The organism is Flavobacterium sp. 2755, assembly GCF_031455715.1.
In the GTDB taxonomy this organism is placed as follows: domain Bacteria; phylum Bacteroidota; class Bacteroidia; order Flavobacteriales; family Flavobacteriaceae; genus Flavobacterium.
Genome location: NZ_JAVDTG010000010.1, coordinates 115,343 through 173,013 on the forward strand (window position 1 = coordinate 115,343; position 57,671 = coordinate 173,013).

Sequence of the window (57,671 nt, forward strand, 5' to 3'; positions counted from 1 at the left end):
AGCAGTTCTTTGGCTTACGCTTTCGGTTTTTAATGCAATAAATTATGTTTACCAAACAATTACATTGCGAGGAGCTTATGTGAGTTTTAGCAATAATATTTTTAAAGTTCCATATTTCGGACAAATTTTATCTTACGAATTGATTGAAATATTTATTCCTATTTCAGCTAAAAACTTATATCTAGTGTATCAGTTGGAATGGTATTCCAGTATGGCTTTGACTTTATTGTCAATAATAATACCTGTAGCTTTATTTTTTGATTTTAGATATTCCAAAACTATAGCTAAAGTGTTTTTAGGTTTTTTCATATTACTTAATGTTTTTGCAATTTTAGTGAAAATGACTTTTCTTTTACCTGTTGCTAATAAATCATCGGAATATGAGATAATGATTAATGAAAAAGTGATGAGCTATGTTTACTATTATTTAGTGATTTCATTTATTGCGTTACTAATATTTATCGGATTGTTTTATTGTAAAACCAAAAAAGAAGAAAAGATTGAAACTAATAAACATTTTAAATAATTATCAGGTGTGAAAACTACTTTATTGCTATTCATCTCTTTTTTAAATTTCAATTTTTTTGGAATGGATTATTACATCGAAGCAAATGTAAAAACTCCGTGCAAAGATGATTTTCCTTCCGGTTTGTCTTTCTTTTTTGAACAAGTTGGCGGCTATGAAGAAAAAAGCATGGCTAGTCAGGTTGAAAAAATTTTAAAAATTGATCTTTCTACTTTTCAGAAATATGATTTTGAAGACTCTTTAATGCCCAATAAATATTGGAAAAATATTAATGTTTTTGAAAAAACAATTGATGATTTATTATTGAAAATAAAAGCAAATCCTAATTATTTTAAAAAGGTAAAATATAATCCTGTTTATGAGGATTATGTATATTCTTCTGATAAAAAAGACATGGAAAAAAATCTGCAAAAAATGAAAGAGTATGAGAAGAACCCAATGCACGATTATCCATATAATAATGGATATTTAAACTCAAATAAATTTGTGGTAGAATTAAACCAATTAAAAGCTCTTCTAAAATGCTATAAAAAACATGGAGCCACAAAAATTAAACTAACTTACATGTAATTATAATAAACTTTGCGACTCCGCGACTTTGCGAGATTAAAAAAAATCAGCGTATATCAGTTTAAATCAGTAAAATCTGCGGGCAAAAAAACTTCGTGCCTTAGTGCCTTTGTGGCAAAGAACTATCAAAAATCAAATCCAATCCCCCAGAAATCAAATGCGCAATTTCAGGACGTTTTTCTTTCAATTGATCTAAATGAACCAAAACTTCTTGCAAAAGCTGTTTTTCATCAGAATCCTTCAAAAGTTCTGCAATCTCAACAGACAATAACCAATCATTTGAATGATTATTTTTTAGGTTTTCAAAAATAGATTTCAACCCCGTTTTAGAAGTTTTATTTTTTCTAATATCTCTAACTGACGCATATAAATTCTCTAATTCATCACGTTCGTCAGTATGTTTTGCTTTTATGGTTTTAGTTGTCGGAACAATATTTATTAAATCAAAACTGTTTACATCAGCTGGGCCAGAAAATGCCGAAATCACTTTTTTACCAATTGCCATATCGTAATTTCCCCAGTCAGGTTGAAACAAAACAGTTTCGCTATGTGTTACCGTACAGTTTCTAAAACTGATTAGGATAATTTCTCCGTGTAAGTTTCGGGAACCCGTAATAATTTCACCTTCAACAATAATATTACCTTCAAATTCCAGTTTTACAGTTTCGTTTTCAACAATGCTATAAGCCTGCAAATCCTTCGGACTCATGTCTTCAATTGCCAGATTAAAACCTTTCAGTTTCCCAATCGGACTTCCAAATCCGTGTGGATGTGTTAAAGTTCCGTGTCCTACTAATTCTTTTTCACGGTATGATAAAGCTGTTTTTCCGGTTGTTTGAATGTAAACTGGTTTTCCTTCTTCTTCAATAACATTCGTAAAAACTCCTGAAACTTGTAAACCAGTACTCAATTCAATTGTTCCTAAAGCATTTGACTGAATTAATTTTTTAATTCCCGAAAGTCCTCCGGTACGAAGTGCCATTTTATTAGCAAATTCTTCCAGAACTAAACTTAAATAAGAAAAAGTAGGCGTTACATAAAGCTGTGGCTGCAATTGCGTAATATCAAAATTCTGATTTGCAGCCGAAATATCATAAGGGATTTTCTTTACATTATCGGTCATACACCAGGCACTTTCTCCAATCGAAGAAAGTAATCCTGCGCCGTAAATTTTCGGATCTTCAACTGTTCCAATCAAACCGTATTCAACCGTCCACCAATGCAGGTTTCGAATTTGAGCCATTTCAGACAATTCGCCCATATCATTTTGTAAATCGGCAACCGCTTTTTCAGCTTCCTCGATTTTATCCAGCGGTGTATCTTCGGCTTCTTTTAAAATAGAAAGCAAACGAATCGCTTCATACATTTGATAATCTTTGTGAGATGAGATTGCTTTACAGCCAATTTCACCAAAACGTCTCAAATATTCCGCATATTCAGGATTGGCAATAATAGGAGCGTGGCCGGCACCTTCGTGAATAATATCTGGTGCTGGTGTATATTCTATGTGTTCTAATTGACGGATATCCGAAGCAATAACCAAAACATTATAAGCCTGAAACTCCATAAAGGCATTTGGCGGAATAAATCCGTCAACGGCAACTGCAGCCCAGCCAATTTCAGTTAGAATACGGTTCATTCCGTACATACTCGGAATAGAATCAATTTCGATTCCCGTTTTACGTAAACCTTCTAAATACGAATGATGTGCAACTTTCGAAAGATAATCTACATTTTTGCGCATAACATATCTCCAAACCGCCTGATTAATAGGTGTGTAATCACTATAATCCTGAGGCTTAATAAATTGCTTTAAATGTTTTGGCAATCGTTCTAATAACGGATTGGTTTCTATAGATGCATTCATTTCGAAAACGTTGTAGATTAGAATGTAAAATTACGAATTTAGGTCGCTATTTTTTGCTATTCATCACAAAATTTTTATTCGAAAGTGATTTTTATTGCGTTTTTATAGATTTTTTGAACTTGGCAGAAAACTAAATTTTAGCAGTCATTATTTTCATAATTAACTTTATCCAATGTTTTCTCGAAGTTTTCCAGCTCTTTCTTCGTCATTGTGGCTTCTTTCAAGTCAACTGGTAATTGTTTTTTAGCATCAGAACTAATCCATAAACCCGTAAAAGTATTTCCGGTTTTCTTTAAAATTAATACACCACTAAATCCATGTTCTACTAAAACAAATTCATTTTCTTTCTTTTTGTTTTGCGTAATATTGAGCTGAATCCATTTTTTTGATTTGTCATATCGATACATAGACGTATACATCAAATCGGCAGTACATGGATTTTCTTCCGTTTTAATATAAACCGTTATTGGAGCTTTTCCATCGACAGTTCCTTTATATAAATTAAAAGCAGGAGCTTGTGATTGTGCGTTTAAGTGATTAAAAAAAGAGAAACAGATTATAAAGAACAGGATAACTTTTTTCATTTTAAATAGTTGATTGGTTTTTGATAGCTTTTGGGTCAATCAAATTTATTTAATTTAAAATAGTATCCAAATTTAATTTGTCAGCTATTTTAAGATTTACCCGATGAATTTCGTAACTCATTTTCGGCATTTCTAAAATATTCAATTTTGTGGTTGAACATAAAAGCCATATTTGTAGCACGCATTTTTGCTTCCTCAGTAATTACTCCTGCAAATTGCGCATCGATTGTAGTATTGAAAATTTGTATCCAGCGGTCAAAATGAGTTTTATCAACCGGTAATTGTTTATGCGGAGGAAAAGGTGTTCCGGAATAAGCGCGAACATCAAATAAAATAGTCTGCCAAAAACCATACATTTTTTGCAAATGCGGTTCCCAGCGATCTTGAAGTTTATCATTGAAAATAGGACCAATAAGATCGTCTTTTCTAACATTATCATAAAAGCTGTTGACCATTTGTTTAATATCTTCTATGGTCGATATATCTTTAAGCGTTTCCATGTTTTCTAATAAATTGAAATGCAAAAATACGATATAACTTCAGGTTCAATCCATGATATTTGTCATTTATGAAATAATTATAAGTTGTATTTGGGAATCAAAAATGATAATTAAACTACTGATTTTTAAAATTTTGTAAATGCTGAAATTTAAATGTAAGTTTTTTATGGTTTTTAATATTTTAAATAATTGATTTTTAATTATTTATAAAAAATAAAGATGTGTTTTTGTTAAGGTAATATTTACAAATGATGTGTATTTGTAAAGTTGTAATTATAACGATTTCGTGAAAATTGATATATTTTTGAATCGTTTTAATAAAAATAATTATAATAAAATGAGAAAAATTTAACTATCAACAAACCTCAAAAACCACAAAAAAGATGCACAAAACTACTCAAAAACCTACAAACCGAGTAAGAGCTTTTATGACACAAGTCATTATTATAATGCTTTTATTTATTACCAAAACAAATGCACAGACGGTTACACCTTTTATAACATCAGGTGATCAAACGAGATTATTACAACAGCAGGGAACTGTAAGTTTCGGAACAAACTCAGGAACCAATCCTTCTACAGTTACAGTAAACGCAGGAACAACGTACCAAACTATGGATGGCTTTGGTTACACTCTTACCGAAGGAAGTGCCGAAGTGATCAGCGGAATGGCAGCAACGCAGCAAAACCAATTATTGAATGATTTGTATAATCCTAATACAGGATTAAACGCAAGTGTAATTCGTATTAGTATTGCAGCTTCAGATTTAAGTAACTCTTCGTATAGTTATAACGAAACTTCCGGAGATACTAACATGAATAACTTCAGTTTAAACGGACCGGATTTAACGTATCTAATTCCGATTATCAAAAAGATTCAGCTGATAAATCCGAACATTAAAATTTTAGCAACACCTTGGTCAGCGCCACGCTGGATGAAAACCAACGGTTCCTGGATTGGCGGAAGTCTGCAGACACAATATTATGCGGCTTATGCAAGATATTTTGTAAAATACATTGCAGCGATGCAGGCGCAGGGAATTCCTATTTGGGGAATCACGCCGCAAAACGAACCTGAAAATCCGCACAATGAACCAAGTATGCTGATGAATTCTACAGAACAAAAGAATTTCATCAATCAACAACTTGGGCCTCAATTGGCCGCGGCTGGTTATGGAGGTGTAAAAATTATTGCTTTTGATCATAATTGCGATAATACAGCTTATCCAATTGATGTTTTAAACAACAGCAGTTATGTTGACGGAGCGGCTTTCCATTTATATTTAGGAAGTATTTCGAATATGTCAGTTGTAAAAACTCAAACAAACAAAAACGTTTATTTTACAGAGCAATATACAGGTTCAGGCGGAAACTTTGGAGGAGATTTCGGCTGGCACATGCAAAACGTTGTTATCGGAAGTACAAACAACTGGTCTAAAACTGTTTTAGAATGGAATGCTGCAAACAATTCAAGTTTAGGGCCAAGAACTCCGGGTGGATGTAATACTTGTTTAGGAGCGATTACAGTTAATAACAGTACAAGTTATACTAAAAACGTGGCCTATTATATTATTGGTCAAATCTCTAAATACGTAAAACCGGGTGCAGTAAGAATTGGTTCTTCAAGTACAAACGGCAGTATTTTATCTGTTGGATTCAAAAATCCTGATGGCTCAACTGCACTTGTAATTTACAACTCAGGAGGATCAAATACCATAAAAGTGGTTTCAGGATCATCAGCATTTAATTATACAGTTCCGGGATCATCAGCAGTTACTTTTACGTGGGGAGCAGGAACACCACCTCCAACTGGTTTTCCGGGGTATTATAATATTATTTCAAGAAACAGTAATAAAGGACTGGATGTAGCAGATAATTCAACTACAAGCGGTGGAAGAATACAGCAATATGATGTAACAGGCGGCGGCGGAAATAACCAGCGCTGGAAATTTGTTTCTGACGGAGCAGGGAATTATTACATCATTGTAAAATCAACCGGAATGTATTTGGCAGTTGAAAATAACGGAACTGCAAATGGATTGAAAGTACAGCAAAAAACGTTCTCTAGCTCTAATGAATTTAAATGGACAGTTGCAAGTCTTGGCGGTGGATATTATAAAGTTACCAATGTAAATACGGGCAAATCTCTTGATGTTGAAAATGTTTCTACAGCAAATGGCGCTAATATTCAGGTTTGGGATTACACGGGCGGACTGAATCAGCAATGGCAGTTTGTTCAGGTTGAATCGACAGCAAAAAAAGCTTTGACAATAACAGAAGATGGTGAAAGCACAAACGATATGGCTATTTTTATTAATTCGGCAAACGATTATTTAAAAATTGATACCAATCATGAAGGAAGCGCCGATGTAGCAATATTTAATATTGCGGGACAAAGTATCTTGAAGAAGAACGTAAACTTTATAAAAGGAAATCAAGCAGAAATCGAAATTTCTAGACTTCCAAAAGGGGTTTATGTAGTAAGAGTAACGGATAGTCAGGGATCTTATTCTAAAAAAATATTAAAGCAATAATTACAAATCGAGAATTCAATTAGTAATTTTATATTGATGTTTAAAAGGCTGTCTAATTTTTAGGCAGCCTTTTATTTTTTATCCAATTAGCTGTGTAAACAAATCCTGATTATCGTTTAAATATTGAAATTCAAATCCGTATTGGGTCATTTTCATTTTGATAGGCAGAATATCTTTTTTCTTTTTCAATTCTAAACCAACAATAACAGAACCAACTTCACGGCTGTTTTTCTTGGCAAACTGGAAATAAGTAATATCATCATCCGGCCCTAAAATATTGTTTACAAATTCTTTTAAAGCTCCGGGACGCTGCGGAAACTGGATCATAAAATAGTGCATTAAACCTTCATAAAGTAAAGAACGTTCTTTGATTTCGGCAGTTCTTTCAATGTCATTATTACTTCCGCTGACAATGCATACTACATTTTTACCTTTAATTTTATCTTTATAAAAATCCAAAGCTGCAATGGTCAAAGCACCCGCAGGTTCAACAACCATAGCTTCTTCATTGTACAATCGTAAAATGGTCGTGCAGACTTTACCTTCAGGAACCAAAATAATATCTTCCAGATTATAACGGCAGATTTCAAAAGTTTTATCGCCCACTTGTTTTACAGCTGCGCCATCAACAAATTTGTCGATTGTTTTTAACGCTGTATTTTTATTTTCTTCAATAGAAGTTTTCATCGAAGGAGCGCCTTTTGGCTCAACGCCAATGATTTTAGTATTCGGACTTAAATGCCTAAAAACTTCGGATAAACCTGAAGCAAGTCCGCCGCCGCCAATCGGAACAAAAACATAATCGATTGGCTTTGTATAACTTTCCAAAATTTCAAGTCCAACAGTTCCTTGTCCGGCAATTACTTTTTCATCATCAAAAGGATGAATAAAGGTTTTATGATTTTTAATTGCATCTGCCGTTGCCGATCCGTAAGCGTCATCAAAAGTATCTCCGGTTAAAACAATTTCAACAAACGATTTTCCAAACAATTGTACTTGTTTGACTTTTTGTTTTGGAGTTGTTTTCGGCATGTAAATTTTCCCTTTTATATGCAGTAAATTACACGAATAAGCAACACCCTGCGCATGATTTCCTGCGCTGGCACAAACAATTCCGTTTGCTTTTTCTTTATCATTTAACGTAGAAATCTTGTTGTAAGCGCCTCTGATTTTATACGACCGAACAATTTGTAAATCTTCTCTTTTTAATAAAATAGTCGATTTAAATTCATCTGAAAGATTCAAATTTTGGGTAAGGGGCGTCGCGGCAACTACATTTTCGAGTTGCTTTTTTGCGTTAAGTACTTCGTTAAATAAACTCATAATTTGGTTGTTTTTTTGCCACGAATTACACTAATTTGCACTAATTTTTATTATCCCAAAGAAAAATAATTCGTGGAAATTCGTGTAATTCGTGGCGGCTTTAATTATTCTTAAAAATAAAAAACCTCCCGATGTGGGAGGTTTTTATAAATTATATTTTACTTATTTATATAACACCTCGCCATCATTGCTGAATTGCAATAATGCTGATAATCGCGATAATAATGTTATTAAAGTTTTTCATTTTTAACTGATAGAGTAACAAATGTACTTATTTTTTTCGAAGTAATAAACAGCCGTTTTGTAAAAAAACTGAATACTAAATACTGAAAACTGTATACTATTTTTTAACCGGCGGATATTGAGCTAAAATTTTGTTTACGAACTCACCAATTTTTTCGTCTTTTTTGTCGACGTTTTTAGTCAAAGTCCCTAAACCTTCACCTTGCCAGATCATTTCTTTCTTTTTAGCATCGATTAAATCAATGTATAAAGTTCCTTCCGTAGAAGTTGAAACAGTAGTTTGACCGCCATACATCATATAAGGATTCCAACCCCAGCCCCAGCCGTAACCCCAGCCAGCGCTAAATTGGTTTACATTTACCTGTTCTCTCGATTTAGTAAAAATGTTTACTAATAAATCAGGATTATCACTCTTTGTGAAACCTTTTGCTGCCATTTCATTATCAATGGCGTGAAGAATACGTCTTTTATCTAGATCTGAAATCTCAACTTTGTCAATTCCGGGCTTAAAGAAAGCATAAGTTTTATAAGGCGCAAAATCGACATTTTTGTCGTAATCAGAATAAACAGTAATACTGCTGCAGGATGAAAGTATCAAAAGCAGAAAAATCGGAACTAACTTGAATGTTTTCATAATTATTGGAAATTTAATGTTCTTGTTCGGTTTATTTTATCACAAAAGCAACTTTTACATTTGTCAGGCTGAGCGAAGTCGAAGCCCTTTTTTGCTTACAAGCCTTCGACTTCGCTCAGGATGACATTGCGTTTATGATAAAATCTTTTTAAATGAACTTTAACTAAGCAGACTTTCGTCAACAATATTAGGTAAAGTTACTTTTAATAAAGGCTCGACTTGCATAGCTCTTTTTATAGCAAAAATAGCTTCATCATTTCGGGCCCAGCTTCGTCTTGAAATTCCGTTGTTCACATCCCAAAAAAGCATTGATGCTAAACGCTTTGAAGCTTCTTTAGAACCATCAAGAACCATACCAAATCCGCCGTTTATAACCTCTCCCCAGCCAACTCCTCCGCCGTTATGAATGGATACCCAGGTTGCTCCTCTAAAACTGTCTCCAATTACGTTTTGAATCGCCATATCAGCCGTAAAACGAGATCCGTCATAAATGTTTGAAGTCTCTCTGTAAGGCGAATCGGTTCCGGAAACGTCATGATGATCGCGTCCTAAAACAACAGCGCCAATTTCACCTTTTGCAATCGCTTGGTTAAAAGCTTCAGCAATTTTAATCCTGCCTTCGGCATCAGCATAAAGAATTCGTGCTTGAGAACCTACAACCAGTTTATTTTCCTGTGCACCTTTAATCCATTTAATGTTATCCTGCATTTGCTGCTGAATTTCACTTGGAGAAGTCTTCGCTAATTCTTCTAAAACCTGACTTGCGATAGTATCGGTTTTTTGTAAATCTTCCGGTTTTCCAGAAGTACAAACCCATCTAAAAGGCCCAAAACCATAATCAAAACACATTGGTCCCATAATATCCTGAACGTAACTCGGATATTTAAAATCGATATTATTTGTTGCCATTACATCTGCGCCGGCACGTGAAGCTTCGAGTAAAAATGCATTTCCGTAATCAAAAAAGTAAGTTCCTTTTGCCGTATGTTTATTAATGGCTGATGCGTGACGACGTAATGTTTCCTGAACTTTTTCTTTAAATAAATCCGGATTATTAGCCATCAAATCATTTGCTTCTTCAAAAGAAATCCCAACCGGATAATAACCTCCAGCCCACGGATTATGAAGCGAAGTCTGATCTGAACCTAAATCAATTTTGATATTTTCCTGATCAAAACGTTCCCAAACGTCGACCACATTTCCTAAATAAGCAATTGAAACGGTTTCTTTATTGGCTTTCGCCAAAGCTACTCTGGCAACTAATTCATCTGTAGAAGTTACAACTTCATTAATCCATCCTTGTTCGTGACGAATTTTTGTAATTTTCGGATTCACTTCGGCGCAAACCGTAATACATCCGGCAATATTTCCGGCTTTTGGCTGAGCACCAGACATTCCGCCCAAACCAGAAGTTACGAATAAACTTCCTTCCGGATTTTGTTTTATTTTTCTAAAACCGTTTAAAACCGTAATCGTAGTCCCGTGTACAATTCCCTGTGGGCCAATGTACATATAACTTCCCGCCGTCATTTGTCCGTATTGCGAAACTCCAAGCGCATTCATTTTTTCCCAATCGTCCGGTTTAGAATAATTTGGGATAACCATTCCGTTTGTAACCACAACTCTTGGTGCTTCTTTATGGGAAGGAAATAATCCCATCGGATGTCCTGAATACATGGTTAAAGTCTGCTCATCTGTCATTTCAGACAAATACTGCATCGTCAATAAATATTGTGCCCAGTTTTGGAAAACAGCCCCGTTTCCGCCATACGTAATCAATTCGTGCGGATGTTGTGCCACAGCATAATCCAAATTGTTTTGAATCATGTGCATAATTGCTTTTGCCTGCAATGATTTTCCCGGATATTCATCAATAGGGCGAGCGTACATTCTGTATTCCGGACGAAGGCGGTACATATAAATACGTCCGTATTTTTCTAATTCTTCTGAAAATTCAGGAATTAATTCAGCGTGATGTTTTGGATCAAAATAGCGTAAAGCGTTTTTAAGAGCCAGCTTTTTTTCTTCTGCCGAAAGAATTTCTTTTCTTTTCGGAGCGTGATTAATAGCCGGATCGTACACTGCTTTTTGAGGTAATATATTTGGAATTCCTTGTTGTATTTGTTCTTTGAAAGTCATTTTTTAAGATGCTGAGTTGCTAAGTTAGTTTTGTTAGATTAACAACAGATTAATTTTTTGTTTTTTAAATTATGTTGTCCGAATGGAACTTTAAATGCACCAACACTCAATTGAGTGCAATTGGAATTTGGATTTTTTTAAAATTATCTAATTTTCAAATTGGCACATTTTCTAATTAAAAAACTAGGGATAACGGATATCCGACCTGTGATAAGACTTGTGGATTTTAATCCTGAATTTTCTTGAATGGATATCCATTAATGATTTTAGAGTTTAGATTGTTGATTTTAGATTGTTGAATTATCTAATTGACACATTTTCAAATTGACTAATTAGCCTTTTTTCTTATTTCGCCAGTTCTTTTATCAAAACCGTACGGACAATGACGGCAGCCGCTTTTACAGCAATAACCTCTTTTTAAATGGTGTTTTTCAGTAAAGCATTTGTAACCTTCGGGTGTATAGTAAAAATCTTCGCCTTCGATTAATTTATTTTCATTACTTTGCTCTTTCATAAATCTGCTTCGCGTTCGTTTTTGAATAATATAAAAATCAAAAATATAAATATTTGATTATGATTTTATTGAAATCGAACAATTTTATAGCTACAAATTTATAAATTTTACAGCCAATGTTTCTGATTGTTGCCAAATATTTAATTCCGAAAGGATATCGCGGAATGGCTGTATTTCCGTTTGTGATTGTAAAATATGGTTTTGATAAAGCAAATGCAATTTTTGTTAATCATGAAAAAATCCATTTGCGACAGCAGTTAGAACTTTTAGTAATTCCGTTTTTTGTCTGGTATTTTCTGGAATATTTAATTCGCTTACTTCAATATAAAAATGCGGAATTGGCGTATCGAAATATCAGTTTTGAAAGAGAAGCTTACGCGAAAGAAGCCGATTTTACTTATTTAAAAAACCGATCATTTTTTCAGTTTCTACATTACATTAAATTAAAATGAACCCAGTTTTCAATCAACATATTTCTATCGATTTTCCGAATGATATTTCTTTGACAATAAAACGTGAAGATTTAATTCATCCGTTTGTTTCGGGGAATAAATTCAGAAAATTAAAATACAATTTACTTCAGGCGAAAGCCGAAAAAAAAGAAACTTTATTGACTTTTGGCGGTGCATTTTCGAATCATATTGCGGCGGTGGCTTTTGCCGGAAAAGAACAGGGTTTTAAAACTATCGGCATTATTCGCGGCGATGAACTTTTTGATAAAATTGAAGAAAACCCAACTTTGAAATTCGCTAAGGAAAACGAAATGCAATTTGAGTTTGTTTCTCGTGAAGAGTATCGTTTAAAAAATGAAACTTCCTATATAGAAAAGCTAAAAGAGAAGTTTGGCGATTTTTATTTAGTTCCCGAAGGTGGGACAAACGAACTCGCCGTAAAAGGATGCGAAGAGATTTTAACCGATGAAGATTCGGTTTTTAATTACGTTTGCTGCGCTGTTGGAACGGGCGGAACAATTTCAGGATTAATAAATAGTGCTAAGGAAAATCAGAAAATTTTGGGCTTTCCGGCGTTAAAAGGTGATTTTTTAACCGATGAAATTCGTATTTTTGCAAAAAAAGATAACTGGAATTTAATTTCTGACTATCATTTTGGAGGTTATGGCAAGATAAATTTGGAATTAATCGAATTTATCAATGGTTTTTTTGAAGAAACAAAAGTGCCCTTAGATCCAATTTATACAGGAAAGATGGTTTTTGGCGTTATAGATTTAATCAACAAAAATTATTTTCCTGCACATTCAAAAATAGTACTCATTCATACTGGCGGATTACAGGGAATTGAAGGAATGAATATAAAGTTGAAGCAGAAAAAATTACCAATACTCAAAAAAAATGATTAAAAAAATTGTACTGCTCTTTACAATAATAGTTTTGGCAAGCTGTTCGTCAAGCAAACCAGCTGTCGCTACGACGAAAAAAACGACGGTTCAAAAGCCAAGAGTGGCGACGACGAAAAAACCAGCTTACAACAAACCAACAGTTAAAAATTACCCTTCCACAAATAATACAACTGAGGTTATTCAATCTACTTCAAAAACAGTTGTTACCAGCGATTTAATCAATAATTACATTTTGCAGTTCAAAGATATTGCAATGGGAAATATGAAAACGTACGGAATTCCGGCAAGTATTATTTTGGCGCAGGGAATCTTGGAATCGGGAGCGGGAAAAGGAGATTTAGCGCTTGAAGCGAATAATCATTTCGGAATTAAATGCCATAAAGACTGGCTTGGAGAAAGTGTTCGTCATGACGATGATTCGGCTCAAGAATGTTTTAGAAAATATCCTGAAGCGGCAGAATCATATAGAGATCACGCTTTATTTTTAGTTGGAAAAAACAGATACGCGACTTTATTCACTTACGAAAAAGACGATTATAAATCGTGGGCAAAAGGTTTGCGAGCGGCAGGTTACGCAACAGATCCTAATTATCCGGATAAATTAATCAGTTATATCGAGCGTTATAATCTGCATCAATATGATTGTCAGGTAACCGGAAAAAATTATACGCCAATTAGTAAAACGACTACAAGTCCAACCAAAAGTACATCGCCGGTTAAAACAAATTCAAATTCAAATGATCCTAATTTGTATGAAGTACAACAAGGTGATACGTTATATTCGATTTCAAAAAAATTCAATTTATTGGTTGATGACTTAAAACAAAAAAATAATTTAACTGATAATGCCATTTCAATTGGGCAAAGGTTGAAGGTTAAGTGATTAAGTGTTCAGTTTTTAGTGTTCAGTCTCAGTTTTCAAATAATTCAAAAATCCAAAAATAAGTTTTCAGTTTAAATCTAAAATCTGAATTCAAAAATCTAAAATAAAAAATGTTATATAAAAGAAGTAGTAAGCTTTTTGCTGAAGCAGAAAAAGTAATTCCGGGAGGAGTAAATTCACCAGTAAGAGCGTTTAAAGCGGTTGGCGGAACTCCAATTTTTGTAAAAAGTGCCAAAGGTGCTTATTTATATGATGAAGACGGAAACAAATTAATAGATTATATCAACTCTTGGGGGCCAATGGTCTTGGGTCACGCTTATCAGCCGGTTGTTGATGCCGTAATCGAAAAAGCAAAACTGGGAACTTCATTTGGAATGCCAACAGAACTGGAAACAGAAATTGCAGCTTTGGCGGTTTCTATGGTTCCGAATATTGATAAAATTAGATTTGTAAATTCTGGTACAGAAGCTTGTATGAGCGCAATTCGTTTGGCTCGTGGATTTACAAAAAGAGATAAAATAATAAAATTTGCAGGCTGTTATCACGGACATTCTGATTCATTTTTGATTCAGGCGGGAAGTGGAGCTGTAACTTTTGGATCTCCAAATAGTCCGGGCGTTACAGAAGGAACTGCAAAAGATACTTTGTTGGCAAAATACAATGATTTAGAGAATGTAAAAACTCTAATCGATGCTAACAAAGGTGAAATCGCTGCGATAATTATTGAAGCAGTTGCAGGAAATATGGGATGTATTCCGCCTGCAAAAGGTTTCCTTGAAGGCTTAAGAGAATTGTGTACAGCAAATGGAATCTTATTGATTTTTGATGAGGTTATGACAGGTTTCCGTTTAGCTCGCGGAGGAGTTCAGGAATTGTATAATATCAATGCTGATATTGTAACTTTCGGAAAAGTAATTGGCGGTGGACTTCCGGTTGGAGCTTTTGCTGCACGCGAAGAAATCATGAATTATTTAGCACCGCTTGGACCTGTTTATCAGGCAGGAACATTATCTGGAAATCCGTTAGCAATGGCGGCTGGATATGCAATGTTAAAAGCGTTAGATAATGACCGTGAAATTTTTACTCGTTTAGAAGAAAAAACAGCTTATTTAGAAGCTGGAATTGACAGAGTTTTAAAAGCAAATAATGTTGTTTTTACGATCAATAGAGTAGGTTCTATGATTTCTGTTCACTTTGATGCCAATCCGGTTACAGATTTCCAAACTGCTGCAAAAGGAGATAACGAAACGTTTAAGAAATTCTTCCACGGATTGTTGCAGGAAGGAATTTACATTGCGCCATCTGCATACGAAACATGGTTTATTACAGATGCTTTAACGTACGAAGATTTAGACTTTACTATTAATGCAATCGACAAAGTTTCGAAAACATTTTAAATAATAAAAAAGGGGTTTTAAAAGCCCACGGATAACACGAATTTCACGAATTTTCATTTAGCCTAGTTTGTGGAATTTATTGCAACAACAAATTGGTGTCAATTTGTGAAATCCGTGTTTATAAAAACAAGAAAGAGGCTTTTTAAAGCCTCTTTTTTTTGATCTCAATTACATTTTATCTTTTCGGTGATCTTTCATTTTGTCTTTATGTTCTTTTTTAATGGCAGTCCATTTTTTATATTGATCTGCATTTAAAATAGATTTCATTTTTGCATCGGCAGCTTTGTGATCTTCTTCCATTTGTTTTTTCATGGCTTTTCTTTCAGCATCAGTTGGTTTTGCATCAGAATCTTTTCTGCTTTTTTTAAGCATTTCCATTTTTGTACTTCTTTCAGATAAAAGTTCACTTACTTGTTTTTGCTGATCAGCGTTTAAGTTTAAATCAGTTGTTAACTTTTGCAAATGTGCCTGATTGCGTTCTTGCGGCGTTTTATGATCTTTATGATCTCCTTTTCTTCTGTGGCCTTCATGTTCTTTTTTTAGAGCCGTCCATTTTGTGTATTGATCCGCATTTAAAATGGCTTTCATTTTACCATCATTGGCTTCTTTGTCGGCTTTCATTTGTTTTTTAAAAGCTTCTCTTTCCGCATCAGTAGGTTTTGTTTTACTGTCTTTTCTGGCGTCTCTAAATTTTTCTGCTTTAGCACTTCTTTCCGCTATAAGCTGTTTTACTTCTTCCTGCTGCTTTTTATCTAAATTCAAATCAGAAGTTAATTTTTGTAAATGCTTTTCATTACGCTGTTCCGGAGTTAATTTTTCTCTTTGATCGCGTGCTGGTTTCTGATTGATGTCTTGCGCAAAACTTACTATTCCAACGAATAATAAAGCTGTGATAAATAATTTTTTCATTTTTCGTTTTTTTAAAGGTTTATAGCAATTAGACATCAACAGATTTATTAAGTTTAATGAGATTGTTAGATTTATCTTTTAATTAACAGAAACTATTAAGGAAAACATAATAAGATCTGAAAACAAAAAAGAGGCGCAGCGGCCTCTTTTTGTAAACTATATTTAGTTGTTTTCTTTTTTGTAATCTTTCATTTTGTCTTTGACTTTCTCTTTATTTTTTTCTCTTAAAGATTGCCATTTCGTATATTGATCCGCAGTTAAGATTGCTTTCATTTTAGCTTCGTTACCTTCTTTTTCTGCTTTTAATTCATTTTTAAAAGCTTCTTTTTCAGCATCAGTTGGTTTTACATCGCTGTCTTTTCTTGCTTCTCTTGTTTCTCTGAATTTTTCTGCTTTAGCGCTTCTTTCAGCCAGTAGTTGTTTTACCTGCGCTTGCTGATTCGCATCTAAACCCAATTCTGTAGTTAACTTTTGTAATTGTTTTTCGTTACGCTGTTCGGGAGTTAATTTTTCTCTTTGTTCACGTGCCGGCTTTTGATCGCCGTCTTGTGCAAAACTTGCTATTCCGATCAATAGCATAGCTGCGATAAATAATTTTTTCATGATTTGTTCTTTTAAGGTTATAGTGTTTAGACTTTATTAAACTGAATAGGTTTAATTAATATTGTTTGAATTGTTGTTTATTTAACTTTTTGAAATGTAAATATTTAAGATTGAGGCTTTCCTGCATATTGAAAATATTTTCTTATTTTTAGGAAACCAATAAAATACAATCCAAAAACAAATTATCATGAACTCTTCTTTATCAAACTATAAAATTGCTTTCTTTTCAACGCAGCCCTACGATAAAACTTTTTTCAATAAATACAATGCCGATTTTAGCTTTGAACTGGATTTCTTCGAAACACAATTAAATCCACAAACGGTAATTTTAATTGAAAAAGCAGAAATTGTCTGTGTTTTTGTAAACGACATTGTAAACGAAGCTGTAATTAAACAATTGGCAGAGAAAAAAGTAAAAATCATTGCACTACGCTGTGCAGGTTTTAATAATGTAGATTTAGAAGCTGCCAAAAAATACAATTTAAAAGTGTGCCGCGTTCCGGCTTATTCGCCACAAGCAGTTGCAGAACATGCGATGGCGATGATTTTAACTTTAAACCGAAAAACGCATAAAGCCTATAACAGAGTTCGGGAGCAAAATTTTTCCTTAAACGGATTGTTAGGTTTTGATTTGTTTGGAAAAACAATCGGGATTATCGGAACGGGAAATATTGGGAAAGCTTTTGCGAAAATTGCTTTAGGTTTTGGCTGTAAAGTTTTGGCGTATGATATTGTTACCAATGAGGAAATGGTGAAAGACGGCGTTTCTTTTGTTGGTTTAGAAGAAATATTTAAATCGAGCGATATCATTTCACTTCACTGCCCGCTAAACGATCAAACAAAACATGTTATTAATAAAGATTCGATTGCTTTAATGAAACACAGCGTTATGATTATCAATACAAGCCGCGGTGGATTAATAGAAACGGCCTGTGTTATTGAAGGTTTGAAAGAAGGGAAAATAGGCTATTTAGGAATTGATGTTTACGAACAGGAAGAAAAACTATTCTTTAGAGATCTTTCTGCTGATATTATTCAGGATGATGCGATTCAACGTTTAATGAGTTTTCCGAATGTTTTGGTAACGGCGCATCAGGCATTTTTTACCAATGAAGCTTTAACCCAGATTGCTTTGGTCACTTTTAATAATATAAAGTCATTGTTGACACAAAATGATATTGAAAATAAAGCGGCTCTGCTGGTTTAATGAGCTTGTCGAATATTTTTTGTAATTTAATTAGTTGTAAAGGAAGATGTAGGTTTAAAATATCAGATTATGAAAAATAAAATTTTAGTTCTAATCGCAATTTTGGCGTTGTATTCTTGTCAAAGTAAAACGGAATCAAAAAATATCATTAAAACGATTGTTCAGGATACATTGTATAAAACAATTGGAGGAACTGCGGATGTAAGCAATACTCCCGCAAAAGATGATAAAGCTGTAGAATTGATTCGGAAACAATTGAATGTTTTATTAAAGAAAGACATTCCCACAATGACAAAAGAAGATCGATTCTTTTATTACGAAGCTTTTGATTTAAATAATGACAAGAAAAATGAATATTTTGTTGGCTTCTCAAATTCCTATTTCTGCGGAAGCGGAGGCTGTTCAGGATATATTTTAAATAACGACGGAAGTGTAATTAATCATTTCACCGTTACCGATTTTCCAATTTATGTAACGACTTTATCCACGGAAAATTTTTATGATCTTATACTAAAAAGCGACGGTTTATTTCATCATATAAAAATGAAAAATGGTAAATATCCAGCAAATCCATCTATTGAAGAAAAATGGAAAGGAGATCTTCCAAAGGAAAGCACAAAGGTTTTGGATATTTATGAGAAGAAGTTGGAGAAGTATTCGTTTTAAATTCCAATTTTAATGTAAATACAAATTTATTTAAACTGGACTGAAGTCCAGCTCTACAATATGATTTGTTCCTTCGGAACTAGAAAAAAAGCTTCAGCTCGATTTATATTGTAGGGCTGGACTTCCAGTGCGGTTGACGAGGTTTCAGTTGGATATATGAATTGTAAAAATAAACCCAGCAGTTTTTTAAAACCTGTCGGGTTTATTGTAAGTGAAATATACACAAAGATATTCCGTAGAGACGCACAGCAGTGCGTCTACAAAATCTAATTCGACATCAATAAGACATAAAAAAACACCCCCCCCGACGATTTCCTGTCGGGGGTTAATTTCATATTTGAGAAAGCCATTCTAGATCTTCTTTGTCTAAATCTTCCTGAGAAATAACTCTGCCATATTTTATATCTTCTTCGCTTTCTTTAAGCATATCTAATTCAAGCTGGTTAAACTGATAAATGTTTAAAGTATTCATAATTCGATTTTTTAAGTTTATACAATTTTAAATAAAAAACCCGATAAGTTATAAACCTATCGGGCTGTATTTGTAATAAAATAAGACAAAGATTACTCCACCAATTCCACAGTTTTAAACTCGCCGTCAACGACAACTTTAGTCAAACCATGTTTAGATAAGTTTTTCATAGACGCATCCCATTTTTTACCGCTTAAGTTAGCCGTAACTTTTAGCTGTCCTAATTCCATTTTATTTTCGTTTCCTTTCAATAAAGTAATGATTACTTTTTCTTCATCAGAAAGTTCAATTTGAGCTTGTTTTTTCTCCGGACGCATTTGCGGGAACAATAAAACTTCCTGAATAGAAGCGTTATTTGTTAAATACATAATCAAACGATCCATTCCAATTCCCATTCCAGAAGTTGGAGGCATACCATATTCAAGTGCTCTTAAGAAATCTTCATCGATAACACCATTCGCTTCATCATCACCTTTTTCAGATAAACGCATTTGATCTTCAAAACGTTCACGCTGATCAATTGGGTCGTTTAATTCAGAATAAGCATTTGCAATTTCTTTACCACAAACCATTAATTCAAAACGCTCTGTAAGTTCAGGATTGTCGCGGTGTTCTTTACAAAGAGGCGACATTTCTTTCGGATAATCAGTAATGAAAGTTGGCTGAATATAGTTTCCTTCGCATTTAGCTCCAAAAATCTCATCAATTAATTTTCCTTTACCCATTGTTTTATCAACCTCAATTCCCATTCCTCTTGCAGCTTCAAACAATTCTTCTTCCGTTTTTCCTGAGATATCAAATCCAGTAAAATGTTTGATAGAATCTGTCATTGTAACGCGTGCATAAGGCGCTTTAAAGTTGATTTTGTGCTCGCCAAAAGTAACTTCACTTGAACCATTTACTGCAATCGCGCAATGTTCAAGCAATCCTTCGGCAAATTCCATCATCCAGTTGTAGTCTTTGTAAGCTACATATATTTCCATTGCAGTAAATTCAGGATTATGTGTTCTGTCCATACCTTCGTTACGGAAGTTTTTAGAGAACTCATAAACACCTTCAAATCCACCAACAATTAATCTTTTTAAGTACAATTCGTTTGCAATACGCATGTAAAGCGGAATATCAAGCGAATTATGGTGTGTGATAAACGGACGCGCTGCAGCTCCACCCGGAATTGGCTGTAAAACCGGAGTTTCAACTTCAAGATATCCAGCATTGTTAAAGTACCCACGCATAGCGCTAAATAATTTGGTACGTTTAATGAAAGTTTCTTTAACATGTTGATTAACCGTTAAATCTACATAACGCATTCTGTAACGTAACTCAGCATCATTAAATGCATCGTGAACGTTTCCTTCTTCATCAACTTTTGGTAAAGGAAGCGGACGTAATGTTTTACTCAAGAAAGTAAATCCGCTTACACGGATACATTTTGCACCAACTTGTGTAGTAAATAATTCACCTTCAATACCAATAAAGTCACCTAAATCAGTTAATTTTTTAAATACCTGATTGTATAAAGTTTTATCGTCACCTTCACACAAAACATCACGATTTACGTATAATTGAATACGTCCTTCGCTATCCTGCAATTCAGCAAAACAAGCTTTTCCCTGATCTCTCACGCTCATCAAACGACCCGCAACGATAACCTTCTTACCTTCTTCAAATGACTCCTTTATTTGCTTAGAAGTATGATTTACAGGAAAAAGATTAGCTGGATAAGGATTGATTCCCAGACTGCGTAAGTTTTGAAGTTTTTCTCTTCTGATGATTTCTTGTTCTGATAATGCCATTTTGTGCTCTTTTTTTAAGTGTGCAAAGATAAAGAAAAGAATGTAGATTTTAGAATGCAGGTTTTAGATTTTTTGCAATAGCAATTTATTGGATTTCAATCTTTAAAATGAATGGGAAAATGGGTGAGAAGATTAATAAAAAACGAATGAAAAATGGACGGATTGAAAACCGTTGATTGATTTTGATCGTGAGATTGCTTCGTTCCTCGCAATGACAAAAAAACTCAGTATCTTAGCAACTTAGAACCTCAGAACCTTCCAAAAAAATGAAATACCTATCAGCCTTTTTATTTCTAATTCTATTAACAAGCTGTCAAATTACCGAAACCATTACAATTAATTCTGACGGAAGCGGAAATGTCAAAATGGAGCAGCTTCGCGAAGAAAATAGTTATATGCAATTGGCGGGAGAGTCGTATGGACGTGAAAATGTATTTGAAGATACAACGTATGTTTTTAGTGAATACATCGAAAAATACAAGGAAACATTTTTAAAATATACGCCCGAAGAGCAAAAGCTGTTTCAAAAATATACCAATGTAAAAGTACATCTCAAAAAGAGTTCGTTTGAGAAAGAATTTCGAAGTGTATTTTCGCTTCATTTTAATAAAGTTTCAGAAATTCCGGATTTGTATAAAACAGAAGATTACGCAGACGATCTTCAAAATAATTATGCGTTAACTGCCGAAACTCATTATTACAAGATCTCGTATGATTTTAATGGAAAAGTTTTTAAACGTTCTGTATCAATTATTAATGTAGAAGAACTTCAAAAAGCAAAAGACGGATATAAAAACTACGAATCTAAATACGGAAACTTAAAGTTAACGCAGACTTATACTTTAAGATATAGTTTTCCTCAAAAGATAAAATCAGTTTCAAATGAAAAAGCGGTTATCAGCCCTGATAAAAAATCTTTAACCTTAGAATTTCAGCTTTCAGATTGTTTACGTGATCCTGAAATAACAAATTTAGAAGTGGTTTTAGAGTAGGTTTTATGGGTCACGGATTTTACGGATGAAACGGGTTTGTACTGATTTTATTTTTTTTGCAGAGAGAACTTTGACAAAGATTGGTTAAAAACAATAACCTGTGTTTTAATCTGTTTCATCCGTAAAATCCGTGGTCAATTTTAAAAATAGAGTTCGTATCTTTGATAAAAAATTATACTACGATGAAATTATACAAACTACTTAGTTTTTCTTTTTTAATAGCGACATTAACAAGCTGTACTTTCACTGAAAATATTTACATTAACGATAACGGAAGCGGAAAATTCTCTGTAGACATGGATGGTTCTGCCTTGATGGAAATGGCGGGAGACCAAGTTGGCAGCCAGATGGGAGCCAACGCAAAAAAAGACATTGATTCTACTTTTACCTTCAAACAATTGTTTGCAGAGAAAAAAGACAGCATCGCAAAAATGTCTCCCGAAGCACAGCAGGAAATTAAAAAACTCGAAAATTTTGTAGTTCATACCAAAATGAGCGCTGAGAAAAAACAATTTTTAATGACTTTAGAAACTGATTTTAAAAGCGTAAACGAACTTCAGGATATTTTGCAAACAGCCAGTACACTTCAAAAATTAGAAGGCGGAGCAGCAGCGGCAAGCCCAATGGGAAGTAATTTTGGAAACAACAACAGCAAACTAAGTTATACTTACGACGGAAAGAAATTTACCAGAAAAGCCATAATCGATAAACAGAAACTGGCAGAAGTAAAAAAAGATTCGGCACCAGATATGTCTAAAATGATGTTCGCTTCATCTAATTATATTATCAAATATCACTTTCCGAAGAAAATAAAAAAAGTATCAAACCCGAATGCTTTATTCAGCGACGATAGAAAATCAATTACAATTCAATACACTTTCACGGATTATATGGAGAATCCTGACAAACTTAACTTTGACGTTGAGTTTGAAAAATAATTAAAATGAATACAAAAATTCAACTTCAAGATCTTGGAAACCGGGATTATAAATCGACTTGGGAATATCAGGAAGAACTTTTTCAGGATATTGTCGACTTAAAAATCAAAAACAGAAGAGAAGAACTTGACCTGCCAACACCAAATTATTTGTTGTTTGTTGAGCATCCGCATGTTTATACTTTAGGCAAAAGCGGCGATTTTGAAAACTTATTATTAAACGAAAAACAGCTCGAAGCAAAAGGAGCCACTTTTTATAAAATCAATCGCGGCGGTGATATTACGTATCACGGACCGGGACAAATTGTTGGATATCCCATTCTGGATTTAGAAAATTTCTTTACGGATATTCATAAATATTTACGTTTTCTGGAAGAAGCAATGATTCTAACTTTGGCAGAATACGGTTTAGAGTCGGGCAGAAGTGAAGGCGAAACCGGAGTCTGGCTTGGCGTTGGAACTCCGTTTGCACGGAAGATTTGTGCAATGGGCGTTCGTGCTTCACGCTGGGTTACCATGCACGGATTTGCTTTAAACGTAAATGTTGATTTAGGTTATTTTGATAATATAATTCCGTGCGGCATTCGCGGAAAAGGTGTTACCTCTTTAAACGTAGAACTTGGCGTAGCAAAAGTTGACGAAGAAGAAGTAAAGGCTAAAATTATCAAACATGTAGCTAATTTGTTTGAAGCGGAGTTTATTAAATAAACTTCTAAAAATATATATAGTATGAAAAATGCTGAAGAAAATAACAATTACAGAATTGCCGTTCCTTCAGCATTTGAAACTGTTTTTTCGCATTTCTACTTCGCCGAAAACAAAACGGAATTTCCCATAACCAAAACATTATTACCAAGTTTTCAAAGCATTCTGGCTTTTAACTTCGGAACAAAATCATCTTTAAAATCGCAGCAGAATACTTTTTTAGAAGTTGAAAAATGCATTGTTTTAGGTCCAATCAAACAAGCTTTTGATTATACTCTGGAACCTGGATCACAAATTTTAGTTGCCAATTTTAAAGAAGATGCTTTTTACAGATTCTTCGGCAATGCGCTTTGTGATTCGATGCCCATTCATCCCGATGATCTAATCAATGAAAACTGTTTTACGGTTTTATGGGAAGAACTTCAAAATATTCCTGATCCAAAAGAACGTGTCGATTATATTTTAGATTTCTGCAAACCTTATTTGCGGGAACAAACCGCAATTACGACTCTTTTAAATGATTTTCAAGATGAAAATTTAAACCCTATAAAAGCGATTGCTTCGCAGATAAACCAAACCGAAAGAAACATTCAGTTGAATCAAAAGAAAGTTTTTGGTTATTCCGTTAAAGAAGCCAATCGGTATGAAAGATTTTTAAAAGCCGTTGATCAAATTCAGAAAAATATACTAAACGATTTAAAAATAGATTGGTTAACGATTGTTGACCAATGCGGATATTACGATCAAAGTCAGCTTATTCATGACTTTAAATATTATATGAATATTTCGCCAACAAAGTTTCTTAAATTTCAAAGCGATATCTGCAGTTCAAAACCGCAATAAAGCCGATTTCGTTTTCTTACAATTACTCCCCAAACCTGCGTTATACATTTGTCATGTTCAATCTTAAAAACTAGAAAACATGAAAAATTTAATTATTTACGCACATCCAAACGAAGCAAGTTTAAACCATTTCTTCAAAAACACAATCGTAGAATCTTTAGAAAAATCAGGACAGGAAATTGTGGTTCGCGATTTAAACGAAATTAATTTTAATCCGGTTCTCTCTTTGCAGGATATACAGGGACAAAGAATGGGACAAGTTGCGGAAGATATCCAAACTGAACAGGATTTTATTTCGTGGGCAGACCAGATTATTTTTGTTTACCCAATTTGGTGGACGGGAATGCCGGCTATTATGAAAGGTTATATTGACCGAGTTTTTAGTTACGGATTTGCGTATCGATACGATCAGGGCGTTCAAAAAGGTCTGTTGACAGGAAAACAAGCCATTATTGTAAATTCTCACGGAAAATCAAATGCTGAATACGAAGCAATGGGAATGGATAAAGCTTTGGAATTAACTTCTGACATTGGAGTTTTTAAATATTGCGGATTTGAAATCAAACAGCATTTTTATTTTGATAAGGCAGACAGAGCTTCAGCAGAAAGCGTTTTAGAATGGGAAAAGGAACTTAAAAATGCTTTTAAACTAATTGATGAAGTTTCTGTTTTTCAATAGAAATTTATTTTTCAAAAGAATTATTGCAAAAAATCTAAAAATGGTCAGTAAACGCTCAGGATTTTGAATTGATGGTAAATTGCAGCAATATCGTGGTTTTCTAATGTTTTTATGGTAAATTTGGTTTTCTACTTAAAATATAAGCTTTTAACTAAATCTAATCTAACAACTTATGAGAAAAATCTACTTTGTATGTTTCCTATTTATGCTTAATGGTCTTTTTGCTCAAAAGAAAGATAAATTAAATCCAATTGCGGTTTATGAAAAAGTTTGGCAGGAAAAAAATAGTGATGCAAGATTAAAACTGATCAAATCAATCTGGCTGGACGACAGTACATTTGAAGATCCTTCGGCTTCTATAAAAGGTCAGGCTGCCTTAAATAATGTTATAAATGAATTTTATAAAAAGTTTCCTGATGCGGTATTGACATCAGGAGCAAAAGTTGTAAAAGACAATTATGTAACCTGGGAGTGGAAAATTATTGACGGCAAGAAAAAAGAACCTATAATGGGAGGCCGTGATTTTGCCAGATTAAATGGAAAAGGTCAGGTAAGTAAAATTATTGGTTTTTGGAATACAGAAGTTACTTTGTCTGATGCTGAAGTTTTACAAAATCTTGAAGCTGATAATTATAAAGTTGTAGCGCAATATTACGAATGTCTTTTTAAAACAAGGGATTTTGTAAAAATGGCAGCATTAATTGAAGATGGTGCCGTTTATAGCCAAGCGGAAGGACTCCCATATGGCGGAACGTATGTTGGCTTTAATGAATGGACTAAAATGTATGCAAAATCTACTGAGTTTTTTGATTTAGAAATTGAAAAGGAACCTACTTATTTTAGCGATGCAACTAAAAATGAAGTTATTATTTATTTTACCATAAAATGCAAAGCAAAAAAATCTGGTAAATATCTTTCAATGCCTATTTCAGAACATTTTGATTTGAAAAACGGAAAAATTACCGCAATCCGACCATTTTATTTTGATACCAAACAATTTGCTGAATTCTTAAAAAACAGAAAATAACATACGGGAAGTTAAATTACGGTGTAATATGTTATGTTTCTGTTTATTAAAGTTTTTAGCGCAATTTTTTTCGATAGTTTAAGTTATTTATTTTAACAACCAAAAACTATTTCATTTCTAAAACCTTGATAATCATGGAATGTGTTATTACAGATTTATCCCGAATGATAGAATTTAATGAAGAAGAAAGTCTGGCTTTTGAAAGTATACTTCGCTTTAAAACTGTCAAAAAAAACGAACATCTTTTGGTAGAAGGAGATATTTGCAACTTCGGAATTTTTATTGCTGAGGGCAGTATTCGTTATTATTATTTGGTTGACGGCGTAGAATCAACCGGAAATTTCTTTTTTGAAAACGATTGGTATTCAGACTTTGAAAGTTTTTTATACGGCAAACCTTCTTTATTAAATATTGAAGCTCTCGAAGACTCGATAGTTTATTTGGCTTACAAAGAAGATTTTGAAAAATTGGTTTTGCAATATCCTGTTTTTAATTCTTTCTTGCGAATTATGATGGAACGAACCATTAAAGGTTTAACGGGAAGAAATATGGCCATGTCATTATTATCTCCGGAAGAACGTTATCTACGTTTTTTAAAATACTGTCCAAAAGTAGTCGAAAGAGTTTCCTTAAAACATATTGCCAGTTATTTAGGAATTCAGCCGGAAAGTTTAAGCCGAATCAGAACCCGAATTACTTTAAGCAGCAAATCTTAACCGAAGTCAATTTTTAAGAAATCTCAGCATTCTATTTTTGCTTTTATAACCAATAAAGCAAAAATAAAATGAAGAATATACTATCAATTGTCTTAAGCCTTTTGGGCTTGATTTCCTACGCTCAGACGGGCATTGTGAGGGGGAAAATAATAGACAAACAATCTGAAAAACCTATCGCTGGAGCTATTATTTCTTTAGCCGGAAATGAAAGTATTCAAACAGAATCTGATGCTGAAGGAAGTTTTAGATTAATTAATATCCCGCTTGGGAGGCAGAGTATCAATATAAGTTTTACAGGATATGAAAATACTTCAGTTTCAGATCTTGATGTTACCACCGGAAAAGATAATTTATTGACAATTTCATTGATTGAAAAGTTTAATACACTTGATGAAATCGTCGTAACATCTGGAACTAACAAAGCAAAGCCATTAAATAAAATGGCATTAGTTTCGACAAAACAATTTACTACAGAAGAAGTAACCAGATTTGCGGGCGGACGAAGCGACGTGGCGCGCTTGGTTTCTAATTTCGCCGGTGTTTCTACCGGAGATGACAGCCGAAATGATATTGTTGTGAGAGGAAATTCTCCATCAGGAATGTTATGGAGAATTGAAGGAATGCCGGTTCCAAGTCCAAATCACTTTTCAACTTTAGGAACAACGGGTGGTCCGGTTTCGGCATTAAATCCAAATCTTTTGGCAAATTCTGATTTCCTGACTTCGGCTTTTCCGGCAGAATATGGAAATGCAATTGCGGGTGTTTTTGATTTAGGTTTTAGAAAAGGAAATCCCGACGAATACGAATATATGATTAGCGCCGGAGCTTATCCGGGATTAGAATTTATGGCAGAAGGGCCACTAGGTAAAAAAGGCGGATCGTTTGTTGCCGCGGCAAGATATGGTTTTGTGGGCATTACAGGATTAGCCGGAACTGATGCACAGCCCAATTACAGTGATATTAGTTTTAATGTCGATTTTGGAAAAAGTAAATTGGGGAATTTTTCTGTTTTCGGAATTTATGGCGTTTCTGATATTGATTTTCTTGGTGATAAAATTGACAAAGAAGATCCTTTTGCAGCGCAGGATGAAGACAGTTATGTCACTTCCGGATTTGCTTCTTTTGGATTAAAACATAATTTAGAAATTGGCTCAAAATCGTATCTAAAAACTATTGTTGGTTATTCGAATGCCAATAATTCGTATAAGAATTTCCGTTATTACAATTATGATACGCCAAAAGAAAACAGACTTCCGTTTTCGGATATTAAAAATGATGAAAATAGATTTACGTTTTCGACTTTATTCAATTCTAAAATCAATAAAAAAATTACTTTTAGAGCGGGATTATTGTATGAAAATTATACACTCGATGCAAAAATGTCTTCAAGAGACAGACAGCAGGATTCTGACGGAGACGGTTTTCCAGATTTTGTTCCCTTAATCAATAACAATGGAAATTATAATGTCGTGCAGCCGTTTGCGCAGGGGCAATTCCGCTTGACGGAAAAATTAACTTTCAACGCGGGAATTCACGGGCAGTATTTTTCGATAAATGAACAGTTTGTTTTTGAACCAAGAACAGCTTTATCATATGCCTTAAATCCTAAAAATACCGTAAGTTTTGGTTTCGGAATTCATCATCAAAGTGTTCCCGTTCCTATTTTATTTTTGAATGAATTTGTAAACGGAGTTCAGGTTCAAACCAATAAAAATCTGGATTTAGTGCAAAGTCAGCATTATGTTTTAGGTTATGATGTTCGTTTGGCCAATAAATGGCGCGGAAAAGTCGAATTGTATTATCAGGATATTAGCAAAGCTGCAGTTGAATCGTTTCCAAGCAGTTATTCTTCTTTAACAGAAGGCGCAGATTTTGGTTATTCTATCGATAAAACTTCTTTGGTAAGTAAAGGAACGGGATTTAATCAGGGAATTGAATTTACGGTTGAAAAATTCTTTAGTGAAGGTTATTATGCATTATTTACCACTTCTCTTTTTGAAAGTAAATATAAAGGAAGTGACAATATCGAGCGAAATTCTCCTTTTAATAATGGTTACGTAATCAATCTTTTAGGCGGAAAAGAGTTTAAAGTTGGCAAAGCAAAAAGAAATGTATTTTCTATCGATACCAAATTTACAACAGCCGGCGGACGTTACTATACGCCTGTTGATTTAGCTGCATCAAACAACGCAGGTTATGAAATTAGAGACGATGCAAATGCTTTCAGCAAACAATACGATGCGTATTTACGATTAGATGTAAAATTCGGAATTAAATTAAACAGTAAAACCAAAAAGAGATTTCACCAGTTTTATATCGATCTTCAAAACGTAACCAACAATACAAACGTGTTTACAAGAGAATATAACAGATTAACAAACAGCGTAAATCAAAAAGATCAAATTGGTTTTTCGCCAGATTTTGGATATAAATTTCAGTTTTAGTTAAGAATGTGTTGGGGCAGATTTTTAAAAACAAAAAGGCTTATCGATTTAGATAAGCCTTTTTTTATTCTTCAAAAAAATTGAGTTCTAATTGATCTGGCAACAGCCTGAAACTCATTCTATGATATTTTGTTGGGCCATATTTTCTAATGGCTTCGCGATGTTCTTTTGTTGGATAACCTTTATTTTTTTTCCAGTTATACATAGGGAATTCTTCGTGAATTTGATCCATATATTCGTCACGGTACGTTTTTGCCAAAACTGAAGCCGCAGCAATACTCAGGAATTTGGCATCACCTTTTATAATACTTTGATTCGGAATTGATTTTAGTAATGCAATTTCTTCTTTAGAAAACTGTTTACCAAAACTGTTTTTAAGGCCCAATTTTGCATTTATCGAGCGATTTCCATCCACAATAATATATTCAGGAACATGCTTTAATTTTAAAATACATTCCTGCATTCCTTTCATTGAAGCATTCAGGATATTTATTTCGTCAATTTCATCTGGAAATAAATGCGTTACCGCAAAACAAACAGCATGTTGTTCAATAATTGGTTTTAAAAATGCACGTGTTTTTTCAGAAAGCTGTTTACTGTCATTTAAAATTTCGTGTTCAAAATCTTCAGGCAGAATTATGGCTGCGGCAGTTACAGGGCCTGCAAGACAGCCTCGGCCGGCCTCGTCAGTTCCAGTTTCTAAAATAAATCCCGAGAAATTTTTTGCAAGCATTTTTTTGAAATTTTAAAAGGCAAATATCATAAAATTTTATGCAAAAATATTCGTTTTCATACTGTCTGCCAAGGTAATTGTATAAATTGAAGTGTTTTTTTATTTATACATATTTATCTTTTACCTTTGCTCAACAAATTTTGTCGAAATAATTACATATAAAGCCATCAAATGAGAATATTCATTTTTCTATATCTATTAATTGTACCAGCATTATTGTTTTCTCAGGAAAAACCAAAACCAGCTTCTAAAAATAATTTAGATATGAATACGCAATATTCTAGTATAACAGATACTGTTAAAAAGAAGAAGGCAAAAATTGCAACGATAGATCAATATCAAATTATTACGCTGGAACATGATACAATTTATGCCGATACATCGCTGACTATAAAAAGCGCTTACAAACAAAATCACCTGCGAAAAGATCTTTTTGGTCTTTTAGAATTTTCGAATATTGGTCAGCCGTTGAATACGTTACAATATAGTTTAACAAGTTTTTCGCCGTATCCGGAAATTGGTTTTAGCGCCATGCATTCGAATTACATACAAGCAGAAGAAGTTAGATATTACTCAGCAGCGACACCTTTTACAGAACTGTTTTTTAATACAACAATTAATAAAGGACAAAATGTTGATTCGTTCATCACACTGAATGTGTCTAAAAACCTTAATTTTTCTATTGCATACCGAGGTTTACGATCAGAAGGAGATTATATAAATCAATTGGTAAGCGCTGGAAATTTTAGATTTACAACAAGTTACGCTACAACTAATAGAAGATATGCGTTGAATGCACATTATACGTATCAGGATAATTCGAATGAAGAAAACGGAGGAATTACAACTACGGAAGATTTTGAAAGCGACGATCCCGATTTTAAAAACCGTCAGCGTCTGCAGGTTTATTTAACAGATGCCAAGTCCTTTCTAAAAGGAAGACGTTTGTTTTTTGATCATGCTTTTAGAATAAATCCTACACATGGTGACAATAATTTATATATAAACCATCAATTAAATTACGAGAATAAATTTTTCGAATACAACCAGCCAACAGTACTTTCTGCGGTTGACGGAATCGAAGATCCTGTAAAACGTTTTGGTGAATCGTATGTGACCAGTAATATAAACGATCAAACACATTTTGAAAGACTTTACAATAAAGTTGGAGCTGCTTATGAAAATTCTCTTTTAGGAAAATTTAATTTCTTTATTGATGATTACAGATCTAATTATCAATACGATAAAATTATTGTTTTTAAAGATGGCAGAACGATTCAGGATAATTTGTTTTTACAGATTAACAATGTAGGCGGTCAGTATGAATATCAAAAAAATAAATGGAACGGTAGATTTTTGTACACAAGATCGATTACCAATCAATCACTTTCTGATCTTGATGCAAAACTGCGTTATAAATTAAACGATAAAATTCAGTTTGATTTTAGATACAGAAACATTAATAAACTGCCAAACAACAATTATAATTTGTACCAAAGCAGTTATGTATCATACAACTGGTCAAATGATTTTAAAAATGAAAAAATCAATTCATTAGGAGCTAACATTAATACACCTTGGTTAAATGCCGAAGTTAATTATACCATTTTAAAAGATCATTTGTATTTTGAAGATGTATCTGATGCTGATGACGATGCGGTTAGAACTCAACTCATAAAACCGGCCCAATACGGAAATGCGATTAATTATTTAGAAATAAAAGCAAATAGAGAATTTAAATTTGGAAACTTTGCTTTAGACAACACGCTTTTATATCAAAAAGTAGATCAATCAGATTTGATTTTAAATGTACCTGATTTTGTAACCAGAAATACATTGTATTACTCAAATTATTATTTCAAAAAAGCATTATATGCTCAGGCAGGAGTTGTTTTTAATTACTTTACTAAATATTATGCTAATGATTATAACCCGGTTATTGGGGAGTTTTTTGTGCAGGATAAAAAAGAAATTGGAAACTATGCCACTTTTGATGTTTTCATAAATGCGAGAATTCGCCAGACACGTTTTTATGTAAAAGGAGAACATTTAAATGCTTTATTTTCAAGCAGTAATTATTACTCTACGCCAAATAGCCCGTATCGTGATTTTGTAATCAGATTTGGGTTAGTCTGGAATTTCTTCCAATAAAAAACGAAGCGTAACTTTACTTAAAAAACCAAATATTAAACTTAAATAAAAATGGACTTTTCAAATAATATTTTAGAAACAATTGGTAATACGCCATTGGTAAAACTCAACAAAATTGTTGCTGAAATTGATGCGTTAGTACTAGCAAAAGTCGAAACTTTTAATCCTGGAAATTCTGTTAAAGACAGAATGGCTGTGAAAATGATTGAAGATGCCGAAGCTGACGGACGACTTAAACCAGGCGGAACTATTATTGAAGGAACTTCTGGAAATACCGGAATGGGACTTGCTCTTGTTGCGATTATAAAAGGTTACAAATTGATTTGTGTAATCTCAGACAAACAGTCAAAAGAAAAAATGGATATTCTGCGTGCTGTTGGCGCAAAAGTAGTCGTTTGCCCAACAGATGTTGAGCCAACAGATCCTCGTTCTTATTATTCAGTTTCAAAACGTCTGGCAGAGGAAACTCCAAATTCATGGTATGTAAACCAATACGATAATTTGTCAAACTCATTGGCACATTACGAGCAGACAGGGCCTGAAATCTGGAAACAAACAGATGGTAAAATCACACATTTTGTGGTGGGAGTTGGAACTGGTGGAACAATTTCCGGAGTTGGAAAATATTTAAAAGAGAAAAACCCGAACATTAAAATTTGGGGAATTGATACGTATGGTTCTGTTTTTAAAAAATACCACGAAACCGGAATTTTTGATGAAAACGAAATTTACTCATACATAACAGAAGGAATTGGAGAAGATATTTTACCAAAAAACGTTGACTTTTCTCTAATTGATGGTTTTACAAAAGTAACCGATAAAGATGCTGCAGTTTATACAAGAAAAATTGCGATGGAAGAAGCTATTTTTGTTGGAAACTCTGCCGGAGCTTGTATCAAAGGGTTATTGCAGTTAAAAGAGCATTTCAAGCCAGATGATGTTGTTGTGGTATTATTTCACGATTCAGGAAGCCGTTATGTAGGTAAAATGTTCAATGACGACTGGATGCGCGAACGTGGATTCTTAGAAGAAAACATTACAAAAGCAGAAGACGTTATTAAAGATCATATCGATAAAGAATTAATCGTTGTTCGTACAGAAGAATTGGTTTCGCACGCAATTGAGCGTATGCGTAAATATAAAATCTCACAGATTCCGGTTGTTGATATCAACGGATTTGTTGGTTCTGTTGACGAAACAGATTTGTTTAGAAGTTATGTTGCTGATAAAAACGTAGCCGAAAAACCAATTAAAGAAGTAATGGGAAAACCTTTTCCAATTGTAAAATTAGGAACTCCAATCGAAGAAGTTTCAAAATTATTTACAAAAGAAAATGATGCCGTTTTAATTGATTTAGGAAACGGAAACCATCATATTATTACTAAATATGACATTATAGGTTCTATTAAATAAGAACTTTATCAAAATAATTTTCATCCATAAATCTAGCTTTTGAACAGTTAGATTTATGGATTTTATCTTTTTAAAAAATAATTAAAGAATGACTTTTACGGCCATAGATTTTGAAACAGCAACGGGACATCATCCTTGTTCTGTGGGTATTGTTACTGTTGAAAACGGAATTATCGTGGATGAATTCGTTACTTTAATTAAACCGCCAAATAACGAATATAATCCGTTTACAATTCGAGTTCACGGTATTTATCCAAGAGACACAGCTAACGCAAAATCTTTTTTTCAGGTGTATCCTGAAATTGAGAAAAGATTAAAAAATAGGGTTGTGGTGGCACACAACGAAAGTTTTGACCGTAATGTTTTAATGAAATCCATGCTGCTGCACGGTTTAAATTATGAAGATTTAAATATTGCCCCAAAATGGGAATGCACCGTTAAAATTTACAAAGCAAAAGGTTTAAAGCCAACAAAACTAAGTGACTGCTGTCGCGAAATGAAAATACAGTTAAATCACCACGAAGCACTTTCAGACGCAAGGGCTTGTGCTAAGTTATATATGCTTCGATAAATAAATCATATTATTTGTAAGAATAATATTAAATTTTATTATTTTTAGATTTTTGAATTATATAAAATCTAAAAATGAAAGAAGACTTTCTTCATTACTTATGGAGATTCAAAAAGTTTAATACTTTGAATCTTGTAACTGCTCAAAATGAATCTATTACCATAATTAAAACAGGTGATTATTTAGAACTTTCAGGGCCTGATTTTTTTAACGCCCATATTAAAATCGGCGATCAAAAATGGGCTGGAAATGTAGAAATTCACGTAAAATCTTCAGATTGGTATCTGCACAATCATGAAAAAGATGCTGCTTACGAAAATGTAATTCTTCATGTAGTTTGGGAAAACGACACCGCAATTTTTAGAGAAGATAACACCGAAATTCCCGTTTTGGTTCTCAAAGATTATGTCGAAAAAGAAGTGCTGAATAACTACAATGCACTTGTTTCTCCCAAAACCTGGATTTCGTGCGAAAAGCAAATACATGAAATTGATGCCTTTGTTTTTACAAACTGGCAGGAAAGATTGTTTTTTGAACGTTTAGAACGCAAATCAAAGTTTATTTACGAATTGTTGGAAGAAACCAATCAGGATTGGGAAGCGGTTTTGTTTTGCCTTTTGGCGAAGAACTTCGGATTAAATACAAACGGATCGGCCTTTCTTCAAATGTCAAAATCAATTTCTTTTTCCATTATCAGAAAAGAAAGTTTTGAAGTAGAAAACCTGGAGTCTTTACTTTTAGGAACTTTAAATTTATTAGATGGAGAAAAGGAAGATGTTTATTTTAAAGATTTAAAATTTAGATATTTTTATCTGCTGCATAAATATCAGTTAGAAAAAACATTTATAGATTCCGTTCAGTTTTTTAAACTCCGACCGAATAATTTTCCAACAATTCGGCTTTCTCAGCTTGCGAATTTGTATCACAAACATCAAAACTTGTTTTCGAAAATAATTGCGCTAAAATCAGCTAAAAACGTATATGATTTGCTAAATGTTTCATCAAGTTTGTATTGGCAGAATCATTATCAGTTTGATAAAGAAAGCCCGAAGAAAGCGAAAACATTATCCAAATCATTTGCTGACTTAGTAATCATAAACACCATAATTCCAATTCAGTTTGCTTATTCTAACATAATGGGAGATTCAGCTTCAGAAGATTTAATAGATTTTATGAATGAAGTCGCCCCAGAAAAAAATGCCATTATTGATAAGTTTACTTCCTTCGGAATAAAATCTAAAAATGCATTCGAAACCCAAACTTTATTAGAACTTAAAAATGAATATTGCAATCACAAAGTGTGTTTAAAATGCGCGCTAGGAATGGAGTTACTTAAAAATAATTAGATAATTAGAAAATGTGATAATGAGATAATTTGTACTTTTGCCTAATCGAAGGCAAAGAAATCTAAAATCTAAAATCTTAAGTCTAAAATCTAAAATAAAAAAATGTCTGCTATTTTAAAACTTAAATTCTTTTTTGAAAAATACGGTTTTCATGTATCATCCAGACTGGCTGATAAACTGGGAATGCGTGTAACAAGCGTAAGGTTGTTTTTTATTTACATTTCGTTTGTAACAGCAGGTTTAGGTTTTGGAGTTTATCTTACATTGGCTTTTTGGATTCGCCTTAAAGATTTAATCCGCGCAAAAAGAACTTCAGTTTTCGATTTATAAATCAAAAATTGACGATATAAAAAATAAAAAAACCTGTTCAATTGAACAGGTTTTTTTATGATAATGTTTATTGAATTTCTTCGATTTCGTTTTGAGGATTGTTAAGTTTTGCTCGTTTTTTACTGTAAGCAAAATAAACAATGATACCTAAAGTTCCCCAGCATATAAAAGCGATCCAAGTATCATGTCTTACCTGAGTCATTAAGAATAAATTGAAAGATACACCTAAAGTTCCAACTAAGTAAACCGCTGGAGTTTTGTAATGTCTTTCTAATTCAGGTTTTTTATATCTTAAGATCATAACGGCAACACATACCATTCCAAATGCTAATAATGTTCCCATACTACACATTTCACTTACTTTTTCAATTGGAGTAAGCGCAGCAACAATCGAAATAATTGTTCCAACTAAATATGTACTCTTATAAGGTGTTTTGAAAGTTGTGTGTAATTTGCTGAAAAATGGAGGTAATAAACCATCTCTGGACATTCCTAAGAAAATACGAGTTTGTCCAAGCATCATTACAAGCATTACAGATGTTAAACCTGCAGTTGCAGCAATTGTGATAATAAATACAGCCCATGTTAAACCGTTTTCACTAAAAGCAGAAGCAACCGGAGCAGCTTTGTCTAATTGATCGTAATGAACCATTCCAGTTAATACTAATGAAACCAGAATATATAGAATTGTACAAATAATTAAAGAAGCAATAATAGCAAATGGTACATCTTTTTTAGGATTAATAGCTTCTCCGGCCTGAGTCGAAACAGCATCAAATCCAATATAAGCAAAGAATACAATTGTTGCAGCCGTTAATACACCTCCAAACCCAAAATTCATTTTTCCAGTTGCATTTCCTAATGCATCAAGAGCAGGAACTTCAGTAGGAATAAAAGGATGCCAGTTGTCTGCATTAATATAGAAAGCACCACAAATAATTACGAAAAGAACTACAGCAATTTTTACAATTACAATGATATTATTTGTGCTTGCAGCTTCTTTAATTCCTTTTACAAGAATAGCAGTTACAACCCATGTAATTAAAAAAGCAGGTAAGTTAAATGCAAATGTTGGTAAATCAATTAAATCGTGAGGAAACTCTTTATTATGCTCAATGATTTTTGCTGTTGCAGTATGCAAATCATTACAGAGCCAGATTGGTATGTTAATTCCAAATAAATGGAGAAGTTTTACAAAGTACCCGCTCCAGGCGACGGCGACGGTGGTGGCACCCATCATATACTCAAGAATCAAGTTCCATCCAATGAACCAGGCAAAAATTTCGCCGATTGTTCCGTATGCATAAGCATATGCAGAACCTTCTACCGGTAATACTGAAGCAAATTCAGCATAACAAAGAGAAGCAAATAAACAGCCTATACCTGCAATAACAAAGGATAGAGCCAGAGCTGGACCCGCATAATCATGAGCTGCGATTCCTGTTAAAGTGAAAATTCCTCCACCTATGATTGCCCCAATTCCTAATGAAGTTAAACCCCATCTTGTAAGAACTCTTTTTAAATCACTTTTTTTCATATCGGCCTCAAAGGCAGATATTGGTTTAACTCTCCAAATTGACATACTATTTTATTGGTTTATTGTTATTAAGCTCCAAATGTATCGTTTTTTGTAAAAAATAAAAACAATTATGATATTTTAAGTTATAAAATATTTAAATTTTTGATTTATTCTGTTTGCAATGTTCTGTAAGAGCTGAGTTTATTTTAATCTCTATTACATCGATTGAGTTTGAAGTATCAAATTTAGAAATAATATTTTTAGTATTTTTCCTAATAAATATAAATTTTATCCCGTATTTTATACTTTTTATAATAACAATACATTTATAATAATCACAAATTTCAAGATGTTCAGTCCATATTTTAAATTTACAACCCAGCAAAGGATCGGTATTTTTTTACTTTTTATAATTATCATCGCACTACAGTTAATTTATTTCTTTGCCGATTTTAACCAGTATGAAAAAACTTTTCCCGAAGAGAATAAATGGTTGTCCTTACAAAAAGAAATAGACGAAGCAAAAGAGGCAAAATATAAGGACAAACAAAAAGTGTATACTTTCAACCCAAATTTTATTTCTGATTATAAAGGATACAAACTCGGAATGACTGTTGAAGAAATTGACCGCTTATTAGCTTTTCGAAAACAAGATAAATATGTAAACTCAGCCGAAGAATTTCAAAAAGTAACACAAATTTCAGATTCATTATTAAAGGTAATGTCTCCTTTGTTTAAATTCCCGGATTGGACACAAAAGAAAAACGATTTTAAAACAGAGAAAAAAGAATACGTTCAAAAAACGCCTTTCAAAAAAGAAAACATAATAATTAAAGATATAAATCAAGCCAGTCAGGAAGATTTAATTGCAATATATGGTATTGGCGAAGCATTGTCTGCAAGAATATTAAAACAGAAAGAAATTTTAGGAGGTTTCGTTTCTATGGAGCAGCTTGAAGAAGTTTGGGGGCTTTCGCCAGAAGTCATAGTGCAGCTAAATAGCCATTTTAAAGTAATTATGCCCTCAGGTTTTAAGAAGATTGCCATAAATGACGCGACATTAAAAGAATTATCGCAGTTTCCGTACTTTAAATATACACTTGCAAAACAAATTGTGACTTATCGAAGTATGAACGGAAATTTTAATAATATTGAGGATTTGTCAAAAATTAAAGGTTTTCCTGTTGAAAAAGCAAAAATAATTAGTTTATATTTGGAGTTCTAAAAAAATAGTAACAAATGAATTTTGATTATAACGAAATGCAGTCAATGATTGCTCAATCTATAAAAGACTTTGCAGAAAAGAATATTAAGCCCTTTATAATGGAGTGGGATGAAGCTCAGATTTTTCCGGTTGATTTATTTAAAAAATTGGGAGAAATGGGGTTTATGGGAGTTTTAGTGCCCGAAGAATATGGAGGATCTGGATTAGGTTACCACGAATATATTACGGTTATTGAAGAGATTTCAAAAGTAGACCCTTCAATTGGTTTGTCAGTTGCAGCGCATAATTCACTTTGCACCAACCATATTTTGACCTTTGGAAACGAAGAACAAAAGAAAAAATATTTACCAAAATTAGCTACTGCTGAATATATAGGAGCGTGGGGATTAACAGAACATAATACAGGATCTGATGCCGGAGGAATGAATACTACGGCCGTTAAAGACGGAGATTCCTGGATTATTAATGGAGCTAAAAATTTTATCACACATGCTATCTCTGGAGATGTAGCGGTTGTAATTGTTAGAACTGGAGAAAAAGGTGATTCTAAAGGAATGACTGCTTTTGTTTTAGAAAAAGGAATGGTAGGATTTTCATCTGGTAAAAAAGAAAATAAATTAGGAATGCGTGCAAGCGAAACTGCTGAGTTAGTTTTTGACAGCTGCCGAGTTCCGGATGCAAACAGATTAGGTGAAGTTGGACAAGGATTTGTTCAGGCAATGAAAATTCTAGACGGAGGCCGAATTTCAATTGGTGCTTTATCATTAGGAATTTCAAAAGGAGCTTATGAAGCTGCATTAAAATATTCAAAAGAAAGATATCAGTTTGGTCAGCCAATCAGCAGTTTCCAGGGGATTTCATTTAAACTAGCCGATATGGCAACAGAAATTGAAGCCTCAGAATTATTATTGCATAAAGCTGCGTACTTAAAGCAACAGCATAAACCAGTCACAACATTGGGTGCAATGGCAAAAATGTATGCTTCAGAAGCCTGCGTTAAAATTGCCAACGAAGCCGTACAGATTCACGGAGGTTATGGTTACACAAAAGATTTTCCGGTAGAGAAATTCTACAGAGATTCTAAGTTGTGTACAATTGGAGAAGGAACAACTGAAATTCAAAAATTAGTGATCTCTAGAAATTTGTTGAAAGAATAAAGAATAAAGAATAAAGAATAAAGAATGTCTGTCTATTTTCTATACTCTATTCTCTTTCAAAAAAATAATTCACAATTTATAACTCATAATTCATAATTAATTTTTACATTTGCAGCCTTAACGAGAGGAGGTGTCTATATTATGTTAATTATACCAATTAAAGACGGAGAAAATATCGATAGAGCATTAAAGCGCTATAAAAGAAAATTTGATAAAACAGGAACTGTTCGTCAATTAAGAGCACGTACTGCTTTTATTAAGCCTTCTGTTGTAAAAAGAGCTCAAATTCAAAAAGCTGCTTACATCCAAACTTTGAAAGATAGTTTAGAAAGTTAGTATTTCGCTTTTCAAAAATAATTACCGTTAGTCATCAAAAAGTTTTAACTTTGATGCTAACGGTTTTTTTATTTTAAAAATCTTCTGATGATTTATATATAATAGGTATAAATCGAAAAAAAAAACTTTCTTATGAAATCAAATAAAGAAGCTTTTCGTGATTATTTACAGTTGGAAAAAAAATATTCTCCACATACAGTTAATGCTTATTTGAATGATATTGGTTTTTTTGAAGAATTTAATAAATCTCGTTTCGAGCAGGATAATGTTGAGAAAGTTAATTATAGTCAAATAAGAAGCTGGATTGTTTCTTTAGTCGATCAGGAAATTTCTAATGTTTCCGTAAATCGAAAAATGGCTTCCTTAAAAGCTTTTTATAAATTTCTTTTAAAGATTAAGCAAATAGAGGTAAATCCAATGCTTAAACATAAAGCGCTTAAAACTCCTAAAATTGTCCAGATTCCATTTTCAGAAAAAGAAGTAAGTGATTTAATGCTTGGGGTGGATTCTCCATCTGGATTTGAAGAAATAAGAGATAAGCTTATTGTTGATCTTTTTTATACAACGGGAATGCGTCGTGCAGAATTAATAGGCTTGATGATAAAGAATGTTGATTTGTCTTCAAATCTTATTAAGGTATTGGGAAAAAGAAATAAAGAACGAATTATTCCACTTCTGCCCATTGTTGCAGATCAGATTAATTTGTATTTAAAAGAAAGAGTGGGGGTTGAAGAAATTGTAGATTCTGATTATTTTTTTATTTCGAAAAAAGGGTTAAAATTGAGTGAATCGTTTGTGTATCGATTAATAAATTGTTACTTTAGTAGGGTCTCTGAAAAGGTAAAAAAAAGTCCTCACGTGCTACGGCATACTTTTGCGACTCACTTATTAAATAACGGAGCAGATTTAAATTCAGTTAAGGAGTTATTAGGGCATTCGAGTTTGGCATCTACGCAAGTTTATACTCATAATAGTTTAGCAGAACTTAAAAAAGTTTATTCAGATGCTCATCCGAGAAATAAGTAATAACTCTGAAATGTTTAACCCTAAAATAATTATTATGAAGGTAGATGTTCATGCAGTTAACTTTACTGTCGACAGAAAATTGGTGGATTTTATTCAAGAGAGAATGGATAAGCTTGAAAAGTATTACGACCGAGTTGTTTCGGCTGATGTTTTTTTAAAAGTTGAAAGAACAAGTGATAAGGAGAATAAGGCGGTAGAGATTAAGATTAATGTTCCGGGAGATGAGTTTTTGGTTAAAAAGCAATGCAAATCGTTTGAAGAAGCAGTTGAGCTTTCGGCAGAATCTTTAGAACGTTTACTGGTAAAAAGGAAAGAAAAAATAAGAGCACATATTTAATTGAAATTTTTTTTAAAAAATGTTTTGATTCAAAGATAAAATAGCTACATTTGCAGTCCGTTAGAAATAGCGGACTTTTTTAATGTATTCGCCGATGTAGCTCAGCTGGCTAGAGCAGCTGATTTGTAATCAGCAGGTCGTGGGTTCGAGTCCCTCTATCGGCTCAAAAATATTTCAAATGCGATTTGAAATTGGTTCTTTTAAAATATTGGAAAACAAGAATTTACGGTATAAATTATGATTTAGAGTAATCGAAAATCTAGAAATTAAAACCATAAATTATTCGGGGAGATACTCAAGCGGCCAACGAGGGCAGACTGTAAATCTGCTGTGTGAACTTCGCAGGTTCGAATCCTGCTCTCCCCACAAAAAAAGAAGTTAAGATTTCGGATTTCAGATTTTAGATTTTCAAAATCTAAAATCTGAATTCAAGAATCTAAAATCAGAACTCTCTGCCGGTGTAGCTCAGGGGTAGAGTGCTTCCTTGGTAAGGAAGAGGTCTCGGGTTCAAATCCCGACATTGGCTCAAGTAAGTAGGAAATTGAAAATTAATATATAACTAAGATTAAAAATTAAGTAAAATGGCAAAGGAGAATTTTAATCGTTCCAAACCGCACTTAAACATAGGTACAATTGGACACGTGGATCACGGAAAAACTACATTAACTGCTGCAATTACAAAAGTATTGTCAGATGCTGGTTACTGTCAAGCAAAATCGTTTGATCAAATCGATAACGCTCCAGAGGAGAAAGAAAGAGGTATTACTATTAATACATCTCACGTAGAGTATGAAACAGCTAACCGTCACTACGCTCACGTTGACTGTCCAGGTCACGCGGATTACGTAAAGAACATGGTTACTGGAGCAGCTCAAATGGACGGAGCTATCTTAGTAGTTGCTGCTACAGATGGTCCAATGCCACAAACTCGTGAGCACATCCTTTTAGGACGTCAGGTTGGTATTCCAAGAATCGTTGTTTTCATGAACAAAGTGGATATGGTTGATGATGCTGAGTTGTTAGAGCTTGTTGAAATGGAAATTAGAGATTTATTATCTTTCTACGAATATGATGGAGATAATGGTCCTGTTGTTCAAGGTTCTGCTTTAGGAGGATTGAATAATGATCCTGCTTGGGTACCAAAAATCATTGAATTAATGGAAGCTGTTGATGCTTGGATCGAAGAGCCAGTGCGTGACGTTGCTAAGCCATTCTTGATGCCAGTTGAGGACGTATTTACAATTACTGGTCGTGGAACTGTTGCTACAGGTCGTATCGAAACTGGTATTGCTAATACAGGTGATGCTGTTGAAATCATTGGTATGGGAGCTGATAAATTAACTTCTACTATTACAGGAGTTGAGATGTTCCGTAAAATCCTTGATAGAGGTGAAGCTGGAGATAACGTAGGTTTATTGTTAAGAGGTATTGATAAAGAATCTATCAAAAGAGGAATGGTTATCATTAAGCCAGGATCAGTAAAACCACACGCTACTTTCAAAGCTGAGGTTTATATCTTGAAAAAAGAAGAAGGTGGACGTCATACTCCATTCCACAATAACTACCGTCCACAGTTCTATGTACGTACAACTGACGTAACAGGAGTTATTACTTTACCAGAAGGAGTAGAGATGGTAATGCCAGGAGATAACTTGACTATCAATGTTGCTTTGTTAAGCCCAATCGCAATGAGCGTAGGTTTACGTTTTGCTATCCGTGAAGGTGGTAGAACTGTAGGTGCAGGTCAGGTGACTGAAATCATAGGATAATCCTATAACAAATTATAAAAAGCCAGTTGATTTTTTTAACGAAATCACTGGCTTTTAATTACGGGCGTAGTTCAAGGGTAGAATAGCGGTCTCCAAAACCGTTGATGGGGGTTCGAATCCCTCCGCCCGTGCAATAAAAATTATATCAAATGACAAAAGTTACTAATTATTTATCAGAGGCTTTCGAAGAATTAAAGTCAAATGTTACTTGGCCAGCTTGGGCTGAAGTTCAAAAATTGACAATTGTTGTGGCTGTATTTTCGATTCTGTTCGCTTTGGCAACTTGGGGAGTAGACGAATTTTTTGCAAAAGCTTTGGCTGGATTTTTTAACTGGTTAAAAGGATAATTTTTTTGTGATGGCAGATAATAATGTGAAAAAATGGTATGTGGTTAGAGCAGTAAGCGGCCAAGAAAATAAGGTAAAAGCTTACATCGAAACCGAGATTGCCAGACTAGGGATGGAGGATTATGTTTCCCAGGTTTTAGTGCCTACTGAAAAAGTAGTTACTGTAAAAGAGGGAAAAAAGATGTCTAAGGATAAAGTATATTTTCCTGGATACGTTATGATTGAAGCTAACTTAGTTGGTGAGATACCTCATATTATTAAATCTATTACAAGTGTAATTGGTTTCTTAGGTGAGATTAAAGGAGGAGAACCTGTTCCTTTGAGATTGTCTGAGGTAAATCGTATGTTAGGTAAAGTAGATGAGCTAGCTGTAAATACAGATACTCGTGCTATTCCTTTCAGTCTAGGTGAAACAGTAAAAGTGATCGATGGTCCTTTTAATGGTTTCAATGGTACGGTTGAAAAAATCAATGAAGAAAAGCGTAAACTTGAAGTAATGGTTAAGATTTTCGGAAGAAAAACTCCATTAGAATTGAGCTTTATGCAAGTTGAAAAAGTATAATTTTTTGTTACATATAATATCTATCACAATCGCTTCCAATTGATTGTGTATTAAATTTTTTAAAAATGGCTAAAGAAATTAGTAAGGTAGTTAAACTACAAGTTAAGGGAGGTGCTGCGAACCCGTCGCCACCGGTTGGACCTGCTTTAGGAGCTGCTGGGGTTAATATCATGGAGTTCTGTAAGCAATTTAATGCTAGAACTCAGGATAAACCTGGCAAAATTTGTCCAGTGCAAATCACTGTGTACAAAGACAAATCATTCGATTTTGTTGTTAAGACTCCTCCAGCAGCAGTTCAGTTAATGGAAGCTGCAAAGCTAAAATCTGGTTCTGGTGAGCCTAATCGTAAAAAAGTAGCTAGTGTTACTTGGGAACAAATTAGAGCTATTGCTGAAGACAAAATGCCTGACTTAAATGCTTTTACAGTAGAAAAAGCAATGAGTATGGTTGCTGGAACAGCTAGATCTATGGGTATAACTGTATCAGGAGATGCTCCTTTTTAATTAAGAAAAAGACATGGCAAAATTAACAAAAAAGCAAAAAGAGGCTGCTTCAAAAATTGAAAAGAACAAATTATACTCTCTAAAAGATGCTGCGGCATTATTGAAAGTTGTTGCTTCTGCAAAATTTGATGAGTCTGTAGATATCGCAGTGCGTTTGGGTGTTGATCCAAGAAAAGCGAATCAAATGGTAAGAGGTGTGGTAACTTTACCTCACGGAACAGGAAAGGATGTTAAAGTATTAGCATTGGTTACTCCAGATAAAGAGGCTGAAGCAAGAGAAGCTGGAGCAGATCACGTTGGTCTTGATGATTACTTACAAAAAATTAAAGATGGTTGGACAGATGTTGATGTTATTATCACTATGCCGGCTGTTATGGGTAAATTAGGTCCATTAGGTCGTATTTTAGGACCTAGAGGTTTAATGCCAAACCCTAAAACAGGTACTGTAACTATGGATGTTGCAAAAGCTGTTCAAGAGGTTAAAGCTGGTAAAATTGACTTTAAAGTTGATAAAACTGGTATCGTTCACGCAGGAATTGGTAAAGTTTCTTTTGGAGCTGAGCAAATTGTTGACAACGCACACGAAATTATTCAAACATTAATAAAACTTAAACCAACTGCTGCTAAAGGTACATACATTAAGGGTATTCACCTTACAAGCACAATGAGTCCTGCTATTGCATTAGACCCAAAAGCAGTATAATTGGTAGTTAAAAATTTTTAGTATGACTAGAGAAGAAAAATCAATCGCGATTGAAAATTTAACTGCGCAGTTAGCTGGTACAAATATCATTTATGTATCTGATATTTCTGGTTTAAACGCAGAAACAACTTCAAGCTTACGTAGAGCTTGCTTTAAAGCAGGTATCAAATTAGAAGTTGTAAAGAACACTTTGCTTGCAAAAGCAATGGAAGCTTCTTCTACTGATTATGGTGACTTACCTTCAGTTTTGACTGGTAATAGTGCTATTTTCATTTCTGATGTAGCTAATGCTCCTGGAAAAATCATTAAAGATTTCCGTAAGAAATCTGATAAACCAGTTTTAAAAGGTGCTTTCATTAACAATGAAGTTTACATTGGAGATAACCAATTAGATGCACTAGCAACTATCAAGTCTAAAGAAGAGTTAATTGGAGAAATCATTGGATTATTACAATCTCCAGCTCAAAGAATTATTTCTGCTTTACAAAACAAATTCGCAGGAAGCGAAGAAGGAACGGAAGCATAATAATCAAAGCAGGGAAGCTTGCTTCCTTGTTGCTTAATTAGCGCACAATAAATAAATTATATTTTTACAAATCATTTTAAACGATAGAAAAAATGGCAGATTTGAAACAATTCGCAGAACAATTAGTTAACTTAACAGTTAAAGAAGTTAACGAATTAGCAACAATATTAAAAGACGAGTATGGTATCGAGCCTGCTGCTGCAGCTGTAGTAGTTGCTGCTGGTGGTGGAGAAGGTGCTGCTGAAGAAGCACAAACTGAATTTACAGTTGTATTAAAAGAAGCTGGTGCTTCTAAATTAGCAGTTGTAAAATTAGTTAAAGAACTTACAGGTTTAGGTTTGAAAGAAGCTAAAGATGTAGTTGACGGAGCTCCAAGCAACGTTAAAGAAGGTGTTTCTAAAGAAGAGGCTGAAGGTCTTAAAAAATCATTAGAAGAAGCTGGAGCTGTAGTTGAGCTTAAATAATTCAACTCAGTTTTAAGAACTAGGTTTAGGTCCTGAGTTAACACTCAAAGGCCTAAACCATTTTTCGTATAATAAAATACATTAAATTTTATTATCAAATAGTTTAAAATACGAAAAAGTTTTTGATCAATACGAAGAAAAAAAATAGAACTGATTTTATCTGTTTATTTTTAAAGATGTATTGATTTTAAAAAGAAAGTATAAACTAAGCACTGTGTTTTTACACAAAAAAATTACTTTTTTTTAATCAAAATTTTGTCCATTGATGATAACAAATCAGACTGAAAGATTGAATTTTGCCTCTACAAAAAACATTCCTGACTATCCGGATTTCTTGGATGTTCAGGTTAAATCTTTTAAGGATTTCTTCCAATTAGAAACGAAATCTGACGAAAGAGGCAACGAAGGGTTATACAATACCTTCATGGAAAACTTCCCAATTACAGATACAAGAAACAACTTTGTATTGGAATTCCTAGATTATTTTGTTGATCCGCCACGTTATACAATTCAAGAATGTATAGAGAGAGGTCTTACTTATAGTGTGCCTTTAAAAGCCAGGTTAAAACTATACTGTACAGATCCAGAACACGAAGATTTTGAAACAATTGTACAAGATGTATATCTTGGAACAATACCTTATATGACTCCTAGTGGTACTTTTGTAATCAATGGTGCCGAGCGTGTAGTAGTATCGCAATTACACCGTTCTCCTGGGGTTTTCTTTGGACAGTCATTCCACGCAAATGGAACTAAACTTTATTCTGCGAGAGTAATTCCTTTTAAAGGATCTTGGATAGAATTCTCTACAGATATTAACAGCGTAATGTACGCTTATATCGATAGAAAGAAAAAATTACCTGTAACAACTTTATTCCGTGCTATTGGTTTCGAAAGAGATAAGGATATCCTTGAAATTTTCGACTTAGCAGAAGAGATTAAAGTTTCTAAAACTGGTATTAAGAAATATATTGGAAGAAGACTTGCTGCACGTGTATTGAACACATGGCACGAGGATTTCGTTGATGAGGATACTGGTGAGGTAGTTTCTATCGAACGTAACGAAATCATCCTTGATCGTGATACAATTATCGACAAAGATAATGTTGAAGAGATCATCGATTCTAACGTTAAATCTATCTTGTTACACAAAGAGGATAATAACCAAGCAGATTATGCTATTATCCACAATACGTTACAAAAAGATCCAACAAACTCTGAAAAAGAAGCTGTAGAGCACATTTACCGTCAGTTGCGTAACGCTGAACCGCCTGATGAGGAAACTGCTCGTGGTATTATAGATAAATTGTTCTTCTCTGATCAACGTTATAACTTAGGTGAAGTTGGTCGTTACAGAATGAACAAAAAATTAGATTTAGATATCCCTATGGATAAGCAAGTGCTTACCAAAGAAGATATCATTACAATCGTAAAATATTTGATCGAATTGATCAACTCTAAAGCAGAGATTGATGATATTGATCACTTATCAAACCGTCGTGTTAGAACAGTTGGTGAACAATTGTCTCAACAATTCGGTGTTGGTTTAGCACGTATGGCTAGAACTATTCGTGAGAGAATGAACGTTAGAGATAACGAGGTGTTTACACCAATTGATTTGATCAATGCTAAAACATTATCATCAGTTATCAACTCTTTCTTTGGTACTAACCAGTTATCTCAATTTATGGATCAAACGAATCCACTAGCTGAGATTACACACAAAAGAAGACTTTCTGCACTTGGACCAGGTGGACTTTCGAGAGAGAGAGCTGGTTTCGAGGTTCGTGACGTTCACTATACTCACTATGGTCGTTTATGTCCGATTGAAACTCCTGAGGGACCAAACATTGGTTTGATTTCATCTCTTGGTGTTTATGCAAAAGTAAACGGAATGGGATTCATCGAAACTCCATACCGTAAAGTAACTAATGGTGTAGTTGATTTAGAAAGTACTCCAATTTACTTAAGTGCTGAAGAAGAAGAAGGTAAAATGATTGCTCAGGCAAACATTGAAATGGATGAAACTGGTAAAATTACAGCTAGCAATGTTATTGCTCGTGAGGAAGGTGACTTCCCGGTTGTTGAACCATCTGTAGTTCATTATACAGACGTTGCTCCTAATCAGATCGCTTCGATTTCTGCGTCATTGATTCCTTTCTTGGAGCATGATGATGCGAACCGTGCGTTGATGGGATCAAACATGATGCGTCAGGCAGTTCCTTTGATCCGTCCTGAAGCACCAATTGTAGGTACAGGTTTAGAGCGTCAGGTAGCTTCAGATTCAAGAGTATTAATCAATGCTGAAGGGCATGGAACTGTTGAATATGTTGATGCTAATATCATTACTATTAAATACGATCGTACGGAAGACGAGAGAATGGTTAGTTTTGATGCTGATGAGAAAACATACAACCTTATTAAATTTAGAAAAACCAATCAAGGTACAAGTATTAACTTGAAACCAATCGTAAGAAAAGGTGACAGAGTTATTCCTGGACAAGTATTATCAGAAGGATATGCTACTCAAAATGGTGAATTAGCTTTAGGTAGAAACTTAAAAGTTGCGTTCATGCCATGGAAAGGGTACAACTTCGAGGATGCGATTGTAATTTCTGAAAAAGTAGTTCGTGATGATATTTTTACATCTATCCACGTTGATGATTATTCATTAGAGGTTAGAGATACTAAATTAGGAAATGAAGAGTTAACAAACGATATTCCTAACGTTTCTGAAGAAGCTACTAAAGATTTAGATGAAAACGGTATGATTAGAATTGGAGCAGAGGTTAAACCTGGCGACATTTTGATCGGAAAAATTACACCAAAAGGAGAATCAGATCCTACTCCAGAAGAGAAATTGCTTCGTGCAATCTTCGGGGATAAAGCAGGTGATGTAAAAGATGCTTCATTAAAAGCTTCTCCATCTTTACACGGTGTAGTTCTTGACAAAAAATTATTTGCAAGAGCCGTAAAAGATAAACGTAAACGTACTCAGGATAAAGATGCTTTAGGCGCTTTAGAAATGGAATTTGAAACTAAATTTGTTGAATTAAAAGACAGATTAGTTGAGAAATTATTCTTGATCGTTAACGGAAAAACATCTCAAGGTGTAATGAATGATTTGGGTGAAGAAGTTTTACCAAAAGGTAAAAAATATACTCAAAAAATGCTTTACGCAGTAGAAGATTTTGCTCACTTAAGCAAAGGTCAATGGGTTGCTGATGATGCTACAAATAAAATGGTTAATGATTTAATTCATAACTATAAAATTAAGCTGAACGACTTACAAGGATCTTTAAGAAGAGAAAAATTCACTATTACAGTTGGAGATGAATTACCATCTGGAATCTTGAAATTGGCTAAAATCTATATCGCTAAAAAACGTAAGTTGAAAGTAGGGGATAAAATGGCAGGACGTCACGGTAACAAAGGTATTGTTGCAAGAATCGTTCGTCATGAAGATATGCCTTTCTTAGAGGATGGAACACCGGTAGATATCGTATTGAATCCACTTGGGGTACCTTCACGTATGAACATTGGTCAGATTTATGAAACTGTTCTTGGATGGGCTGGTATGAACTTGGGTAGAAAATTTGCTACTCCAATCTTCGACGGTGCTTCTCTTGACGAAATCAATGCTTTGACTGATGAGGCTAACGTACCACGTTTTGGACATACATACCTTTATGATGGTGGAACTGGAGAGCGTTTTGCACAAAAAGCAACTGTGGGTGTAATTTACATGCTTAAATTAGGACACATGGTTGATGATAAGATGCACGCACGTTCTATCGGACCATACTCATTAATTACGCAGCAGCCACTTGGAGGTAAAGCTCAATTTGGAGGTCAGCGTTTTGGAGAGATGGAGGTTTGGGCACTTGAGGCTTATGGAGCTTCTAGTACTTTACGTGAAATCTTAACTGTTAAGTCTGATGACGTTATTGGTAGAGCTAAAACTTACGAGGCTATCGTTAAGGGTGAAACTATGCCAGAACCAGGTTTACCAGAATCATTCAATGTATTAATGCACGAATTGAAAGGTCTAGGATTAGATCTTCGTTTGGAAGAATAAAAATAATTTTCAGTGATAGTCTCAGTATTCGACGTAAATCGAAAACTGAGACTTAAGCTGTTTACTAAAGTTTAAGTTTTTAAGATTTATACCCGTAACCCGTTCCGATTTTTTATAATAATGCAAGACATTTTATAACTAGCGCTTCAAACTAAGTTTGAAGTTTAGAGAAGTAACTCGTGGTAAGCGTAATGATTTAACTCTTTTTAAAAGGGAACTTTTTTAAAGATGTAGATTGTGAATCTAAATCAATTTTTAATAGCAAGTAAATCAATAGTAAAAACTATGATGAATAATAGAAATAATAAAGATAAGAATCCAATTAAAAGATTTAACAAAATCTCTATTGGATTGGCTTCACCAGAATCTATCTTGAAAGAATCAAGAGGAGAGGTTTTAAAGCCAGAAACAATCAACTACAGAACTCACAAACCAGAGCGTGACGGACTTTTCTGCGAAAGAATCTTCGGACCTGTTAAGGATTTTGAATGTGCTTGTGGTAAATATAAAAGAATTCGTTACAAAGGTATCATTTGCGACCGTTGTGGTGTTGAAGTTACAGAGAAAAAAGTACGTCGTGATAGAGTAGGACACATCAACCTTGTTGTGCCAATTGCTCATATCTGGTACTTCCGTTCTCTTCCAAACAAAATTGGTTATATCCTTGGTCTTCCATCTAAGAAATTAGATATGATCATTTACTACGAAAGATACGTAGTAATCCAAGCTGGTATTGCTAAAAATGCAGATGGAGAATCTTTACAAAGACTAGATTTCTTAACTGAAGAAGAATATTTAAATATTTTAGATACTCTTCCACAAGAAAACCAATATTTAGATGATTTAGATCCTAATAAATTTGTTGCCAAAATGGGAGCAGAGTGTATTATGGATTTATTGGCTCGTATTGACTTAGATGCTTTATCTTATGAATTAAGACACAGCGCTAACAACGAAACATCTAAACAACGTAAAACTGAAGCTTTAAAAAGATTACAAGTTGTGGAGTCTTTCCGTGAGTCTAACGAAAACCGCGAAAACCGTCCAGAATGGATGATTATGAAAGTGGTTCCAGTTATCCCACCAGAATTACGTCCGCTTGTGCCGCTTGATGGAGGTCGTTTTGCAACTTCAGATTTGAACGACTTATACCGTCGTGTAATCATCCGTAACAATCGTTTGAAAAGATTAATGGAGATTAAAGCTCCTGAAGTTATCTTAAGAAACGAGAAACGTATGTTACAAGAATCTGTGGATTCATTATTTGATAACACTCGTAAAGCTTCTGCTGTTAAAACAGAATCTAACAGACCATTAAAATCATTATCTGACTCATTAAAAGGTAAGCAAGGACGTTTCCGTCAAAACTTACTTGGAAAACGTGTGGATTATTCTGCTCGTTCGGTAATTGTTGTTGGTCCTGAGCTAAAATTATTCGAGTGCGGATTGCCAAAAGATATGGCATCTGAGTTATACAAACCTTTCGTTATCCGTAAATTGATTGAAAGAGGTATTGTAAAAACAGTAAAATCTGCTAAGAAAATCATTGACAAAAAAGAGCCGGTAGTTTGGGATATTTTAGAAAATGTAATTAAAGGACACCCAGTATTACTGAACCGTGCTCCTACTTTGCACAGACTTGGTATTCAGGCTTTCCAGCCAAAATTAATTGAAGGGAAAGCGATCCAGTTACACCCATTAGTATGTACGGCTTTCAACGCCGATTTCGATGGTGACCAGATGGCGGTTCACTTACCTTTAGGACCAGAAGCTATTTTAGAGGCTCAATTATTAATGTTGGCTTCTCACAATATCTTGAACCCTGCAAATGGAGCTCCTATTACGGTACCATCTCAGGACATGGTTTTGGGTCTATATTATATGACCAAAGAACGTATTTCTACAGAAGATCACATTATTTTAGGTCAGGATTTGACTTTCTATTCTGCTGAAGAAGTAAACATTGCATTAAACGAAGGAAGATTAGAATTGAATGCTCGTGTTAAAATTAGAGCAAAAGATTTTAATGATGCTGGAGAATTAGTGTACAAAATTATTCAAACAACTGCAGGACGTGTATTATTTAATGAAGTAGTACCTGAAGCAGCTGGATATATCAATGATGTATTGACTAAGAAAAACCTTAGAGATATTATTGGGCACATTTTAAGTGTGACTGATGTACCTACAACGGCAGCTTTCTTGGATAATATGAAAGATATGGGTTATAAATTCGCATTTAGAGGAGGTTTATCATTCTCTTTAGGTGATATTAGAATTCCAGAACAAAAAACAAAATTAATTGCAGATGCCAGAGAGCAAGTTGAAGGTATTTCTGTGAATTATAACATGGGTCTTATTACCAATAACGAACGTTACAACCAAGTTATTGACGTATGGACTTCAGCAAATGCTCAGTTAACAGAATTAGCAATGAAAAATATTAGAGAAGACCAACAAGGTTTCAACTCTGTATATATGATGCTTGACTCTGGGGCGAGGGGTTCTAAGGAACAGATTCGTCAGTTAACTGGTATGCGTGGTTTGATGGCTAAGCCTAAAAAATCTACTGCTGGTGGTGGTGAGATTATTGAAAACCCGATTCTTTCTAACTTTAAGGAAGGTCTTTCGATTCTTGAGTACTTTATTTCTACTCACGGTGCTCGTAAAGGACTTGCGGATACGGCTCTTAAAACGGCCGATGCCGGATACTTAACAAGAAGGCTTCATGACGTTTCTCAAGATGTTATTGTTAACATCGAAGATTGTGGAACTTTAAGAGGTGTTGAAGTTTCTGCATTGAAGAAAAATGAGGAAATCGTTGAATCATTAGGAGAAAGAATTTTAGGACGTGTTGCGTTGCAAGATGTTATAAATCCACTTACTAATGAGGTAATGGTTCAATCTGGACAACAAATTACTGAAGCAATTATGAGAACTATCGAAGCTTCTCCAATTGAAAAAGTAGAGGTTAGATCTCCATTAACTTGTGAGGCTTTAAAAGGTATTTGTGCTAAATGTTACGGTAGAAACTTAGCTACTGGTAAGATGACACAAAGAGGAGAAGCTGTAGGAGTTATTGCAGCTCAGTCTATTGGAGAGCCAGGTACACAGTTAACACTTCGTACGTTCCACGTTGGAGGGGTTGCTGGAGGAATTTCTGAAGAATCTAGTATCATTACAAGATTCAACGGTAGACTTGAGATTGAAGATTTAAAAACTGTTAAAGGTGAAGACAGCGAAGGTAATGCGGTAGATATCGTAGTATCACGTTCAACTGAATTAAAATTAGTTGATGAGAAAACTGGAATCGTCTTAAATACACATAACATTCCTTATGGTTCTAGTATCTTTGTTAAAGATGGAGAAACTGTTGCTAAAGGAACTGTAATCTGTAAGTGGGACCCTTATAATGGTGTAATTGTTTCTGAATTTACTGGTAAGATTGCTTACGAGGATTTAGAGCAAGGACAATCATTCATGGTAGAGATCGATGAGCAGACTGGTTTCCAGGAAAAAGTAATTTCTGAGGCTAGAAACAAAAAATTAATCCCAACTTTATTGGTTTACGGTAAAGAAGGTGAATTAATTCGTTCTTACAACTTACCAGTAGGTGCACACTTAATGGTTGAAAACGGTGAGAAAATTAAAGCAGGTAAAGTATTAGTAAAAATCCCACGTCGTTCTTCTAAAGCAGGCGATATCACGGGAGGTTTACCAAGAATTACCGAGTTGCTTGAGGCTCGTAACCCTTCAAACCCAGCAGTTGTATCTGAAATTGATGGTGTTGTTTCTTTTGGAAAAATCAAAAGAGGTAACCGTGAGATCGTTATCGAATCTAAATTTGGTGAAATTAAAAAGTATTTAGTTAAACTTTCTAGCCAAATCTTAGTACAAGAAAATGACTTCGTAAGAGCGGGAGTTCCATTGTCTGACGGTGCAATTACACCAGATGATATCTTAAGAATTCAAGGGCCGGCTGCTGTTCAACAGTACTTGGTAAATGAAATTCAAGAGGTTTACCGTTTACAAGGGGTAAAAATTAATGACAAGCACTTTGAGGTAGTTATTCGTCAAATGATGCGTAAAGTAAGAGTTCAAGATCCAGGAGATACATTATTCCTAGAAGATCAATTAATTCACACTAAAGATTTCATCGTTCAAAACGATAAATTATACGGTATGAAAGTAGTTGAAGACGCTGGAGATTCTGCTGTATTGAAACCAGGTCAGATTATTTCACCTCGTGAGTTACGTGATGAGAATTCATTATTGAAACGAAATGATAAAAATCTTGTTGTAGCAAGAGACGTAATTACTGCAACTGCAACGCCAGTTCTTCAAGGTATTACAAGAGCTTCGTTACAAACTAAATCATTCATTTCTGCGGCTTCATTCCAGGAGACAACGAAAGTACTTAACGAAGCTGCAGTAGCTGGTAAAGTAGATGATCTAGAAGGATTAAAAGAAAATGTAATTGTTGGACACAGAATTCCTGCGGGAACTGGTATGAGAGAATATGATAACACTATCGTAGGATCTAAAGACGATTACAATGAAATGATGGCTAATAAAGAAGAATACATTTATTAATTAGGAAACTATGAGTAATCCGAAACAACAACAAGAGCAAATTAACATTGAGTTAGACGAAAGTATTGCAGAAGGAATTTATTCTAATCTTGCGATTATCAATCACTCATCATCAGAGTTTGTTTTAGATTTTGTCAGCATTATGCCGGGTATTCCTAAAGCCAAGGTAAAGTCAAGAATTGTCTTGACACCACAACATGCTAAAAGATTATTAAGAGCAATAGGTGAAAATATCCATAGATTTGAGGCCGCTCACGGCGAAATCAAAGAAACGGAACAAGCACCAATACCGCTTAATTTTGGTCCGGCAGGACAAGCATAAATTTTAAAGCCCCATTTTAATGGGGCTTTTTTTTGCTGTAGAGTTACAATAAATGTAGTTAATCTGATTTAATATACTTTAATCGACTAAATTTTCCTTCGTGGTTATATTGTTCTAATTTGGCTCTGCCTATGAAAGATTAATTTTTGAAATATAATGACTTAGTAAGGTTGATTTAATTCAAATTAAAAAAAAGCGCTAATCAAATTAGCGCTTTTTTTATGCCTAAAAATGAATAAATCAATTTATAATTTGAAAATATTTTGATTGCTTCCCAACCTTTTTATTTAAAATGTACTCTATATAAGTAAGAACCATTACAAAAGGTTTTTAACTTAAATAAAGTATAGTATGAAAAAGAAATTCACCTTAGAAATAAAAAATCCTTGCTCTGAAAATTTTGATAAAATGATTCCTAATGCAGGTGGTTCATTTTGTGATTCATGCATGAAAAATGTAATTGATTTAAGTAAAAAAACGAATTCTGAAGTTGCCAGATTTATTGCAGGAAATAAAGATGCAAACATTTGTGCACGATTAAAAACAACGCAGCTTGAAGAAAAATTTGAATATAGTGAGATTTCTAAAATCAATACTTTAAAATATGCAGCAGTTGCAGCAACTGTTTTACTTGCCTCAAATCTTACTGCACAAGAAAAAGAGCCTGTTAAAATCGAAAAAGTTTGTGCAGAGCCTATGTACAAATTAGGCAAAGTAGCTTATAACCAAACTGTAAATGAAGAAGTTTCGATAACAATAAAAGGAAAATTGTTAGAAGCAAAAACACATAAACCTTTTAACAAAGAAGCATATCCAGATTTAATGTTATCTGTTAATAGTTCAGAAACTCCTGTGAAAGTAAATCCAAAAACGGGAGAATTTACTATAACAGCGCAAGTTGCAAAAGCTAATAAAACGCTAATAGTTACGATTTCAGGAAGCGATTATTATCTTTCAAAAGAAATACCTTTTACTATAAAAGCAGTTAAAAATAATGTTTTATCACAAAATATAATTGTTGATGCAGATGAGCTGACTAAAATTTTTATTGCCGGCGGATTAGGAATTAATTATACAGATCAATAAAACAAAATGTTGGGGATTGTAATGAAAAAAGGCTGTCTAATAGTAGACAGCCTTTTTGTATTTTCTAAAGAAGTGATTAATCAAATTCAGAAGTAAAGTATAATTTCACACTTGGATATTTACTTTGTGTCATTTGAATTGTAAAGTCAGAATCGGCTAAAAATACCAGCTGACCATATTTATCGTGCGCAAGGAATTTTTGTTTAATACGTTTAAATTCTTTGAACTCTTCATTTTTAGCATCATCAGGTTTTACCCAGCAAGCTTTGTGAACAGGGAAGTTTTCGTAAGTACATTTTGCACCGTATTCGTGTTCTAAACGATATTGAATTACCTCATATTGAAGTGCTCCAACAGTTCCAATAACTTTACGATTGTTCATCTCTAAAGTAAATAACTGCGCTACACCTTCGTCCATTAACTGATCAACTCCTTTTTCTAATTGCTTAGCTTTCATCGGATCAGCGTTGTTGATGTATCTAAAGTGTTCCGGAGAGAAACTCGGAATTCCTTTAAAGCTCATTACTTCGCCTTCTGTTAAAGTATCACCAATTTTAAAGTTTCCTGTATCGTGTAAACCAACAATATCGCCGGGATAAGAAATATCAACGATTTCTTTTTTCTCTGCGAAAAAGGCATTCGGACTTGAGAATTTTAAATTTTTCTTCTGGCGAACGTGGTAATAAGGTTTGTTTCTTTCGAAAGTTCCGGAAACAATTTTTATAAAAGCTAAACGGTCACGGTGTTTCGGATCCATGTTAGCGTGAATTTTAAATACAAAACCAGACATTTTTTCTTCTGCAGGATCAACCAAACGAGTTTCAGAATCTTTTGGTCTTGGTGAAGGAGCAATCGCTACGAAACAATCTAACAATTCGCGAACTCCAAAATTATTCAATGCAGAACCAAAAAATACAGGTTGAATTTTTCCATCTAAATAATCCTGACGTTCAAATTTTGGATAAACTTCATCAATTAATTCTAGTTCTTCACGGAGTTTTTCGGCAGCTTTCTGCCCAACAATTTTATCTAGTTCAGGATTGTTTTGAACATCAGAGAAAGCAATAGTTTCCTCGATGTTTTTACGGCTGTCTCCGCTGAAAAGATTGATATTTTCTTCCCAAAGATTATAAATACCCTGAAAATCATAACCCATTCCAATAGGGAAACTTAATGGCGTAACTTTTAATCCCAGTTTTTGTTCCACTTCATCCATCAAATCAAAAGCATCTTTACCTTCACGATCTAATTTATTGATGAAAACAATCATCGGAATGTTACGCATTCTACAAACAGCAACTAATTTTTCCGTTTGTTCCTCAACCCCTTTTGCAACGTCAATAACCACAATTACACTATCAACAGCAGTAAGAGTTCTAAAAGTATCTTCGGCAAAATCCTTGTGTCCCGGTGTATCAAGGATATTGATTTTTTTATCTTTATAATTAAAAGCAAGTACAGAAGTCGAAACCGAAATACCTCTCTGGCGTTCGATTTCCATAAAGTC

The 57,671-nt window shown here is 33.9% G+C and carries 52 protein-coding genes and 4 tRNA genes (2 of these 56 running past the window's edge); 42 read left to right on the forward strand and 14 right to left on the reverse strand.

Annotated features, from left to right (window positions below):
• Together J2Y38_RS20410 and J2Y38_RS20415 are read left to right on the forward strand one after the other, a co-directional pair.
• On the forward strand, nt 1-526 hold the 3' portion of the coding sequence (locus tag J2Y38_RS20410; RefSeq protein ID WP_309846223.1) for a hypothetical protein. It extends 26 nt beyond the left edge of the window; 526 of the gene's 552 nt are visible here — the last part of the coding sequence; its start codon lies off the left edge, out of view; its stop codon occupies nt 524-526.
• Between the two features lie 63 nt (nt 527-589).
• Complete coding sequence (locus J2Y38_RS20415; RefSeq protein WP_309846226.1) at nt 590-1,096, forward strand: hypothetical protein; 507 nt, start codon at nt 590-592, stop codon at nt 1,094-1,096.
• 100 nt (nt 1,097-1,196) lie between these two features.
• Here J2Y38_RS20415 and J2Y38_RS20420 read toward each other — a convergent pair whose 3' ends face one another.
• From J2Y38_RS20420 to J2Y38_RS20430, 3 genes are all read right to left on the reverse strand, one after another.
• Nucleotides 1,197-2,963: an aromatic amino acid hydroxylase gene (locus J2Y38_RS20420; protein WP_309846229.1), complete on the reverse strand. Its 1,767-nt coding sequence runs from the start codon at nt 2,961-2,963 to the stop codon at nt 1,197-1,199.
• Between the two features lie 137 nt (nt 2,964-3,100).
• Nucleotides 3,101-3,547, reverse strand: coding sequence for a hypothetical protein (locus J2Y38_RS20425; protein WP_309846233.1), 447 nt, complete (start codon nt 3,545-3,547; stop codon nt 3,101-3,103).
• Between the two features lie 89 nt (nt 3,548-3,636).
• On the reverse strand, nt 3,637-4,047 hold the full coding sequence (locus J2Y38_RS20430) for a group III truncated hemoglobin (RefSeq protein WP_053470525.1): 411 nt from the start codon (nt 4,045-4,047) through the stop codon (nt 3,637-3,639).
• Nucleotides 4,048-4,430: 383 nt separating this feature from the next.
• Between J2Y38_RS20430 and J2Y38_RS20435 the strand changes: the two genes are divergently transcribed.
• Nucleotides 4,431-6,581, forward strand: coding sequence for an RICIN domain-containing protein (locus J2Y38_RS20435; RefSeq protein ID WP_309846236.1), 2,151 nt, complete (start codon nt 4,431-4,433; stop codon nt 6,579-6,581).
• Nucleotides 6,582-6,659: 78 nt separating this feature from the next.
• Here the strand turns inward: J2Y38_RS20435 and ilvA are convergent, their stop codons facing one another.
• From ilvA to J2Y38_RS20455, 4 genes are all read right to left on the reverse strand, one after another.
• The gene (gene ilvA, locus J2Y38_RS20440; protein ID WP_309846237.1) at nt 6,660-7,904 is read right to left on the reverse strand and encodes a threonine ammonia-lyase IlvA; all 1,245 of its coding nucleotides are present in this window, start codon (nt 7,902-7,904) and stop codon (nt 6,660-6,662) included.
• 340 nt (nt 7,905-8,244) lie between these two features.
• The gene (locus J2Y38_RS20445) at nt 8,245-8,781 is read right to left on the reverse strand and encodes a DUF4136 domain-containing protein (RefSeq protein WP_309846239.1); all 537 of its coding nucleotides are present in this window, start codon (nt 8,779-8,781) and stop codon (nt 8,245-8,247) included.
• Between the two features lie 159 nt (nt 8,782-8,940).
• Nucleotides 8,941-10,920 carry a urocanate hydratase gene (locus tag J2Y38_RS20450; RefSeq protein WP_309846241.1) on the reverse strand — a complete coding sequence of 660 codons (1,980 nt, stop codon included), beginning with the start codon at nt 10,918-10,920 and terminating at the stop codon, nt 8,941-8,943.
• A 328-nt stretch (nt 10,921-11,248) separates the two neighbouring features.
• A complete protein-coding gene (locus J2Y38_RS20455) occupies nt 11,249-11,434 on the reverse strand; it encodes a DUF5522 domain-containing protein (RefSeq protein WP_073418076.1) in 186 nt (61 codons plus the stop codon).
• Between the two features lie 116 nt (nt 11,435-11,550).
• Between J2Y38_RS20455 and J2Y38_RS20460 the strand changes: the two genes are divergently transcribed.
• From J2Y38_RS20460 to hemL, 4 genes are all read left to right on the forward strand, one after another.
• Nucleotides 11,551-11,886 (forward strand): hypothetical protein, encoded by a 336-nt coding sequence (locus J2Y38_RS20460; protein ID WP_309846245.1) that lies wholly within the window; start codon nt 11,551-11,553, stop codon nt 11,884-11,886.
• Entirely contained in the window at nt 11,883-12,791 is a 909-nt protein-coding gene (locus J2Y38_RS20465; RefSeq protein WP_309846247.1) for a pyridoxal-phosphate dependent enzyme, read from the forward strand. Before J2Y38_RS20460 ends, J2Y38_RS20465 begins: the two co-directional genes overlap by 4 nt.
• On the forward strand, nt 12,784-13,674 hold the full coding sequence (locus J2Y38_RS20470) for a glucosaminidase domain-containing protein (protein ID WP_309846249.1): 891 nt from the start codon (nt 12,784-12,786) through the stop codon (nt 13,672-13,674). Before J2Y38_RS20465 ends, J2Y38_RS20470 begins: the two co-directional genes overlap by 8 nt.
• Before the next feature lie 110 nt (nt 13,675-13,784).
• Nucleotides 13,785-15,071, forward strand: coding sequence for a glutamate-1-semialdehyde 2,1-aminomutase (gene hemL / locus J2Y38_RS20475; protein WP_309846251.1), 1,287 nt, complete (start codon nt 13,785-13,787; stop codon nt 15,069-15,071).
• Between the two features lie 168 nt (nt 15,072-15,239).
• Here the strand turns inward: hemL and J2Y38_RS20480 are convergent, their stop codons facing one another.
• Together J2Y38_RS20480 and J2Y38_RS20485 are read right to left on the reverse strand one after the other, a co-directional pair.
• Entirely contained in the window at nt 15,240-15,980 is a 741-nt protein-coding gene (locus J2Y38_RS20480; protein WP_309846252.1) for a hypothetical protein, read from the reverse strand.
• Nucleotides 15,981-16,142: 162 nt separating this feature from the next.
• Nucleotides 16,143-16,583: a hypothetical protein gene (locus J2Y38_RS20485; protein WP_309846254.1), complete on the reverse strand. Its 441-nt coding sequence runs from the start codon at nt 16,581-16,583 to the stop codon at nt 16,143-16,145.
• A 187-nt stretch (nt 16,584-16,770) separates the two neighbouring features.
• Between J2Y38_RS20485 and J2Y38_RS20490 the strand changes: the two genes are divergently transcribed.
• Together J2Y38_RS20490 and J2Y38_RS20495 are read left to right on the forward strand one after the other, a co-directional pair.
• Complete coding sequence (locus J2Y38_RS20490; RefSeq protein ID WP_309846257.1) at nt 16,771-17,790, forward strand: 2-hydroxyacid dehydrogenase; 1,020 nt, start codon at nt 16,771-16,773, stop codon at nt 17,788-17,790.
• Nucleotides 17,791-17,859: 69 nt separating this feature from the next.
• A complete protein-coding gene (locus tag J2Y38_RS20495) occupies nt 17,860-18,456 on the forward strand; it encodes a hypothetical protein (RefSeq protein ID WP_309846260.1) in 597 nt (198 codons plus the stop codon).
• 331 nt (nt 18,457-18,787) lie between these two features.
• Here J2Y38_RS20495 and J2Y38_RS20500 read toward each other — a convergent pair whose 3' ends face one another.
• Nucleotides 18,788-18,928, reverse strand: coding sequence for a hypothetical protein (locus J2Y38_RS20500; protein WP_309846263.1), 141 nt, complete (start codon nt 18,926-18,928; stop codon nt 18,788-18,790).
• Between the two features lie 92 nt (nt 18,929-19,020).
• Nucleotides 19,021-20,724 (reverse strand): lysine--tRNA ligase, encoded by a 1,704-nt coding sequence (lysS, locus tag J2Y38_RS20505; RefSeq protein WP_309846266.1) that lies wholly within the window; start codon nt 20,722-20,724, stop codon nt 19,021-19,023.
• Nucleotides 20,725-20,990: 266 nt separating this feature from the next.
• Between lysS and J2Y38_RS20510 the strand changes: the two genes are divergently transcribed.
• The 8 genes from J2Y38_RS20510 to J2Y38_RS20545 all read left to right on the forward strand — a co-directional run bounded on the left by J2Y38_RS20510 (nt 20,991) and on the right by J2Y38_RS20545 (nt 29,067).
• Nucleotides 20,991-21,716, forward strand: coding sequence for a hypothetical protein (locus J2Y38_RS20510; protein WP_309846268.1), 726 nt, complete (start codon nt 20,991-20,993; stop codon nt 21,714-21,716).
• Between the two features lie 182 nt (nt 21,717-21,898).
• A complete protein-coding gene (locus J2Y38_RS20515; RefSeq protein WP_309846271.1) occupies nt 21,899-22,654 on the forward strand; it encodes a hypothetical protein in 756 nt (251 codons plus the stop codon).
• Nucleotides 22,655-22,659: 5 nt separating this feature from the next.
• Nucleotides 22,660-23,361, forward strand: coding sequence for a lipoyl(octanoyl) transferase LipB (lipB, locus tag J2Y38_RS20520; RefSeq protein ID WP_256637131.1), 702 nt, complete (start codon nt 22,660-22,662; stop codon nt 23,359-23,361).
• A gap of 21 nt (nt 23,362-23,382) precedes the next feature.
• A complete protein-coding gene (locus J2Y38_RS20525; protein WP_309846274.1) occupies nt 23,383-24,201 on the forward strand; it encodes an AraC family transcriptional regulator in 819 nt (272 codons plus the stop codon).
• 79 nt (nt 24,202-24,280) lie between these two features.
• Entirely contained in the window at nt 24,281-24,880 is a 600-nt protein-coding gene (locus J2Y38_RS20530) for an NAD(P)H-dependent oxidoreductase (protein ID WP_309846277.1), read from the forward strand.
• Between the two features lie 172 nt (nt 24,881-25,052).
• A complete protein-coding gene (locus tag J2Y38_RS20535; RefSeq protein ID WP_309846280.1) occupies nt 25,053-25,907 on the forward strand; it encodes a nuclear transport factor 2 family protein in 855 nt (284 codons plus the stop codon).
• A gap of 134 nt (nt 25,908-26,041) precedes the next feature.
• Nucleotides 26,042-26,623, forward strand: coding sequence for a Crp/Fnr family transcriptional regulator (locus J2Y38_RS20540; protein ID WP_180858520.1), 582 nt, complete (start codon nt 26,042-26,044; stop codon nt 26,621-26,623).
• Between the two features lie 68 nt (nt 26,624-26,691).
• Nucleotides 26,692-29,067: a carboxypeptidase-like regulatory domain-containing protein gene (locus tag J2Y38_RS20545; RefSeq protein WP_309846284.1), complete on the forward strand. Its 2,376-nt coding sequence runs from the start codon at nt 26,692-26,694 to the stop codon at nt 29,065-29,067.
• Nucleotides 29,068-29,131: 64 nt separating this feature from the next.
• Here the strand turns inward: J2Y38_RS20545 and J2Y38_RS20550 are convergent, their stop codons facing one another.
• Nucleotides 29,132-29,800, reverse strand: a complete 669-nt coding sequence (locus J2Y38_RS20550) for a ribonuclease HII (RefSeq protein WP_309846287.1) — start codon at nt 29,798-29,800, stop codon at nt 29,132-29,134.
• A gap of 171 nt (nt 29,801-29,971) precedes the next feature.
• Between J2Y38_RS20550 and J2Y38_RS20555 the strand changes: the two genes are divergently transcribed.
• From J2Y38_RS20555 to J2Y38_RS20575, 5 genes are all read left to right on the forward strand, one after another.
• Nucleotides 29,972-31,951 carry a putative porin gene (locus J2Y38_RS20555; protein WP_309846289.1) on the forward strand — a complete coding sequence of 660 codons (1,980 nt, stop codon included), beginning with the start codon at nt 29,972-29,974 and terminating at the stop codon, nt 31,949-31,951.
• A gap of 51 nt (nt 31,952-32,002) precedes the next feature.
• Complete coding sequence (locus tag J2Y38_RS20560) at nt 32,003-33,364, forward strand: pyridoxal-phosphate dependent enzyme (RefSeq protein ID WP_053472314.1); 1,362 nt, start codon at nt 32,003-32,005, stop codon at nt 33,362-33,364.
• 88 nt (nt 33,365-33,452) lie between these two features.
• Nucleotides 33,453-33,935 (forward strand): 3'-5' exonuclease, encoded by a 483-nt coding sequence (locus J2Y38_RS20565; RefSeq protein WP_309846297.1) that lies wholly within the window; start codon nt 33,453-33,455, stop codon nt 33,933-33,935.
• Nucleotides 33,936-34,009: 74 nt separating this feature from the next.
• Nucleotides 34,010-35,281, forward strand: a complete 1,272-nt coding sequence (locus tag J2Y38_RS20570; RefSeq protein WP_309846298.1) for a DUF2851 family protein — start codon at nt 34,010-34,012, stop codon at nt 35,279-35,281.
• Between the two features lie 102 nt (nt 35,282-35,383).
• A complete protein-coding gene (locus J2Y38_RS20575) occupies nt 35,384-35,611 on the forward strand; it encodes a PspC family transcriptional regulator (protein WP_007810860.1) in 228 nt (75 codons plus the stop codon).
• Between the two features lie 67 nt (nt 35,612-35,678).
• Here the strand turns inward: J2Y38_RS20575 and J2Y38_RS20580 are convergent, their stop codons facing one another.
• Nucleotides 35,679-37,193, reverse strand: a complete 1,515-nt coding sequence (locus tag J2Y38_RS20580) for an amino acid permease (RefSeq protein ID WP_309846319.1) — start codon at nt 37,191-37,193, stop codon at nt 35,679-35,681.
• Nucleotides 37,194-37,479: 286 nt separating this feature from the next.
• Between J2Y38_RS20580 and J2Y38_RS20585 the strand changes: the two genes are divergently transcribed.
• From J2Y38_RS20585 to J2Y38_RS20680, 20 genes are all read left to right on the forward strand, one after another.
• Nucleotides 37,480-38,355 carry a helix-hairpin-helix domain-containing protein gene (locus J2Y38_RS20585; protein ID WP_309846320.1) on the forward strand — a complete coding sequence of 292 codons (876 nt, stop codon included), beginning with the start codon at nt 37,480-37,482 and terminating at the stop codon, nt 38,353-38,355.
• Nucleotides 38,356-38,369: 14 nt separating this feature from the next.
• The gene (locus J2Y38_RS20590) at nt 38,370-39,512 is read left to right on the forward strand and encodes an acyl-CoA dehydrogenase family protein (protein ID WP_309846322.1); all 1,143 of its coding nucleotides are present in this window, start codon (nt 38,370-38,372) and stop codon (nt 39,510-39,512) included.
• 141 nt (nt 39,513-39,653) lie between these two features.
• Entirely contained in the window at nt 39,654-39,848 is a 195-nt protein-coding gene (gene rpsU / locus J2Y38_RS20595; RefSeq protein WP_012024008.1) for a 30S ribosomal protein S21, read from the forward strand.
• Nucleotides 39,849-39,980: 132 nt separating this feature from the next.
• Entirely contained in the window at nt 39,981-40,874 is an 894-nt protein-coding gene (locus J2Y38_RS20600) for a tyrosine-type recombinase/integrase (RefSeq protein WP_309846334.1), read from the forward strand.
• A 34-nt stretch (nt 40,875-40,908) separates the two neighbouring features.
• Nucleotides 40,909-41,211, forward strand: coding sequence for a ribosome hibernation-promoting factor, HPF/YfiA family (gene hpf / locus J2Y38_RS20605; RefSeq protein WP_053472330.1), 303 nt, complete (start codon nt 40,909-40,911; stop codon nt 41,209-41,211).
• A 90-nt stretch (nt 41,212-41,301) separates the two neighbouring features.
• Nucleotides 41,302-41,375: transfer RNA gene (locus J2Y38_RS20610), tRNA-Thr, on the forward strand.
• A 121-nt stretch (nt 41,376-41,496) separates the two neighbouring features.
• Nucleotides 41,497-41,577, forward strand: a tRNA-Tyr gene (locus J2Y38_RS20615).
• 88 nt (nt 41,578-41,665) lie between these two features.
• Nucleotides 41,666-41,737: transfer RNA gene (locus J2Y38_RS20620), tRNA-Thr, on the forward strand.
• 55 nt (nt 41,738-41,792) lie between these two features.
• Nucleotides 41,793-42,980, forward strand: coding sequence for an elongation factor Tu (gene tuf / locus J2Y38_RS20625; protein ID WP_053472306.1), 1,188 nt, complete (start codon nt 41,793-41,795; stop codon nt 42,978-42,980).
• 60 nt (nt 42,981-43,040) lie between these two features.
• Nucleotides 43,041-43,111, forward strand: a tRNA-Trp gene (locus tag J2Y38_RS20630).
• Nucleotides 43,112-43,129: 18 nt separating this feature from the next.
• The gene (secE, locus tag J2Y38_RS20635; RefSeq protein ID WP_008466927.1) at nt 43,130-43,327 is read left to right on the forward strand and encodes a preprotein translocase subunit SecE; all 198 of its coding nucleotides are present in this window, start codon (nt 43,130-43,132) and stop codon (nt 43,325-43,327) included.
• Between the two features lie 10 nt (nt 43,328-43,337).
• Nucleotides 43,338-43,889 carry a transcription termination/antitermination protein NusG gene (gene nusG / locus J2Y38_RS20640; protein ID WP_031456759.1) on the forward strand — a complete coding sequence of 184 codons (552 nt, stop codon included), beginning with the start codon at nt 43,338-43,340 and terminating at the stop codon, nt 43,887-43,889.
• Nucleotides 43,890-43,954: 65 nt separating this feature from the next.
• Nucleotides 43,955-44,392 (forward strand): 50S ribosomal protein L11, encoded by a 438-nt coding sequence (gene rplK, locus J2Y38_RS20645; RefSeq protein WP_026713295.1) that lies wholly within the window; start codon nt 43,955-43,957, stop codon nt 44,390-44,392.
• 13 nt (nt 44,393-44,405) lie between these two features.
• Complete coding sequence (rplA, locus tag J2Y38_RS20650; RefSeq protein ID WP_012024013.1) at nt 44,406-45,095, forward strand: 50S ribosomal protein L1; 690 nt, start codon at nt 44,406-44,408, stop codon at nt 45,093-45,095.
• Between the two features lie 22 nt (nt 45,096-45,117).
• Nucleotides 45,118-45,621 (forward strand): 50S ribosomal protein L10, encoded by a 504-nt coding sequence (rplJ, locus tag J2Y38_RS20655; protein WP_309846364.1) that lies wholly within the window; start codon nt 45,118-45,120, stop codon nt 45,619-45,621.
• Nucleotides 45,622-45,713: 92 nt separating this feature from the next.
• Nucleotides 45,714-46,085 (forward strand): 50S ribosomal protein L7/L12, encoded by a 372-nt coding sequence (gene rplL, locus J2Y38_RS20660; RefSeq protein WP_007807437.1) that lies wholly within the window; start codon nt 45,714-45,716, stop codon nt 46,083-46,085.
• 265 nt (nt 46,086-46,350) lie between these two features.
• Complete coding sequence (gene rpoB, locus J2Y38_RS20665; protein WP_053472304.1) at nt 46,351-50,163, forward strand: DNA-directed RNA polymerase subunit beta; 3,813 nt, start codon at nt 46,351-46,353, stop codon at nt 50,161-50,163.
• Nucleotides 50,164-50,448: 285 nt separating this feature from the next.
• Nucleotides 50,449-54,756 (forward strand): DNA-directed RNA polymerase subunit beta', encoded by a 4,308-nt coding sequence (gene rpoC / locus J2Y38_RS20670; RefSeq protein ID WP_053472303.1) that lies wholly within the window; start codon nt 50,449-50,451, stop codon nt 54,754-54,756.
• Nucleotides 54,757-54,766: 10 nt separating this feature from the next.
• On the forward strand, nt 54,767-55,078 hold the full coding sequence (locus tag J2Y38_RS20675) for a DUF3467 domain-containing protein (protein WP_053472302.1): 312 nt from the start codon (nt 54,767-54,769) through the stop codon (nt 55,076-55,078).
• A 351-nt stretch (nt 55,079-55,429) separates the two neighbouring features.
• Complete coding sequence (locus J2Y38_RS20680) at nt 55,430-56,164, forward strand: hypothetical protein (RefSeq protein ID WP_309846379.1); 735 nt, start codon at nt 55,430-55,432, stop codon at nt 56,162-56,164.
• Between the two features lie 76 nt (nt 56,165-56,240).
• On the opposite strand, the gene J2Y38_RS20685 is transcribed toward J2Y38_RS20680, so the two are convergent.
• A protein-coding gene (locus J2Y38_RS20685) for a peptide chain release factor 3 (RefSeq protein WP_053472300.1) crosses the window boundary here: on the reverse strand, nt 56,241-57,671 show its 3' portion. The gene runs 162 nt beyond the window's last position; only the last 1,431 of its 1,593 coding nucleotides appear in the window; the start codon falls outside the window, past its right edge — the gene reads right to left on this strand; its stop codon occupies nt 56,241-56,243.

Bases quoted from the DNA above. Each gene is read 5' to 3' on its own strand.
- J2Y38_RS20495 (WP_309846260.1), top strand. From the start codon at position 17,860: ATGAAAAATAAAATTTTAGTTCTAATCGCAATTTTGGCGTTGTATTCT.
- J2Y38_RS20590 (WP_309846322.1), top strand. From the start codon at position 38,370: ATGAATTTTGATTATAACGAAATGCAGTCAATGATTGCTCAATCTATA.
- tuf (WP_053472306.1), top strand. From the start codon at position 41,793: ATGGCAAAGGAGAATTTTAATCGTTCCAAACCGCACTTAAACATAGGT.
- J2Y38_RS20580 (WP_309846319.1), bottom strand. From the start codon at position 37,193: ATGTCAATTTGGAGAGTTAAACCAATATCTGCCTTTGAGGCCGATATG.
- hpf (WP_053472330.1), top strand. From the start codon at position 40,909: ATGAAGGTAGATGTTCATGCAGTTAACTTTACTGTCGACAGAAAATTG.
- J2Y38_RS20575 (WP_007810860.1), top strand. From the start codon at position 35,384: ATGTCTGCTATTTTAAAACTTAAATTCTTTTTTGAAAAATACGGTTTT.
- secE (WP_008466927.1), top strand. From the start codon at position 43,130: ATGACAAAAGTTACTAATTATTTATCAGAGGCTTTCGAAGAATTAAAG.
- rplK (WP_026713295.1), top strand. From the start codon at position 43,955: ATGGCTAAAGAAATTAGTAAGGTAGTTAAACTACAAGTTAAGGGAGGT.
- J2Y38_RS20680 (WP_309846379.1), top strand. From the start codon at position 55,430: ATGAAAAAGAAATTCACCTTAGAAATAAAAAATCCTTGCTCTGAAAAT.
- ilvA (WP_309846237.1), bottom strand. From the start codon at position 7,904: ATGAGTTTATTTAACGAAGTACTTAACGCAAAAAAGCAACTCGAAAAT.
- J2Y38_RS20530 (WP_309846277.1), top strand. From the start codon at position 24,281: ATGAAAAATTTAATTATTTACGCACATCCAAACGAAGCAAGTTTAAAC.
- J2Y38_RS20415 (WP_309846226.1), top strand. From the start codon at position 590: ATGGATTATTACATCGAAGCAAATGTAAAAACTCCGTGCAAAGATGAT.
- rpsU (WP_012024008.1), top strand. From the start codon at position 39,654: ATGTTAATTATACCAATTAAAGACGGAGAAAATATCGATAGAGCATTA.
- J2Y38_RS20555 (WP_309846289.1), top strand. From the start codon at position 29,972: ATGAGAATATTCATTTTTCTATATCTATTAATTGTACCAGCATTATTG.
- J2Y38_RS20465 (WP_309846247.1), top strand. From the start codon at position 11,883: ATGAACCCAGTTTTCAATCAACATATTTCTATCGATTTTCCGAATGAT.
- J2Y38_RS20425 (WP_309846233.1), bottom strand. From the start codon at position 3,547: ATGAAAAAAGTTATCCTGTTCTTTATAATCTGTTTCTCTTTTTTTAAT.
- J2Y38_RS20445 (WP_309846239.1), bottom strand. From the start codon at position 8,781: ATGAAAACATTCAAGTTAGTTCCGATTTTTCTGCTTTTGATACTTTCA.
- J2Y38_RS20460 (WP_309846245.1), top strand. From the start codon at position 11,551: ATGTTTCTGATTGTTGCCAAATATTTAATTCCGAAAGGATATCGCGGA.
- rpoB (WP_053472304.1), top strand. From the start codon at position 46,351: ATGATAACAAATCAGACTGAAAGATTGAATTTTGCCTCTACAAAAAAC.
- J2Y38_RS20545 (WP_309846284.1), top strand. From the start codon at position 26,692: ATGAAGAATATACTATCAATTGTCTTAAGCCTTTTGGGCTTGATTTCC.
- J2Y38_RS20600 (WP_309846334.1), top strand. From the start codon at position 39,981: ATGAAATCAAATAAAGAAGCTTTTCGTGATTATTTACAGTTGGAAAAA.
- J2Y38_RS20490 (WP_309846257.1), top strand. From the start codon at position 16,771: ATGAACTCTTCTTTATCAAACTATAAAATTGCTTTCTTTTCAACGCAG.
- J2Y38_RS20470 (WP_309846249.1), top strand. From the start codon at position 12,784: ATGATTAAAAAAATTGTACTGCTCTTTACAATAATAGTTTTGGCAAGC.
- J2Y38_RS20455 (WP_073418076.1), bottom strand. From the start codon at position 11,434: ATGAAAGAGCAAAGTAATGAAAATAAATTAATCGAAGGCGAAGATTTT.
- lipB (WP_256637131.1), top strand. From the start codon at position 22,660: ATGAATACAAAAATTCAACTTCAAGATCTTGGAAACCGGGATTATAAA.
- J2Y38_RS20535 (WP_309846280.1), top strand. From the start codon at position 25,053: ATGAGAAAAATCTACTTTGTATGTTTCCTATTTATGCTTAATGGTCTT.
- J2Y38_RS20585 (WP_309846320.1), top strand. From the start codon at position 37,480: ATGTTCAGTCCATATTTTAAATTTACAACCCAGCAAAGGATCGGTATT.
- J2Y38_RS20435 (WP_309846236.1), top strand. From the start codon at position 4,431: ATGCACAAAACTACTCAAAAACCTACAAACCGAGTAAGAGCTTTTATG.
- J2Y38_RS20480 (WP_309846252.1), bottom strand. From the start codon at position 15,980: ATGAAAAAATTATTTATCACAGCTTTATTATTCGTTGGAATAGTAAGT.
- J2Y38_RS20550 (WP_309846287.1), bottom strand. From the start codon at position 29,800: ATGCTTGCAAAAAATTTCTCGGGATTTATTTTAGAAACTGGAACTGAC.
- J2Y38_RS20420 (WP_309846229.1), bottom strand. From the start codon at position 2,963: ATGAATGCATCTATAGAAACCAATCCGTTATTAGAACGATTGCCAAAA.
- hemL (WP_309846251.1), top strand. From the start codon at position 13,785: ATGTTATATAAAAGAAGTAGTAAGCTTTTTGCTGAAGCAGAAAAAGTA.
- J2Y38_RS20500 (WP_309846263.1), bottom strand. From the start codon at position 18,928: ATGAATACTTTAAACATTTATCAGTTTAACCAGCTTGAATTAGATATG.
- rplJ (WP_309846364.1), top strand. From the start codon at position 45,118: ATGACTAGAGAAGAAAAATCAATCGCGATTGAAAATTTAACTGCGCAG.
- J2Y38_RS20540 (WP_180858520.1), top strand. From the start codon at position 26,042: ATGGAATGTGTTATTACAGATTTATCCCGAATGATAGAATTTAATGAA.
- J2Y38_RS20510 (WP_309846268.1), top strand. From the start codon at position 20,991: ATGAAATACCTATCAGCCTTTTTATTTCTAATTCTATTAACAAGCTGT.
- J2Y38_RS20515 (WP_309846271.1), top strand. From the start codon at position 21,899: ATGAAATTATACAAACTACTTAGTTTTTCTTTTTTAATAGCGACATTA.
- J2Y38_RS20430 (WP_053470525.1), bottom strand. From the start codon at position 4,047: ATGGAAACGCTTAAAGATATATCGACCATAGAAGATATTAAACAAATG.
- rpoC (WP_053472303.1), top strand. From the start codon at position 50,449: ATGATGAATAATAGAAATAATAAAGATAAGAATCCAATTAAAAGATTT.
- J2Y38_RS20565 (WP_309846297.1), top strand. From the start codon at position 33,453: ATGACTTTTACGGCCATAGATTTTGAAACAGCAACGGGACATCATCCT.
- J2Y38_RS20675 (WP_053472302.1), top strand. From the start codon at position 54,767: ATGAGTAATCCGAAACAACAACAAGAGCAAATTAACATTGAGTTAGAC.
- rplA (WP_012024013.1), top strand. From the start codon at position 44,406: ATGGCAAAATTAACAAAAAAGCAAAAAGAGGCTGCTTCAAAAATTGAA.
- nusG (WP_031456759.1), top strand. From the start codon at position 43,338: ATGGCAGATAATAATGTGAAAAAATGGTATGTGGTTAGAGCAGTAAGC.
- J2Y38_RS20485 (WP_309846254.1), bottom strand. From the start codon at position 16,583: ATGAAAAAATTATTTATCGCAGCTATGCTATTGATCGGAATAGCAAGT.
- rplL (WP_007807437.1), top strand. From the start codon at position 45,714: ATGGCAGATTTGAAACAATTCGCAGAACAATTAGTTAACTTAACAGTT.
- J2Y38_RS20450 (WP_309846241.1), bottom strand. From the start codon at position 10,920: ATGACTTTCAAAGAACAAATACAACAAGGAATTCCAAATATATTACCT.
- lysS (WP_309846266.1), bottom strand. From the start codon at position 20,724: ATGGCATTATCAGAACAAGAAATCATCAGAAGAGAAAAACTTCAAAAC.
- J2Y38_RS20525 (WP_309846274.1), top strand. From the start codon at position 23,383: ATGAAAAATGCTGAAGAAAATAACAATTACAGAATTGCCGTTCCTTCA.
- J2Y38_RS20560 (WP_053472314.1), top strand. From the start codon at position 32,003: ATGGACTTTTCAAATAATATTTTAGAAACAATTGGTAATACGCCATTG.
- J2Y38_RS20570 (WP_309846298.1), top strand. From the start codon at position 34,010: ATGAAAGAAGACTTTCTTCATTACTTATGGAGATTCAAAAAGTTTAAT.